Origin of the sequence: Nibribacter ruber, assembly GCF_009913235.1 — a bacterium.
GTDB lineage: Bacteria > Bacteroidota > Bacteroidia > Cytophagales > Hymenobacteraceae > Nibribacter > Nibribacter ruber.
The window spans coordinates 115,344-173,014 of the sequence record NZ_CP047897.1; the positions used below are offsets into that span (position 1 = coordinate 115,344).

The window sequence follows — 57,671 nt, forward strand, 5'->3', positions numbered from 1 at the left end:
TCTCCAGAATATCCTATTGAGTACAAATTCATGGATGACAATTTTGCCGCCATGTACAAAGCCGAGGACAAGCTCAAGTCTCTGCTCTGGATTTTCACGGGCATGGCCATTTTTGTGGGTTGTCTGGGATTGTTCGGGTTGGCGGCGTACGCGGCCGAGCGGCGCAAGAAAGAGATTGGCATTAGAAAGATTCTGGGCGCCGAGTCCTCTTCTATTGTCACCCTGTTGGCCAAAGACTTTTTGAAGCTGGTGTTGATTGCCGCGGTGTTCGCGTTCCCGGTGGCCTGGTACGCCATGAGCGTCTGGTTGAAGGACTTCGCCTACCGCATTGACATTCCTATCTGGGTATTCTTCGTGGCTGGTATTCTGGCCTGTGTGGTGGCCTTTGTGACGGTTAGCTTCCAAGCCCTTAAGGCGGCCACGGCCAATCCGGTCAAGAACCTGCGCATGGATTGAGGATGAGCGTCGTTTTTGGCCTGTTTTCCGGAAAACAGGCCAAAAACGACGTCTCCAATAGTAGCTGGAGTTTTTTTGCTTAAGCCGCTTGCTTTTCAACTCCGTAAAACCTGCTATAGTAGTGAGTAACAGTTCTTACCAAACAAATGGACTATGGCAAAGGAAAGCAGAATCTTGAAAGCATTGTATACCTTGGCAACCGGCCACGGGAATCCTTTAGAGGCTAGAATCAATCCGGTTGAAATCTCTAAGCAGACGCCCGGTTTGTCACTGGGTGAGGTGGAGCAGGAAATCAGGGATTTAGACCTGAAGAAGTGGGTGGTGATGGAGCGGTCAGATACCCTGGATATGTACTGCCGGTTTACGCCATTGGGTTTGCAGGAAGCAGAGAAATATGCCAGCTGAAACTTCTTGTTCTTCGTTTTTGGCTTGTTTTCTGGAAAATAGGCCAAAAACGAAGAATTTATTCTTGCGTTTGGGCAGTGCTGTTGAAATTCTCTAACGGCAGTTCCAGCTCCTGGCCAGTCATCACAAAGAAGAAGTTCTGCAGTTGATGCACATATTCTACCGGCGCACTGGTGGCAATGTACCCACCGTTGAACACAATCTCATTGTACTCGGGGTCCAGGGCCCACTGGCTTAGCTCTGGGAACGTGAATTCATGCTCCAGGTCATTGTAGGTGGCACCGGTAAGCCATTCTGGGGTAAGCGGAATAGGCGCGAAGGACACGGGTTGGCCAGACAGGAGGGCAATCAGGCGGGGCGCGTCAATCGCCACGGGCCTGCCAGCCTCCAAAACCAGATTTCCTAACCGTACTTCGTTCGCAAACATTCTGCAATATAAGGGTATTCTCCTTTTGACAAAGGAAACCGCCCAGCCACATGGCCGAGGCGTATTTTACCTAACCTAGATACCACTCACATTATTGTATATCCTGCTGGTTCCTGAAAATAATTTAGCCATCCAAGAAAAGTAACCTGCACCCTGAAAATCAAGGATTTCTTATAAGCCAAATACATATATAACATACTGCTTTTACTTGCAAAACAACCTTTACTAATTTTAAACCATGAATTTTTGCCTGAAACTGCAACTTTAAGCTCCCTAAAAATTTTTTAAATAAATTTCAATTTTCGGGCCTGACCGTGCAACTGTTGTGCCTCGGTTTAGTCCTTAGAATATACTTTCAAACTAACCTAACCTCTACACTTCAAACACATTTCCTATGAAAAAAAGAGCCCGCATTTTGCTGGGCCTGCTATGCTTTTGCCTATTCTTTCTGGGGCAAGCACAGGCTCAAGGCACCTCCCAGGCGCCCATTGCATCCGCTCAAAGCAGTCCCGGGAAAATCTCCGGAACGCTCACCGATTCCCTCACCCAGGCTCCTCTGGAATTTGTCACGGTGGCCTTGCTCAAGAAGGGCACCACGCAATCTATGGGCGGGACTATAACTGATGCGAAAGGCCAGTATGCTTTCAACGGGTTGCCGGCAGGAGACTACTCTTTAACCTTTAGCTTCATAGGCTTTCAAACCAAAACGGTATCTACAGTAAGTATCACCGCAGAAAAACCTGACGTAAGAGTAGGCAACGTCCGGTTGGCTTCTTCTTCCAAACAATTGAAAGAGGTGAAGGTAGAGGCATTGCGTCCCACCATCACGCAGGAGGCCGACAAGATTGTGGTGAGCATTGAAGGTACGGCGCTGGCCGCGGGTAGAACCGCTTATGATGTATTGGCCAAATCGCCGGGGGTGTTTGTAGACCAGGACGGTAACATTCAGTTGAACGGCAGGGGCGGAGTGACTGTAATGATGGACGGTAAGCTGACGTACTTATCGCCTTCTGATTTACGGACGGTGCTAGAGGGCATGTCTGCTGAGAATATCAAAAACATTGAAATCATTGCCAACCCAACCTCTAAGTTTGACGCAGAGGGCACGGCCGGTATTCTCAACATCAACCTGAAGAAGAATGAGATACAGGGGCTGAACGGAAGCGTGTACGGCACCTACAATACCAATTTCAAACAGCATGGTTACTCTACGGGCGGTAACATCAACTTCAAAACCGGCAAGTGGAATTCCTTCGCCAGCATAGACCAGATGCAACGGATTGGTAACCGCGAAGGAACGTTTGAGCGCGTGTATGACGCCGAAGGTGGCAAAATCTACTTTGACCAGACCGCCAACGGCAAGCACAAGAACCAGGGTCCGCCCACCTTCAGAATTGGCACCGACTACAGCATCAATGACAAGCACAGCGTGGGTGCTTTGACCAGTTTTAACCAGAACACGGTGTGGGTGGATTTTATCACCGACTCGTACATGGGCTTAGACCGCCAAAACCCGGAGACGTTTATCAACGCCAATAACTTTTTGACCAACCGGTTCAGGAGCTCTACCAACAATGTGCATTATCAGGGAAAGTTAGACACGGTGGGCACCACGCTTTCGGCAGATTTTGACTTTGTGAAAATCTCTAACGCTGGTTCCTCCAACTTCTACAATTACTACACGGATTTAACCGAAGCAAGCCGTCCTACGGTCCAAGATTTCCTGTTTGCAGATACAGACAATGGGTTTGACATTTACTCCGGGAAGATTGATTTTGTCAAGCCTTTAAACAAAATAAGCAAGTTTGAGCTGGGCGCGAAAGCCAGCCGCGTAGTGTCTGACAATGACTCTAGGTTTTACTTCAACAACAACGGATTGGTCTTAGACCCTAACAGAACCAACCACTTTATCTATGATGAAAACATTTACGCAGGATATGTGACCTACAGCACCAAATTTGGCGATAGGTTTCAAGTGCAGGCAGGGTTAAGAGGCGAGAAGAACGAGTCTACCGGTGAGTCACCTACCATGAATCAGGTAAACAAGAGAAGCTACTTTAACCTATTCCCAACCTTGTTTGTGCAACAGAAAGTTAGTGAGAACTACCAGATTGGCTACAACTACAGCCGTCGCATCCAGCGCCCCAACTACGGCAACCTGAACCCGTTCATCAGCTACCGCGACCCCTACACCTATACCACCGGTAACCCACAATTGCGACCGCAGTACACCCATGCAGTAGGCATTACGCAGACCTTCCGAAAAGACTACATCTTGACGCTCAACTACCAGTACGTGAAGGACGTGATGTCTGAGCTGCCTTACCTGGATGTAGAGAACGCCACCACCATCTATACCACCGGCAACGTGGATGATTTGCAGAACGTGAGCATGACGGCCATCACGCCCATTAAAATCATGAAGAACTGGGATACTAACAATACGCTCACGCTGTCCTACAATGAGTACACCTTCCTCACCAACACAGACGGTCAGTTGAACTCTGATAACAACAACCAGCGTGTGGTCAACTCTCAGTTTCTGTACATGCTCCAGTCAAGCCACAACATTCTGCTACCCATGGGTATTCAACTGGAAGTGAACGCCGCGGGCCGTGGGCCAGGAGTTTCGGGCTTGTACAAAGTAGGCGCCATGTGGTGGGTACATGCCGGGCTTAAGAAGAGCTTCCTGGACAAGAAACTTGACTTGAGCGTAAACGTGAACGACATCTTCAGAAGCTACCGCCTGCGCTTTGACACGACCATTGGCCAGAACATCAACAACTTTGACCAGTACCTGTATCAGAGAACGTTGGGCGTGACGCTTCGCTACAAGTTCAGCAAAGGACAGAAGGTGGAGCAACGCAAAACCAACAGCCTAGACGAGCTGAACAGAACCTAGACATGATTTTGGTTTTATGGGAAAGGCGTCCTTCATTTTTGGCCTGTTTTCTAGGAAATAGGCTAAAACTAGAGGGACGCTTTTTTTTTGTGTGGGTAGGGCAAACTATTACAACTAGTCGCCTTTAAGAAGTTGGTTTTAGTACTTTTTTTGTTGACAGTACTACTGCTGATTGTTTTTAATGTAGGACTTTATGGGAATGTCTAAGTTACGTTCAATCCACTTTCCATACTCTTCCTCCTCCTTATCTTTGTCATTTGTTGAAAGCGTACTTTGAGAATACCACTCATTCCACGGTGAAACAGAATTAATTGTGTCGTTGTCTAATTTAATATCATACAGGCCCATCTGATATCCTCCTCTGGAGAAAACCAAAAATCTGTTATCCTTAAGTTCAATGCTGGGATTTGAAGTGAAGAGGCTAGCTTCATCATAATTATATAAAACAGTCCTGCTTCTTATCCAGTTATCATCACGGTCAGAAATCCCATCTTTGAAACTCCATTTGATAGGTAACTCCTCTGGATTAATTCCTTTCTCCAGCTTTAAAACATAAAAACCAGGGTCACCAATGCCTACATCTGAATAAAGGCAGTAATTAAATTTCCCATCCGGTGATTCTAGGTGTTGGTAGTAATCAAGATAATCAACGGTGCATCCTGAGGAAGTTAGACCAAATATTAAAAAGCTTAAAATTTGAAAAAGGCGGTTAATCATGATAGGATGACGAAGTGAACTTTACTTACCAATCAAATATATACTAATTAACCGTTTTACTCGTCAACGTCCCCACCTTCGGAAGAATCTGAATCACGAAGCGTCTGTCCCGCACGTCACCTGTTCTTCCTGCGCCTTCAAAGCCACTGCCCGAAGCGATAAGTTCAATGCGGTCTTTGGGGAACCGGATGCCAGCGCTTCGCCAGAATTGGAGCAAGGCCAGGGCGCGTTTATAGCTCAGTTCTAAAGCGTATTCGCGTTGGGTGGCATTTCTGGGGTCGCCTTGCGGGAAGGAGGCGGCCCGGCCGTCTATCACAATCAGGTATTTCACGTCCGCTCCTTTCACAGAATTGAGTACACTGCTGAGCTCTTCGCCGGCGCGGCGCAAAGGCATTAAGGAGCGTTGCGGAATGGTGGCACTGCTTTGGGCGAACAACACGTCTACCAACAGCTCATGCCGTTTGTAGCGCTCATTATACTGAAAGTAACGGCTGTCCAGACGGGAGAGGGCCTCCTTGATTTCGTCTAGCTTGCGCTTTTCCTGCACCTCTACCTTGAGCTGGGCAATGTTGCGCCGGTTCTCAGAGTCTTTGTCGGTAAACATCTTAAAACTGAGCACAAACAACACCAGCATAATGAGGAAGAGCACCGTCATGAGGTCCACGTAGCTGGGCCAGAAAAAGTCTTTGTTTTCCTTGTTCATGGTAGGTTACGGCCTGCGTCTGTTTATCTGTCCCTTCCCGAAGATTTTGCCCATGGCGGCTTTGATTGGACCAGGCTCCAGCGTGCGCTCTACGTTGTCATTTAAAACCGCCAACTGTTGTAATAAGGCTTGCTGTACCTGGGTATCAGTTTCCAGTTTGCGCAACAAAGCGTCATTGGTCTGTTTGATTTCCTGGGCCAATTCTGCCTGTTGTTTGTTGAGTGTATCCTGCTGGCTGTTGAGGTTCTGGAACGGTTGCATGTACTCCAAAATGCGCTGGTACAAATTGTCCTCATTCAAGCGTCTGAAATGCTCCTGCCATTTCTCATACGCATTCTGGGCATCGCGTTCCTGGTGTTGCAAACGGGCCTGCATGAGGTCAGTTAAGCGTAGCGAAGCTTTGTCAAAATATTGCTCAGTGCGGTTGGCAATGTTGTCCAGTTCCTCCTCGTGCTTAGAGAAGAAATTCACCTGGCGTCTAATAGATTCATCATGCTGTTGCAAATAACCAGGCAAGCGGTCGAAGCCCTCTTGCAAAGAGGTCAATCTGCCTAACACTTGGGAAATGTTCTGTGTCAATTCCCCGCCCTTGCGCACCGATTCATTCAAAGCCTCCTGGTACTGCAGGAAGTTCATGAACAGGCGCTCGCTTTCCTTGATTTTATCAAATACCTGCAGGTTGGCGTTGGCCATCTGCGTGAAGCCAATCTCGTCCAAACGTTGAATGAATTCTTTCTGAGTGCTGATGTTGTCGGTGAGCGTTTCCACAATGGGCCGAAAGCCCAGAATCTTGTCCAAAAAGTCTTTATTAAAGGAATCCAGCACCGATTTCAAGTTGCCCAGACTGGCAGCCATGTCTGAGTTAAGCTTAGGCAACAGGTGAGTTTGCAGGAAGGTGTAGTACTCATTTTTGTTTCTATCCCGTAGGCTACGGGCGTTTTTAAGGGCATTATTGCCCATCATAGTCAAGAGCAAACCACAGAAACTTCCGGCCATGGCAATGAGCACCCCAAACAGGAACGAGGGAATGTTCTGGTCTGTGATAAACGAAGACTCATCTACCGTAGAACTTCTCAGGCCCGTGTACACCAAGCTGGAAAGTCCGATGATGACCCCAGAGAAAGTACCCAGCAAACCCACATACAAAGGCGTAGAAATGCTGGACTGCACCTCTTCATCTAAAGAGTCTGAATACCGCTCGGCTACGTCTTTTAGAATGGTGAAATCTGCGGCGGCGCCTTTGTTCAGGCGCAGGTATTCATTGGTGCTTTTGAGTATCTTCTGGAAAACCGTGGACGGATTTTGCGCGTGAATCAGCTCTGTGGTTTCTGTTGATTTAGCCGAAGGTTTCTGGGCTAATTTATTGGCCTGAATATGCTCTTCTAAGAAGATGGTTCTCTGCTGAACGGCCTGTTTAAACTGCGCAATGGGAACGGTGTAGAAAGGATTGGCTTCATCCTGTGCAGATATGTGCAGTTCCTCAGAATCAACGGCCACAATGCGCTTTATGATAGGACTGCTGGGAGAGCCTTCCCGGAAATCCTTGCCATAGACCAACTGCTCCCAAAGCTGTTCCTGAGAGATAGAGGCTATTTTCTCTGGCACCGAGCCGTCCAAGGGCGCACGCTGAACCGACAGCCTGGACTCATCTGGGAAAAGGTCTTCTATGGTCTCAATTTTATTTTTGTTGGCTTTGTACACACGCCATTGGTAGCCAATGATGACCAGTACCAGAAGGGCTTCTAAGATAAATATTACTTCCATGGAAAGGAGGTTGGTTTGGGTAGTGCCACTGATGGAAGATAGCGGGATTGTTTGATTTTCTTGCTTCCGTTTTTAGGCTGTTTTCTGAAAACTAAGCCAAAAACGAATTCTCTAAATCAAAGATTACTCACAAATTCCAAAGTGCTATTCTTACCTTGTAAGGTAAGTGATTAAAAGTAGAACGGCAGAAAGCAAGAATCCGTTTTCGGGCTATTTCCTGGAAAACAGCCTGAAAACGGATTCAATGGTTCTAATCCAAAATGGCAGAGTTGGTTAAAAGAAAGGGCTTTCTAGCTGAAGTCAATGCGGGCCTTTTCCTGAATTTTCCAGCCACTGCCGGTTCTGGTCAAGACGCCATCGCCTTTCTGGACAATTCTGGTCACCATACGGTTAGAAGGCTTCTCAAAGTTGAAGGCGTTGTCCAGTCTGTCCATTCCTTGTGAAATAACAAAGGCGTGGTTGCCGGCCAGGTTGAAACGATATCTGGTTTGGGTACTGCCTTCCTGCGGGGTATCAATTTCCAAGTAGCTGTCAGAGTCGGGGCGCTTTTGCAGTTGGTGCGTTTTGATGACGCCGTCCTCCGGGATGATGGCAAACCTGATGGGAGATTCTGGCTCTTGAGCCGGTTGCTGGGGCTGGGACGATAATTCGTTCAACAAATCATCGCCTACCATGCCACCGCCTAGCATTGGGTTCTGCATAGCTCTGTTCTCCTCTGACTGCGGGTTCTGGTCTTGTGGGTTCATGCCGTCTCTTCTTCTAGGTTCGTTTCTGCGCTGTTGCGGTTGTTGCTGTTGTACGCGGGCAGGCTGTTGCCCCATGTCACCGTCTAGTGGTTGGGCTGGTTGCTGTCCTTGTTGCGGGTTGCGGGGCTGACGTCCTTCCTGTTGAGGCTGACGGGGCTCTCTAGGCGGTTTTTGCTGTTGTTGCGGAGCCTGGCCTTCTTGACGCGCTCTGGCTTCTTGCGGAGCCCGCTGAGGCTGTGGCTGGGCTTGCTTCGGCTGACGCTCCTGCGGTGGCTGTTGAGGTTGTGGAGCCTGTTGTCTGGCGTTTTGCTGAGGCTGTTGTTTCTGGCGTTGCTCTGGGGCCGGTTGCTGGCCTCTGGCAGGCTGGGCCTGTTGCGGTTGTTTGGGTTGGTTTCCACGCTCCAGACGGCTTTCCTGCTGTGGGTTTCTAGGGTTGTTCCGCTTGAAGTTGTTTTCCAGCCCCTTCAGGCCAGACTCCAGCTCGCGGTTTTTCTTTTCTAGTGAGCTGATTCTGTGCAAGAGTCCGCTCACTTTAAAGAAAGTGAAACCGGCTAGCAGAACCGCTACAATTGCTATGATGAGAGGTATAGTCATACCAAATGTTTTAATGGTTAGATGATACTAAAACCGCCGGTGCTTTTCTTGGGCACCAGCGGTTTTTTACAATTTATACAATGGCACCTACCTGCTGGTGGTACAGTTCTTTAGACAACAGGTACAGTGACTGCTTCAATGGCATAAAGAACATGGTCTCTGGGATGAGCTCACGGTCAGAAAGTCCGCGCAAAGTCTCTTCCAAGACCATGGTGTAGCTGTCCTGGATGTTGTTGCGCATGAAGTTGAGTACCCAGTGCGGGTCTACCTCTACGCCCATTGAGCGCATCAATGGAGCCACATCGGCGTCATCCAATAAGAGCGTCAAGCAGTTCATGACGTTGTCCAGTACCTCGGTTCTGAGGGTAGACGAAATCTGGCTCTTGTTCACCGACTTCATGGCATCTTCTCCGGCCACGGCACCGGTTGGGCGCATGATTGGAATGTCCGTCAAGTCAGAAAGGTTGGCGCCTTCCAGAGCCATGGCACCGCCGTTGGCCGTCACCTGCTTAGGATTGTCTACCAACACCAGCTTGAAGTTGCTAGGCGCTTCTTGCCCGGTCACTTTCTGGAAGATGGTTTTGGCATAGCGCTCCACGTTGGAGAAGTTGGTGCCCGCGGCCAAAAGCTTGATGTACAAACTTCCCTGGCCCGAGAAGCAGATGTAACGCGGAACCTGCGTGCCTAACAATTGGGTAAGCTGTGCCAGGTGGTACATCAAAGACCCGAAGTGCAGGTAGAACATCAACCGTAGCTGGCGCGCCTGCAACAACTGCGAGCTGTAGTTCAACTCACGGTCATAGCTAAACAGCAAACTGGTAATATCAGCGGACCCGAAATCTGGGTTGTCCAGCGCCGTCTCCAGGAACTTCTTGTATTCCTTACCTTCCTCAGACAACGGAATTTGCATGATATGCGACACGCCGTACTGCAACAAACCGTTGTCCTTGCTGGTCTTCACCGAGGCAAAACCATCGCCCCACAGGTCATTCCCGGCAAATCGGAAGGACGCACTGTGCGAAGGCTTGCGGTTGGTAAACAACAATACGTCGGTGGTACCACCGCCTATGTCTACGTTAATCAGGTTTTCATCCTGGCTAGGCACTACCACTCCGGTTCTGGATAGGAAGTAGAACGGAGCCACAGACTCTGTGATGCAGGCCGTGTTTCTTCCGTTTTTGAAGACGGTTTGGTATACACCGTCCCATACGTTCTGGAACATGTTGCGCGAGTAGTCATCAAAGCTCAATGGCGCAAACCACACCACTTTGGTGTTGGCCACGTTGCCATGGTTTAAGACCACTTTGTTCTTGATGAGCAACATAATCTCAGTGAAGAAGGCTTCAATCCGGCGCTTGCCAGTGTTGGATAGCGTCTCACTCCACTTCAGGTCGGTATGGTAGCTCTGCTTGTACTGGTCCTGGTGCGTACCTTCGGTGTTGATGGAGAACCCAATGTTAATGTTCCCGAACAGACTCGGAATCTGGTTCTCAAAGTCAATAGACTCACAGGTAGCCGTTCTGGTAGGGAAGGAGTAAAGCGACCCACCCGCCCCGATAATCAACGGAATAAACTCACGCTTCAGCAAGGTCTCTACCGCAAACAGACGCCCGAAACCACGCTTATGGAACCGCTGGTAATCTGTCAAAGATGCATCTTCTGATGGCTTGTTCAGCATCACCAACTGCAAGTCATTGGCCGTGATGGAGAACTCTTTCGGGGCTTGGTTAGAACCGGCCGTGTAGGCAATATGCGTGTTAGACGTCCCGAAGTCAATGGCGAAGGTGAAGCTCTGAATACCCTGGTGCATCTGCTGGAACTTAGGCACAATCAGCGCCTTGCCGGTCACGTCTACACCTTGGTGCGTCAGCTCGGCGTAGTCAAAGTGCGTGCCTCTGATTTCATAGTAAGTACTGCCCGCACTGCTGTTGCTTTTCTTGGTGCGTCTTTGGGACGTAGCAGACATGAAGCCTCCACCCGCGTCCAGTTGGCGTCCGCCAACATAGAAGTTCAAGGTGTGGTTTCTGTTCACCAACAGCGAGTCAATATCCTCATCAACCAGCATCACTTTGTAGAAGTCATTGTAGGTAGGCGCGTCCACAAACTTGTAGAACGGGAACACCCCAATGCCCACGCGTGATTTCAAGATGTGGCCTTTTTCTGGGATTATCTGGCCGTGTGCATCTCTGGAATTAAGCGGATTGTCATAGTAACTGCGTTCATATACTACTGGGCCATGCTCGGTAGGGATGGACAAGGTCACTCGCACGTGGTTCACGTCTACATAGAAGGTAAGGTGGTTGGCCAAATCCTCAGGCGTGAAGTAGTCAAAGTACGTGCTGGTGATAGGCAACAGGTAGTTAAATACTTTCTCCGTTACACCCGGTTGGTACAAGACGGTTCCGCTGTAAAAACGGTCTGTGTTCACCTCATAAGGCACCTGTACAATGGTCTCTTGCAAGAGGTCATTGATGGTGAGGTACGGGTAGTTAAACCCAACGCCCGGCAAAGAACGAGCAGGAATTTCTTTTTCGTCTGAGTAGCCTACCTGCGTATTGGTTGGCCAGGCCAGGTTGTTGACGTACTTCACGTGCGGGGCCAAACGCAAATCTGGCTTGAGCACGATAGGACGGTCTCCCTGGAACAGATTGTTGGTTGGGCGCAGGAACAAATCACTGCTGGTCACGGCGGTTTGGTCTTTCTTCACCAGGAAGTTCAAGTGACCCACGTGCACCGGGTTCTGCTGTAAATCCACCAACGGCAGGTAGTCATTGATGACCGCATTCTGGCCCATCACCCCAGACATAGAAATGCTCTTCAAAACCGCTTCGTCCAAGGCATTGTACACCGCCGGGAAAGCCTGAATATACGCCGGATTAGACACGAACAGCTTGTGCACGTACTCTTTAAAATCACGCTCGCGGTCATTTAGTGACACGAAGTTGTTGTCAAAGTACACGCCCACGTTTTGCGCTCTATTGATAGAAAGTGGTTGCACATTTGGAGACACAAACAGGAAGGTGAACGGTGAAGTACCACCCAACAACTGCATGTGCTTGTTGCCACGTCCATCAGTAGATTCCAGATAGAACAGGAACAAATCATCCACGCCTCTGAACTTGGAGTCGTTCATGAACAAGTCCAGCGTTCTGCCCAAAAGTTGGGTGTTGGGGTTGGATTGCATGGCGTGCAACTGCTGTTGCTTGTTCCAGCGTCTTATGACAATCTTGTTACCGCCCTGGGCGTAGCTTTGGTGGTTGTAGAGCAGTTCCCACAAGTCCCAGAAGTGGGTGACAAACTTATGGTAGATGCTGTTGGGGGTGCTAGAGACACCTTGCTTGACAAAGTCAAAGGCGGTCTCAAACAAGTGCATGCGCGCAAACGGCGTGGGGATGGAGGCCGTGATTTTCTGGGCTCTACCGCCGGCACCGTCGGTGATGTCCTTAATCTCCGTGCTGGTAATCTGGCTAGTTTTTGCCCAACCTTCTACGTTAGAACCGGTCTTATGAAGTCGAAGTACTTTCGGCATAAATCAATCTGTTTTTAAGGTGTTTTCAGAAAAAGAGGCCAAAAACGAATTTTGGGGGATGACCTCCTTTTCTTTCCTTTACTTATTTCTTCCTTCAGGAAGTGTTCTTTCTTTTTCGTCCCCCTTTGAAGGGGGTAGGGGGATGATTATTGCAAGGAGATTCTCCCCTTGAGTGGAGCGTAGAGGGGTGTTTACATTGCAAACTTTCTCTCCAATGATTACACCCCTAAAGTCCCCCTCAAGGGGACAATCTCTCCCCAAAAAGGGAAACTGGATGGCTTAAGAATACTTAAGCTTTTCTTCTACCAAATTATTGGTGGCAATCTCAAAGGCTTTGATGGTAGCTTTGAAGGCCTCGCGGTCTGAGATGGATTCTGAGGCACGGTTCAACTCTTTCACAAAAGCGCCTTGTGAGATGCCTTTGTTCAGGAAACCAGTCTCTACTTGCTTGTCAGAGACCATGCGGTTGAAGTCGGTCTCATGTAGGTGGAAGGCAGAGAAGGTGCGCTCCATCCGGCTGAGTTCTTTCAACCAAGCCTCGTAACCAATGTCTGGGCTGTTCAGGAACTTGTTCAGCTCTTTGAAGATAGGCTCATTGCGCATGGCACTGCTCAAGTCCACACCTTTGGCGTAGGCCGCTTGTGCGTCATCCGGCACATGGTTGGCGTAGTAGCGCGCGAAGTAATGGAAGCGAATCAATTGCTTGGCAATACGGTCTCTGGTCTCGGTGTCCAGGTGCGAGAACTGCACATTGTCCACGTCTTCGCGCAAGCCAAACTCATGGTAATGCGAGTTGCCGGTCAACTCATTGTCTGAGTAGTCCATAAAGTCAATGATGGACAACGCGCTCAAGAGTTCTACCAAGTGGGCGTCGTTTTTCTGACTTGCCCGGCCTGGGTTGTTCTCTAACGGACGGTCTGGCGTGTCACCCATATAATAGGTAGCGTTCACCCCAGTCAGGTGGTTCTGGTAGTAAGACAGTGCATCCTTCGCCTTAGTGGTGAAGGTGTTGGAGTCAATGAAGTCGGCGTCTACGCCAGGGGCTGGTTGCTCCAAAGTAAAGTACGGCAATACTACCATGGCACCCGTCAACGCCGAGTTCAAGCTAGACGCGTTGGGTAAAGTTGAGTGCTGGTCTTTGAAGTTCTTCAGCAACAGCGGGAAGCCGGCCGCGCCGGTACCGCCAAAGATGGAGCTCACAAAGAAGATGCGGTCACCGGCCTGAAAGTTAGACGCAAAGAAGCGCATCTCAGGAGATTCAATAATCTCGTTCAAGACCACACTGCCCACGTTCGGACTTCCTCTAAAGCCCACATCAAGACTGTTATTCAAGTTTTCTGGCGTGAACAATAAGTCTACTAGCGCCTGGGAGTCAATGTCCAATTGGTTGTAGCCCACGTGGTCTTTGAACGGCTTGTTGATGCCCCCAAAGTCATACACAAACGAGTCTCTTACTTTAGAGGAGCCGTCACCGGAGATGCTGGAAAGCGTGCTGATGTTGGTATGGAAAAAACCTTCTTCGCGCTTGCCCAATTGGTCATGCAGGTGCTTGTAGGTTTTAAGCAGTTCTACTGTGCGGTTCATGTCCCCGTTCTGCGTGTCTGGGTCAATGATGATGGGCACAATCTTGTCACAGTTCTTGATTTTGACACCGGCGGCCATGAGCATCACCAACGAGCGAATCACTCGGGAGCCAGTACCGCCAATTCCGAATACAAAAAGTTTTGCCATAGTTATCTAGTGTGGGGCCATTTCATGGGAGTAGTCCAAGCCTGGACACTTCCTTTTTTAAGCAATAGGGAGAAAATGAAAAACAGGATTAAGCTGAGCACCGCGTTTACAAAGGCAAACGTGTAGGTGTAAGAATGAGTATCAATGCCAGCACCACTTACTTGAGAAATAGGAATGATGAACGCGATGATGGCATTGATGGCCAGAAAAATGTACCAGTGTCTTGGCTTGTAGAAACCAGTGCTCAAGGCGCGGTTCAAGACATAATAATAGAGCACTACCATGACCAGCGTGATGATGAACAGCATGAGACCGGTGTTGGGGAACACCACCTCGCGGTAATCATTGGTGAAACTGGCTGGCATGGGCCGGCCCAAGAAAAGCTCATACAGCCCGGAGAAGAAATTCTGAATCATCCTTAGTTGGTTTCTTTGTTAAACTTCATTGTTGCACTAAATACAAACTCACTTTTATCTCTATAGAGCGCCTGCACGCCGTCTATAATCTTATTGAACTGGTACGTTTTTCTGGGCGCCGATGCCGGATTGTTGTCATTGCCTGTAGACCACTGGCTAATCCAGGTGGGTACCGCTTGTGGTAAATTTAAAGTAATGGAACCGGTCTTGGCCGTCAATTGAGGCACCTTCACCCGCACAAAGTGGGTGAACTGAGACACGCCCGGTGCTGACTTGGTATCTTCATTGGCTACAAGGATGGTGCCAATAGACGCTTTGCCACCGGTTATGGCCAGCTTGAGGTTCTGCTTTAAGTAGTCTACAGCCTGCATGGTGGCCGGTAAACTACTCAAATCCAGCCCAATGGTGAACTCAACCGGCTCCTTATTTTCAGGTGCTAAATTTATGGTAGTACATGTTTCAGCGGTTCTGCTGGTGCAGTACACCACGCCCATGGGCTTGAAGGCATTTGCTTTTAAGACGGCTGAATACGGCACGCTGGCATACGAAAACCCGAAATACGCTTGCTGGGCCGGCAGGTTGCGCAATACTTTGTTGGTGAACGTCTGCACATCTGCTTGCTTGCCCACAATCCAGATGTAGAACGGAATTTCCTGACCCGATAGTGTCTGCTTCACTGCCGGCTTTTTAACTGCTGGGTAATAGTTACCATAGAACGGCGAAGCTTCCGCCAATACAGCTACTACCAGGTTTTGATGTTCGGCCTGTTTTAGACTGCTTCTAATGTCGGCGTCCAAAGACAGAAACTGGCCCGGGTTGTTGGGGTCTGGGCCATGGATGAAGTCAGAAACTACTACGCTCAAGGCTCCGCGCTTGGTGGAGTTGGTCAAGGCGGCCTGCAACATGTCCGGCAATGGAGTGCCCAATACATTGTCTTTGATACCGCTAACAATGGTCAGTTTTAAGGTGTTGTAAGAAACGCTGTCCAGCACGGGTGCGCCCTGGGCGTTTTGCTTGGCCAGGTAAAATCGCTTATCATCTACGTGCACGCCGTCCTGTACTTCAGAAATCAATTTGGTCAACCGGTTCTGGAAGGTAGTGGGCTCTTTGTCGGCGGCGGGAGGGGGCATAAAGCCTTTCATGCCGTTGGACACCTCCAGGTAAATGTCCACGTCTACTTTGGCGTTGGCCACCGGAGTAGGCGTTGGGGTTGTAGCGGTAGATTCTTTTGAATCACGGGTTGGGGCCTTTTCTGTAGTGGTGGTCTCCGTTTCTTCGCGGTCACTCTTTTTGGTAAAGCATCCGGAGATCATCAGCGCCAGCCCAAGGCAGAGCAGGGGAAACTTAGTGCCCAGAAGTGGTGCTTTATAGTATTTGCTGTTCATTTTCATGTGTACGTACTAAGATTCCTGAAGAAGGTTGACCATAGGTAGAACGCTAGGTTTAGACACTCTATTACCCAAGGTTTTATTTGTGCGCTTGTACCCTTAATTCTGAGTAGAATTCATTAACCCGCCTGTTCTACCAGATTTCGATTTTGGTCTGTTTTCCAGAAAACAGGCAGAAACTAGGTCTTTAACGGAAAATATACCTTAACGGCTATATACGCAGGAAGCTTTAAAAGATTCATGAATTGAAAGCAGGCTTCTGAAAATAACTGAATTGACCGTTGGTCACATTTTCTCTGGGATTCGTCACATTTAGTTTAGGATGCTTTCAAAGCTGGCTAACCTTGAACCACTTACCGCACAAACCCTCTGGCTCTTACGCCCAAGCCCCACTAAGGCAAGGTCTAGCCACCTGGGAGATTGAAGTGTCATGTTCATTTAACCATCTTAAAAAGTATTCTATGAAAAAGTTAGTACACTTAGCCGTCTCTGGCTTATTGGCCACCCACCAAGTGGTTGCCCAGGCCCCGCCCACCAAATCTGCTCCTACGGTAGTTTCTCCTTTAGCCACTGGCACCGCTCCCAAAGGAAGCAGTAAAATTGCCGGGTTAGTCTTGGACGAGGCTGGAAAGAAGCCTGTGGAGTTTGCCACTATCTCCTTAATGGATAAAGCCACCGGCAAAACGGTAGACGGCACCATATCAGATGACAAAGGAAGATTCACCTTGACACGGCTCGCCGCAGGACAGTATAAGCTGTTGGTCAGTTTTTTGGGCTATGAGAACAAGGTGATGGAAGACATTTCTTTGGGCAACAAAAACGAAGTAAACGTGGGTGCCATTTCCTTAAAATCAGATTCTAAAGTATTGCAAGAGGTGTCTGTGGTAGGAGAAAAGGATTTGGTGGAAGACAAAGTGGACCGCCTGGTGTACAACGCCGAAAAAGACATCACCAACGCCGGTACCTCAGCCAGCGAAGTCCTCAAGAAAGTGCCAGGTCTGACGGTAGACATGGATGGCAACGTGCAACTGCGCGGAAGCTCCAACATACGCGTGCTCATCAACAACAAACCATCGGCTATGATGGCTACCAGCGTGGCAGACGCCCTACGCCAGATTCCTGCAGATTTAATTAAGTCGGTGGAAGTGATTACCAGTCCATCGGCTAAGTATGACGCTGAGGGCACGGCGGGTATCATTAACATTATCACTAAAAAGAACAGCTTGCAGGGCGTGAACGGTGTGGTGAACGCCGGGTTGGGTAACCGCCTCAGCAACATGAATGGGATCCTCAATTACCGCAAAGGTAAGTTTGGCGTCAACGCCGCCGCTGGGCGTCAATGGCGCAATAGCCCCATGGCGAACACCAGAGAAACTCAGTACAAAGGTACCGAAGGCCTAGACCGCCTGACACAGGTCATGGATGGCAATCGCGAAGGCTTGTTCCAACTGTATCAGTTTGGTCTGGATTATGACCTAACGCCTAAAAGCAGTATCTCTGGAGGAATCCGGTTTCAAGGTGGGGAATTTACCTACAACACTACTCAAGCCTCAACGCAATACTTGACCAATGGCAATACCTTAGCCAATACCAGAATTAACAATACAGACTTTGATAACTCTAATTTTGATATTAACCTGGATTTTACCCAACAATTGGCTAAACCAGGGCAGGAGTTGAGTTTGCTGGGTTTGTTGAGCAGAAGCAACAGGCAGACCTATAACTTCACAGACATACAAAATGGGGACTGTCAACTGGAACAGCGAGAGCAAAACCTGAACGATGCTTACAATGAAGAGAAAACGTTTCAGGCAGATTACATGCATCCGTTCAAAAACAAGCATCTGCTGGAACTAGGGGCCAAGGCCATTCTGCGCTACGCCGAAAGTGATTACCAATTCCTGCTCGCCAATCCGGCAGATGCTCCATTTGCCCTAGTCCCAAGCCGCACGGATGTTTTCTCTTACAACCAGAACGTGGAAGCGGCCTATGCCACCTATGAGTTCAGCCTGAACAAAAAGTATACTTTTAAGATGGGCTCCCGGTATGAGATGACGCAGGTAGACGGGGATTTTGTCTCAACCAAGACCTCGGTTAAACAGAAATACGGCAACTTCATCCCCAGCTTGGCCATCTCCAGAAAACTCACCGAAAGCCAGACGGTCAAGTTCAACTACACCAAGCGCATCCAGCGTCCGCAGTTAGGCTACCTGAACCCGTTTGAGAACCGCACGGACACGTTCAACATTCAGGTAGGAAACCCTAATCTGCAAGCCGAGATTACGAATGCCTATGAACTGGGCTACAGTACTTTCTTTAAGAACGGCATCTCAGTGAACGCTTCACTCTACCTGCGCAAAACCGACAACTCTATCCAAGCCTTTGTAGTGCCTACGGCAGAAGGTGTCAACTACACTCGCTTCGGGAACACAGGGAAGAACAGTAGTTACGGCATGAGCTTTTTTGGCAACGCCAAATTCCTTAAAAGAGGAAATGTGAGCGGTAACGTCAACGTCTTCTACATTGACTTAGAAAGTACCTCTGCTGAATTGAACGCTTCTAACGCCAGCATGATGTACAACCTGAACCTGAACACCTCTTACGCTTTTGAAAATGGATTCAGTGCCCAAATGGCCGGTGAGTTCAACTCAAGGAGAGTGGCCTTGCAAGGAAAAGCCTCGGCCATGGCCAATTATTCCTTTGCCGTTAGAAAGGAGATTTTAAAGAAAAATGGAAGCATTGGCCTGAGCGTGGACAATCCTTTTAACGAGAAGCTTACACAGCGCAATTCATTTTCTACGCCCACCGTAGACCAAACGGGTACAACTTACCTCTACAACCGACAAGTGCGCGTGCTGGCCAGTTACAAATTCGGGAAGGCGACAGGCAAGGGTCAGCCTAAGAAAAAGAAGAAAATCAGCAATGATGACGCCAAGAACAGCAGTGACGAATAGAATGTCCTATCTAACATATTATCGATAGGTATCTTAATATTCCTTCTTATGGGATTCGTTTTTGGCCTGTTTTCTTAGAAACAGGCCAAAAACGAATCCCATAAGAATTATTCAAATAAGGAGGGCATCAGCCCAAAGACATCTCGTTTGAGTCACAATGGTTGATGTGATTACTAAATACATAAGTAGGAGTGCTTTGGCAATTCCTTTACTAGCCTTCAGAATTTTGAACTCCCCAGAGGTAAATGTCACTTTGTTTTTGGCTTGTTTTCTGTAAAATAGGCTAAAAACGAAAATAGGTAGTTTCGCTGTTGCGCTGGCTGTTGATAATTCCCATGAAGGGCGAAGAAGTTTGCCAGAACTCTACAAGATGAGATTGATGGGGAGTGTAATTAGGTATTTAGCCTTCCTTTTCCAGCTTTATTTGAAAGCTCATATTTCTTTTGCTCCCCATCCGTCACATAATTCAAGGGGTTCATCACTTTTAGTTTCAGGGCCGGTAAAAGGCGCTTATTCTTGTATAGGCTTATCTCAGAATTCTAAACCCTAGATGACCATGGCAGAAAATATATACCTTTCCATCCTTTCAAATAACACATCCGTGAAAGAAATCCTCAACGACAAAGAGCAGTTCAAAAAAATAGAGTTCTGGCTTATCACCATCTTGTTTGTGTTTGCCGGCTTTTCGCTGGCCACAGATTCTGGGCAGTATAACCAGGAGCTGTTTTTAAGGCACCTTACGCCCTTTGATTATTATGACAACTACTTCTTTCCCAACCTGATTGAGTACGCTTTGGTATATGTGACCTTTGTGTTCCTGAACTTTAAAGTGTTCCCCATTTTGGTGGGGGAAGAGAACAAGAAACAGCCTGTCCTTTACCTGGTGTTGGTGTTTCTGGCGCTGGGCTTTTGCTTGGGTGTTCTAGACACATATGCCCAGAATTACCTGTTCCATGCCTTTAAAACCGAAGACGAAGCCCTTGACAATTTCTTCCAGAAAAGTTACCTGCAAGCGGGTTGGTACATCTTTGTCTTTGCCTTGTATTACGCAATCAAACTGGCTGTTTTCTACCTGCTCAACAACTCAGAGGCCATCCAGTCAAAGTACCGCATTGTCACAAGAGACGGCCTGATTGGCATTGTGATTTGGATGGTGACCATGTTCCTGCTCATCATTGGACGCGCCGAAGGCGAGGCAATCATTGGCTGGGCCATTGTGGGACCTATCAGCGTGGTCTTGTTCTGCTATGCCTTCTACAAATTGATACCTGAGGCCTTAACCAAGAAAAGGAGATTTTTGAGTTACCTCATGGTAGCCGCCTTGTTTTCTTTTCTGTCCTTCTTTCCGGCCACAATCATAGGCATCGCCTTTAGCAATGGCGGCGACTTTGGATTGGCCGTGGGTCTGGTGTGTGGCTTTTTCCAGTTTTTGATTACGTTTCCGGTGGCGTATTTTCTGTACATGCGTCACTTGAAAAGCCAGGAGGAGGTGCATGGTTTGAAACGAGAATTAGGCAACTCTACCGCCAACCTTGACTTCCTTCGGTCACAAATCAACCCGCACTTCCTGTTCAATACCTTGAATACCTTGTACGGCACCGCCTTGCAGGAGAACAGCGACCGCACGGCACAGGGTATCCAGATGCTAGGCGACATGATGCGCTTTATGTTGCATGAAAACCACCAGCAGAAAATTCTCCTAGCCCGCGAAATGGAGTACCTGAACAACTACATTGCCCTGCAATCTTTGCGCACTTCTACCTCACCTGATATTACCATTCAGACCAACATTGAGGACGTGCTTTCTGAAAAATTCATAGCACCCATGCTGTTGATTCCTTTCGTGGAGAATGCTTTTAAGCACGGCATCAGTCTGCAAAACAAATCCTGGATACGGGTGAGCCTGCACTGTGACCAGAAGAAACTCTACTTTGACGTGTACAACAGCATTCACGCAAAGAGCGAGGTAGATCCAGAGAGAGACAAGTCGGGGGTGGGCCTGGAGAACGTAAGACAGCGGTTGAATTTGCTGTACCCTAAACGCCATGAACTCATCATCAGAGAAACGGCCAAAGAGTTTTTTGTGCACTTGACCCTGGACTTGTAATCTGGTGGTGCCTTGCGTAGCTTTAAGAAACAGATAGATCAGTAGCAGAAGAGCATGAGAGCAATTGCGGTAGATGATGAACCGATGGCCTTGGAAGTGGTAAGGTCTTTGGCCTCCAAAGTGCCGTACCTGGAGCTAGTGGCCACGTTCACAGACGCAATTAAGGCATTGGAATTCTTGCAAAAAGAGCCCATTGACCTGGTGTTTCTGGATATTAAAATGCCCGACATCACGGGCCTTGAGTTTGTGGCCAGCCTCCAGAAAAAGCCTTTAATCATCTTCACCACCGCCTACTCAGAGCACGCTGTCACCAGCTTTGAATTAGATGCGGTGGATTATCTCTTGAAGCCATTTTCCTTGTCCAGGTTTATCAAAGGCTGTAACAAGGCCTATGAACTGTACAACTTCCGGAATGCGCCAGAAGCCGCTGACCATGTATACATCAAGACGGGTTATGAGCAGGTAAAGGTGAGTTTTGACGAAATCCTGTATCTGGAGGCTACGGGTAATTACGTGACCTTCGCCATGGAAAAAGGAGCCAAGCACCTTTCCAGGAGTACCTTCGCGGAAGCCATTAATCTGCTGCCGCAAGAAAAGTTTGCCCGCGTGCATAGATCCTTTCTGGTAGCCTTAGACAAGATTGACAAAGTAGAGCGGCACCAAGTGACCATCCAGAACAAAGAAATACCATTGAGCGATGCCTACCGGCATGACCTGGCTGCGATTTTAGGGAGATAAACTTGCTTTTAAACAAGAATGCTGTTTTTAGCCTCTTTACTAGAAAGAGGCTAAAAACAGCATTCTTCATATTAACCGTTTGTTGGGCTATTTTATAGTGTATTCTAAAATATGGGTCACATTTCCGTAAGTAACCTTAGTAGGTAAATTCCTATCATTGTATTCATACTGCAAATCAATAGTCTTGCTACTTTGGTTTCCTCCTCCATATAAGTGGATTACTGCCTTTGTCATGTTGTTTGGACTAATGGGTTCACTAAAACTTACAAAACCTATTATAGTGTAACCATATAGAAAATTGATTGCCCCAAGTTTATAATATGGGTTCTTTTTATTATCATAGGTGAACGCAATATCAGAGGTCATCTCTTTTAATTCTCCGGTGTTAGTGATGGTGTAGCGTTCCTGTCTACTCACATTGCCCGCCTTGTCATAGGTAAGAAGATAGGCGGCGGCAGATCCATTCGTGCCAGAAGTCTCTGAAGTGTTTATGCGTGAAATCTGACCTTGAGCATTGTATTCAAACGTATAAAAGAGTGGCTCTGTGGGTCTGGTTGGATCGCTAATCAATACGTACTTGTGCTCTATACTAGTTAGTCTTGTATTGGCATCATAAGTGAAGCTATCTTTGTAATGGGCCCCATAGCCTTTCCCTTCTAATGCATTTGAAGTAAGAAGACCATTATTGTTGTAAATATGGGTGGTGGTATTGTCATAGTAGCCATTGGTGCTCTTTTCAGTGAACTGATAGAGAGCTCCCTTGTCATTGTAAGTAAAGTTGTAAGTAAAGGTGCCGTGTTGTGAATCTGTGTCCGTGACGGTGAGTTTGCTTAATTTGATTGTTTGGGTAGTTGCCTCGTCTTTATCATCTGAACAACCAGTAACTAAAACAAATGCGCTCAGACAAAGTAGTTTAAAGAGTTTTTTCATAAAGAAGCTTTAATAGATAAAGAAGAATAGACTTTAAATGGTATAAGCGTGCAAATAAAGCATAATGCTGGAATATGTCGTAATTCAGATGTTTAGGAATAGCTTATGGAAGGTCTATTGCCTCGTTTTTAGGCTATTTCCTAGAAAACAGGCCAAAAACGGCTGGGTAAAAATAAAAAGGCCGGCAAGAATTTCTTGCCGGCCTTTTTGCACTAGGAACAGTTTTGAATGACCTAGATTCTGGTGCTGTTGTCATTGTCCAGACCACCGTCTCTGTTACGGTTAGGGCTTAGTCTGTCGCGGTCCGCGTCCAGGCGGTCACGATCTGAGGTGTCATCCAATCTGTCCACGTCTACCTCAGTAGAGCGCACGGTTTCTTTGATGACTTCATCACGTTCTTCCACGTCTTTTTCCAGGGACACTTCCTCCACCACTCGGGCTTCTTTGTTGACTACGGGCACCTCGGCGTGCTCGGTCAGTTCAATTTCTCCTTCTTTAAACGAGTTGAGGTCGGCATCAGTGGCGGGGCGGTTCACAGGATTGCGTTCTACCACCACGCGTTCTTCGCGCAGGCGCACGTGCTCCTCAACGGGTTGCTCTACAATTCTGCTGCTCACATGCACACCGCCTTTTTCTACCTCGCGCTTTTCAATTTCCAGGTTCTCCTCAATGATGGGAATGGTCTTGTCGCCTTCTGCGCTAGGCGTACGGCGCTGTCTGAAAGCCTGGTCAGAATACAAGTCATTGTTGTAGTAGTCACGGTCACGGTCGTGGTCATGGTCTCCAGTGACGGCATCTGCCACGTTGTGGGCGGCACCTGTAACAGCGGCAGCGGCACCTGCGGCGGCGGCGCCAAGGCTGCCAAACACGTTTCTAACCGAGTCTTCCACCTCGCGGCCAAAGTGTCCCTTCTCATACGTAGGCAAGGCTCTGAACTGCTCCACAGTCACAGATGGAAGAATCACGTCATCGTCAGAATCATGCAACTGCGCCATGCCAATGGGCACTAACACGTCACGCGGTTCCAGGTCCAGTACGCTTCCTTCCAGGTCCACTACCATGTAGCGCACTTTGCGGGAGTTAGTGTCAAAAATGAGTTCTTCCACTTCCCCAATGGTTTGGCCTTGCTGGTTCTTAACGGTCCATCCTTTGATGTTGGGCTGTCCGTCTACAATTTCATAGTCACTGCCGCCTAACTCTTGTAGGTGGCTTTGTGGGTTAAAATAATCTCTTTCCATAGTAGTATAGGTTGAAGTACTGCGCACAGTACCGGTTTGAATTGATTGAAAAATGATAATGCTTGGGCAAGCCGCTACGACTTACGTACCACAATTTGCACCCGACGATTCTGCTGGCGTCCTTCGGCGGTAGCGTTGGTGGCTACCGGGTTAGCCTCACCCACGGGGTGCAAAGATACATGGTCTTTGGAAACGTTGCCGTTGTCCACCAACCAGGACTGCACGGCCTGGGTGCGCTCTTCGGCTAGTTCTTTGTTGTAACCGGCGCTTCCCTGGGCATCTGTGTAGCCATAGACACGCACATTGCCACCGCTAAAGCGTTTATTGATGGAAGCTGCCACCTGTTTCAGTTTATCAGCGGCCTGCGGTTGAATAGTGGCCTTGTCATTGTCAAAAAGAATGGTCTCATCCATGGTATACACGGCATAGTCATCATTGCCACGCACCTCAATGTCCTTGTCTGTGATTTCATCATAGGCGGCCACAGGGGCGTTCAGATCAAGACTGTTCCAGTCATCATCAGTGTCCATATCTGAGTCTGTGGTGGTGGCAGTGGTAGACTCTGTGGTGGTAGTGGTGGTTTCTACTTCATCCTCACGGTCACAGCCGCGCAGCAAGAAGAACAATAAGGCAATTCCTAGTAAGGCAAGTAGCAGCCAAAGCCACCAGGGCTTACTGCTTTTGGGTTGAACATCTAAATCAGCCATAGTTTTATTTTGTTTGGGTTAGGTTGGGAATTCCTGCCAAAACCCGTCTGACAGGAGGGGATAATAAAGGCGGCTACCGCTGGGCAGTAGCCGCCTTTCATAATCTATTGTGGTAGGTTAGATTTTAGTGGAACGGTCATTGTCCAAACCGCCGGTTCTGTTGCGGTCAGCATCCAGACGATCATTGTTCAAACGGTCTTTGTCCAAGCGGTCCCGGTCAGTGGTGTTCAGTTTGTCCACGTCTACCTCAGTAGAACGCACGGTGTCTCTGATGACCTCGTCGCGTTCTTCTACCTCTTTGCCTAAGGAGACTTCCTCCACCACGCGGGCGTTTTTGTTCACTACCGGAACTTCTTCACGTTCGCGCATCTCAATGTCGCCTTCCTTAAAGGAGTTGAAGTCTGCCTCGGTGGCTGGGCGGTCTACTGCATGGCGTTCTACGCGCACGTGCTCAGAGCGCAGACGCAGGTTTTCCTCTACCGGACGCTCTACAATTCTACTGCGCAAGCGGGCTCCGCCGGTTTCTACTTCGCGTTTGCCAACTTCCAGGTTTTCTTCAATGATGGGAATGGACGTGTTGCCGGTACGGGCATTGTCTGTCCAACCGCTTGACTTGAAGCCATACTCAGAGGCGCGCTGATCCATGTCCACTGATCCATACTGGTCCAGGATGCGGGCGGCGCTTTGTGCTTCCATGGGGTTCTGGGCATGCACGGTAACTACGCACTCACTGGTGCGGGCTACGCTAGAATATGCTCTGGCGGTGGTGTCATCATCTGAGAACAAGGACTTGAAGAAGCCAGAAATGCCGTCATTGTCTGTGGCGTCATGGGCCAGAGACTCATTGCGGGTATCTCCTAAATGGGAGTTAGAGGGCCCGGTGGTGCCTCTGCTGGTGCCCGTGGCGCCTTGTGTGCCATTGGATACATCTATGCGGTCATTGGAAATGCCTGAAGATTTCAACTCTTGTACTGCTCTTTGTGCTTCTGATGAGCTATCGAATACTCCTATTACTGTCTGTGCCATAGTTTTAAATTGAATTGACTGGTTAAAAATGAAACAAATAAAAAATTAGGAGCAGAAACCCGGGCTTACAAAGGCTCATTAGCCGAGTCTGGAGCGTCAGGGGAGATGCGCTCCACTCTGATCTCTTCCTTGCGCAGGTTCACCTGTTGTACATCATGGGTCTGCGTTATATTTTTAGTGATGTGTAGTTCTTCTACTACCATCAGGCGCTTCTGTACCACCATCACTTCTTGCACTATTGGAATAATCATGGTGTCGCCTTCATACCTGATGGGTGGCGGCGGCGTGTCTACATACTCATTCACGGGGACGCGCTGGATATCATGTTCTTCCTGCAGCAGGGGAATGTTAATGGGCACTTCTTGCTCGCTCACCACCTTGGTGATTCTCACGGCGCCTTTCTCCACCATTCTTTTCTCTACCTGCACCCGCTCCTCAATAACCGGAATGGTCATTGATTCTGGTCGGTGTTGGTGGGCCTGTGCATTCTGAAGGTTGTCTCGTTCCTGGAGAGATTCATTCTCATGATTTTCCATTTGATTCTATTTTTCTGTCCCTGTGGTAAACTAAACGACGGAGAAGCAAGGAGGTTGGTTAAAGAATGAAAAATAATTGTACTTTTTGGTTTTAGGCCAAAGTGGAGGATTCGCTTTCAGGCAAGATGGTTCTAAATAAAAACTAGGTTTACTTCTTATAGAATAAGAAATATGTGCGAAGGATTAAACGAATGGAAATAGGTATACGGGAAGATGAATATTAAAATATGTAGGTGGTGGTATATACTGATTTACCGGTGTAAGTGGAGATAAAATAAAAAAAACCTGCCTACCCATTGGGGACGGGTAGGCAGGTTTCAGAGGAGGGAAGGAATAATATACTTAAGAAGAACGATCAGAATCTTGGTCTAGGTGCTGGGGTGGAATGCTGACATCGCTTAGGTGTACCTCCGTTTTTTTGACGGTTTCATAGATGGTTTCTTCGTGCAATTCTACCTCTTTACCAATGACAATTTCTTCCACCACAAATGGCGTTTTATGAAGCGTTGGTACTTCTATGCGCTCCTTCAATTCAATGGTGCCTTCCTGAAAACTTGCCAGATCTTTCTCTGAGAAGGTAGTGTCAAATGCAATCTGTTTAGGATACGCCTGACCGGTCTTCGTCTGACTATTTTCCTGGTTAAAAGAAGCCGTAGATGCCTGGAGGTTTTGTTCCTGTTCTATTTGGATAGAGGGCTCTCCCGCGAAAACCCGTAGCACTTTTGTCTCCAGCTCTTGGTTCAATCTGCCTTTTTGATAGGAGGGTAGCGCCATCAGTTGGGAGGTGCTTACTTTAGAGAGCACTACCACTTTGGCGTTTTCCTGTACCTCTGTCATGCCCACCGGCACCAGCACCTGCCTTGGCTCCAGATGGCTTTGGTTGTCCTGCAAATCTAAGACGGCATAGCGCACTTTCCCAGCTGAGGCATCATAAAGCAATTCTTTCACCCGGCCCATGAACTGGTTTTGCAGGTCTATCACCTCCCAGCCCCTGATGTCGGGTGTGCCTTTGGCTACTTCATAATTGGATTCGCCCAGTTCCTGCAAATGATATTTTGAGTTTGAATATCCGCTGTTTTCCATACTGCACACGCTTAGGTCAATGAATGTCTAGGATTTGGTGTACGCGCCGGCGGTGGGTATGTTGATGATCAAAATGGATGGTGGGTAGAATTTAGGAAGAGCAAGGCGTTTTTGGGCTGTCTTCATTAAAATAGCCTAAAATCGACAAATGGACTTTTCTCAAGGGCAGGTAAGGAAAGATGAAATCAAACAAAGTCATTTAGTGTTATCTTCATGCAAAGAAATAGAGCGTTGATAGATGGATATGACTCAGGATGAATTTGATGTAAACTATGCAGATGCACTGGAGAATATTCTGGTAGGCTTGGCGCAACACTCAGACATTGACCCTCAAAAGTTCTTCCACCTGGCCTGCGTAATAGAAAACCTTCGGTTTTTTAGCCCGGTGCTGTACGGAGCTATCCAGCAGGCCAAGGAAGAAAGCCCATCTGAGTAGCGAATGGTCTTTTCCATTAAAGGCTGTTAGGAGGCCAGGCTTTCTGCTTGGTTAAAATCAAATTGTTGCAAAAACTGCCAGGGACCGTTTAGGTATTTGAAAAGCATTACACCGGTGGCCTTGGTGGTAAAGGGTTTGAACTCACCGTTTAGTTTGTGCAGAAGGGCCTTGGCTGCTTCAGGTGTTACCTTGTTTTGAACAGTGACATGCGGCCTTAGCTTTTGTTGGTCTTGCGCCGTCAACGCAGGGAGCCAGCGCTGCCGAAGTTGAGCGTGAAATGTTAGCAGAGTTTCACTTTCCAGTTTAAACGCCACGCCCCGGCCTAAGGGCAGTAATCCTGTCACTTCCAGTAAGAAAGGTTTCTGGCTTAGGCAAACCTCACGTACCGTTTCCATTATTTCTTTCTCTGGAATTGTAAGGTGGTGAAACAAGGTGAGGTGCGCGTGTAGGTAATTGCGTTCAGGTGGGAAATGCAGGGTTCTTAGCGCATTAAAATACGCCTGGGCCGCTGGGTCCAGGGAGAGGGTTAAAATGAGGGGCGTTTGTTCCATATACGTGTACTGGATTTCATCTATAAACGAAAAAGCCGCTCTAAGTTGGAGCGGCTTTTTCGTTTATAGATTTTTAATTGATGCGGAGGATGAGGGCGGTTGGGAATTTGATTTACCAACCTATGCCGTAGTCTTCGCCGTGGTTGCTGGAGCCTCCCCAGAAACTGCCGTGCGTCCAGTCAAAATAGATGGCGTTGATAGGGCCGCTGGTACGGTCGTCAAAGCTTAGGATGTAGCCCATCTTCTTGAGTTGTGCGCGTACCTCCTCTGGCGTAGTGTCATTCAATAAGATTTGGCCTGGCTTGGGTTTGCGGTCATCGGTTTTGGTGCCGCCCAGAGAAAGCCATAACTGGTTGGTGTTGAAGTTAGCTGCCTCAGAAGCCTGTTGCACCGTCATGCCAAACTCTGCCATGTTCAGGAAAAATTGCAGTAGGTTCTGATCCTGGGTATCGCCGCCCTGCACCGCGAAGGAAAGGAACGGCTTGCCGTCTTTTAGGGCCATGGAAGGGGTGAGGGTCACTCTGGGACGCTTGCCGGGTGCTACCACGTTGAAGGGGTTCAAAGAGGCATCCAATACAAAGCTTTGCATGCGTTGGCTCATGCCCACGCCAGTGTTGCCGGCAATGGTGGCCGGCAGCCAGCCGCCGCTGGGTGTAATGGACACCACCCAGCCTTCCTTGTCGGCGGCTTCTACGGTGGTGGTGCCCAGCCAGAGACGTTCCTGGTACTCGGCCAGCGAAGACTCGTTTCTGGTGTCATGCTTGGGCGCGAAGTTGCGTTTGGTGGTATCCATCTCATAGCCTCGTTCTTTCAGCAGCTTCAGATAGGGATTGGTCTTGCCTTCAAACGGATAAGGGTCTCCGGGACCGATGTTGGGATTGTTCTGGTCCATTTTGATGAGACTGGCGCGCTGTCTGGCATAGGCCTCGCTCAGCAATCCCTTCATGGGTTCTTCCGGGGCAAACCTGGAGTCGCCGTAGTAGAAATCGCGGTCCGCGAAGGAGAGGTTCATGGCCTGGTACAGCGTATGGATGTAGGGAGCGCTGTTGTAACCCATCTTTTTCAGGTCGAAATTCTCCAGGATGTTCAACGCTTGCAACAACACCGGGCCCTGTGTCCACTGCTGCAGTTTGTACACGTCAATGCCTTTGTAGTTGACAGAAAGCGGTTCCTCTTCCAGAGGTTTCCATCTGGCCAGATCCTGCAGGGTAATCAAGCCGCCCTGTTCCTGGGCGCCGCGCACAAATTCCTTCGCAATGTCTCCGGTATAAAAGCGGTCATAGGCGGCCATGATGGCGTCCTTGCGGCTCTTGCCTTTTTTAAGGGCGGCGCGCTCAGCCTCTACTAGTTTAGTGAGTGTTTGCAACAGGTCTTTCTGAACAAAGATTTCGCCGGCCTCTGGGGCTTCGCGCTTTTCACCTGGGTGAGTTAAAAACACCTTTTTGCTGTAGGGCCACTGCTTGATTTGTTCCTTGCCGCGCTCCATGCTGTTGGCAGTCTGCGCGTCTATGGGATAGCCGGCGGCCAGGTCCATGGCCGGGGCCAGCACCTGTTCCAAACTCATGGTACCGTAGTTAGCCAGCATGTGCATGAGGCCACCCGGCGTGCCGGGCGTAGTGGCGGCCAGCGGACCGTACTCCGGCGGAAAGTTATAGCCTTTGCTCTTGAAGAACTCAGGAGTGGCACCGGTTGGAGCCACGCCCATGGCATTCAAGGCAATGACTTTTTTAGTCTTGGGATTATAAATCAAGGCCTGCGTTTCGCCGCCCCAGCTCAGGACGTCCCACATGGTGCAGGTGGCTGCCAGCATGGCGCAGGCCGCATCTACCGCGTTTCCGCCTTTCTGGAAGGTCATGGCCCCAGCAGTGGCCGCAAGCGGTTTACCCGTAATGGCCATCCAGTTCTTGCCATGCAAAGGTGGTTTCTGGGTTTGTTGCGCCAAGACGCTTCCGGTAAGCAGCAGGCCTACCGCGAAGGAGAGAATATGTTTCATGGTTTTGTTAGGTAGAGAGTAGAGGGAGTGAGTCTGTTTTTAGACGAGGAAGATACAAAGCGTGCGGTTAGGAATTTCTACTTCGGGCAAAAGAAGATCCGGTTTCATTGTGTCTCCGACAAGTATGCTTCTGCCTTGCCAGACTCGGCGTATTCTTTGATAATCTGGTTTCTTTCCAGTAGCAGCCGTTTCATATACTTGGTGAGTACCAGATGATTGGCCAGAGTGCCTAAAATGCCCAGCGGAGAGGCAAAGGTGAATACATCTTTTACCAGGGTCCCGCCGCCTGGCCTGGGCGTGAAATGATGCTCATGCCTGAAACTCTTAAACGCGCCCTGCACCATTTCATCTACAAAAAAATGAGGTCTTTCAAAGGCGGTGATTTTACTGGTTAGGGTTTGCCAAAAGCCAAAATGTTGGGCGCGCCAGGTCACGGTTTCGCCTAATTGAAGAAGCCCAGAGGTTCTGCCGGCAATGGCGCGTTCACCCGTTTTCTGGGTGGAGAGTATATGCAGGTCAATACTTCGGGACAAATCAAAACAGACATCTGGCGGGGCTTCCATAAACGTCTCTAACTGTAGCGTAGGCATATGTATGGTGAAGTTGGTGAAGGTTCTGCCGTTCATCTGTAAAAGCAGATGAGTTCCTGCTGCCGTTTTTGGGCTATTTTCTGGAAAACAAGCCAAAAACGAAGTCCATGGTACGGCTGTGGTGTTTTAAATATACGCGCCTTTGTTGCCAATTTCTCGAGAGGATAGAGGGTTTATTTGACCGGGCAGTATGTGAGGTATTTGTACAAGATTGAAATAATTGCCACCTTTTACCTTTGGTAGAAATTCGCACTAAGTAGGAGCTTCCATTCTGGGTGGTGTGAAGTAGATTGTTCCTATTGAGAGCCATCACCATTCTTATAGTGTTTAGTGCCGGCCTTACGCTTCAAACAGACTCATCTTATGAACCTTTTGTCTAGAAAGATTGCCGTTTACCTGCTGTTTCTTTCCTGTTTTCTTTCTTGTACCTCCAGTGAGCAGGGCGTCTCCACCAAAGACCAGCAGATATGGAAAGAACAGGCCGCCAGAGTCACCATCATCAGAGATGATTTCGGGGTGCCGCACGTATATGGGAAATCTGACGCAGACGCCGTCTTTGGGTTGTTGTATGCTCAGTGCGAGGATGATTTTAACCGCGTGGAGCGCAACTACCTCTGGGCCATTGGCCGCTTAGCCGAAGTAGAGGGTGAGGAAATGCTCTACAGTGATCTGCGCGCGCGCCTGTACATGACCCAGGAAGAAGCCATGCAGCACTATGAGAAAAGCCCGGAATGGTTAAAAACGCTTTGCCGCGCCTTTGCAGATGGTGTCAACTACTACCTGTACACGCACCCCGAGGTGAAGCCCAAACTCCTGACTCACTTTGAGCCCTGGATGCCCATGTACTTCACCGAAGGCTCTATTGGCGGCGATATTGAAAGCATTTCAACGGCCCGGGTGAAAGCCTTTTATGAATCCAGGCAATCTCTGGGGTACAATCGCTCCGGCAACGGGTTGGTACAGCCGGGCCTGCTGGAAGAGCCCAAAGGCTCCAACGGTTTCGCTATTGCGGGTAAGCACACCGCCTCTGGTAATGCCATGCTGCTGATCAATCCGCATACGTCCTTTTTCTTCAGGGGAGAAGTGCACGCCGTGAGCGAGGAAGGCTTGAATGCCTACGGTGCCGTAACCTGGGGACAGTTTTTCATCTACCAGGGCTTTAATGAAAAAACCGGCTGGATGCACACCTCGGCGTACACAGACGTGATTGATGAATTTGAGGAAACCATTGTCAAAGAGAAAGACCAATACTTTTACAAATACGGCTCAGAGAAACGCCCTGTGGCCACGTCTAGCGTCACGCTTTCTTACAAAGTTGGGGATGAGATCAAGCAAAAGACGTTTCCCACCTACAGAACCCACCACGGCCCCATCACCCACCAGAACGGTGACAAATGGGTGGCCACCGCCCTCATGTGGAAACCAGTGCAGGCCCTCACGCAGTCTTTCATTAGAACCAAGCAAAGCAACTTAAAGGAGTTCAACCAGATGATGCAGATGCGCACCAACTCTTCTAACGGCACGGTGTACGCAGACGCAGACGGCAACATTGCCTATTACCACGGCAACTTCTTCCCGCGCCGAGACACCTCTTTTGATTACTCCAGACCTGTAGACGGCAGCAACCCCAAAACCGACTGGAACGGCCTGCATTCCCTGGAGGAAACCATCATTGTCACCAACCCGCCCAACGGCTGGATTCAGAACTGTAACTCCACGCCCTTCACCAGCGCCGGCGAGTACAGTCCTAAAAGAGAAAACTATCCCGCCTACATGGCCCCGTCGCCAGAGAACTACCGGGGCATCCACGCCATTAGGTTGTTGAAAAAAGCCGATGACCTGACTCTGGAAAAACTAATCAAATTGGCGTATGACCCGTACCTGCCGGCTTTTGAGGTATTGATACCGGGTCTGGTGAAAGCCTATGACGCGCAGAAGCCAACCGATCCCAACCTGAAAGAAGCCATTGAGGTTCTGCGCAACTGGGACTATGCCGTGTCCAAGGAATCTGTGCCCATGTCACTGGCTCATTTCTATGCCACCAATTCGTTTAAAAACGGCAGCGCCCCCAAAGCACTGACCGGCCTGATAGACAGAATAGAATTTTACGCCAAAGCATCTTCTGAGAAAGAGCGCCTGGAGATTTTCAAGCAGACAATTGCGCGACTGGAACTGGACTTTGGCTCCTGGAAAACCCCTTGGGGCGAGATCAACCGATACCAACGCCTGACCGGAGAAATCAAGCAACCGTTCAATGACCAGAAACCCAGCCTGCCCATTGGCATGGCCTCGGGCAACTGGGGAGCGCTGGCTTCTTTTGGCGCCAATTCATACAACACCAAGCGCTTGTACGGCACCTCGGGCAACAGCTTTGTGGCGGTGGTAGAGTTCGGGGACAGGGTAAAGGCGAAGTCTATGCTGGCAGGCGGCCAGAGCGGCGATCCCAATTCCCCGCATTTTGACGACCAAGCCCAGCGCTACGCAAACGTTAAATTCAAAGACGTGGCCTATTACCGCGAGGACGTAGAGAAGCGCGCCAAAGCCACCTACCACCCCGGCGAAAAGCATTAAAGTACCATAGACCTTCGGGCGCTTATTGCTGAGCAGAGGCGAAATTATAATGAGTCCTGGTTTCAGACAACATATGTCATCTGAAGCCAGGATTCATTTTCTATACACCGTTTTTGGCTTGTTTTCCAGAAAACAGGCCAAAAACGACAATTACCCATTATGGTAACCATGGTGCAGGCGTCGGCATGATATGGGATATTCAACCTGAAAAATCATTTTATGAATTGAGTCAACGTTCCTGCTCACTACAGAAATAATTGACGCAGGATGGGCGCTTGCAGTAAGGTGGCCTACCGGTAACCGAAAACCGTTTTTGGCTTGTTTCCCAGAAAATGGCCCAAAAACGACCTTTGTCCCAATGCCTGAGGCAAGGGGAAATTACGGTAAAATGTGATGGGCGCATGCGGGTTATACGTATATGATAAGGATCCCTCTTTCAGGTGCTGCCGGTCATATTTACCTGTGGTTACCTGTGTCATCTTTGCGGGAGCACTTGTGGTACACCCACTGCGCGCCTTTTCATTGTTCACCTCCTTTTATGCTACTACTATGAAAGCCATCCTGGTACCCACAGACTTCTCAGACAATGCCCGCAACGCCATCCAGTTTGCAGCGGCCATTGCCCGTAAAACGCAGGCCAAACTGATCATGGCCCACATCATTCATCTGCCGGTGGCCCCCATTGAGAGCGGGCTGGTCATGCCCCCAGACATGCAACTGGAGGAGGAGTTTTCAAAAGAGCTGGAGATGGCTGCCCAAAACCTGCGGGCCGAATACCAGGATCAGTTTGCCATAGAGACCATTTGCCAATATGGCTATCTCACCGGCGACCTGAATGAACTGGTCAAAACCCACGGCGTGGACTTAGTGGTGATGGGCACCAAAGGCGCCACCAACTTTCTGGATAGCCTGATAGGGACCAACGCGGCAGAGTTCAGCAAGTCTGCCCATTGTCCGGTGCTGATGATTCCGGGAGTGGCCCAGTACCAGGACATTCAGCACATAGCCTACGCCTCTGATTTTGTGAGTGATGAGCACGTGTTTCTGCCCCAGCTGAGCCAACTGGCCCAGGCCTTTGGCGCGCGGGTCTCTATTGTGAACGTAGTGGGCGAGGGGGAGGAAACATCTGGCAAAGACGGGCATCAGTTACAAGAACTTTTGGGGCAGTTCCCGCAACTGTCTTGCTGCGTGGCTCAGATACGAGATAAGGATATAGTGCACGGCCTGCATGACTTTGTAGAGCAAAACCAAGCCGATGTACTGGCCGTGTCCATGCACAAGCGGGGCTTTTTTGATGACCTTTTCCATAGCAGTGTCACCAAGCAACTCATGCACCATACCACCGTGCCGCTGCTCACCCTCCCTGAAAAACCTTATCGCCTAGCCCCGTCTTCTTCTCAGGCCTGAGAGCCGTTTACTACTTAGGCAAGTTTTAGGCAGGCTGGATGGGCAATTGGTACGATGATAACTTGGCTTCTTTCTGCCGGGCTTTCGCGGCCCATAATGTTGAGTGATATGTTCAGATGGTGTTTTCTTCTGCTGTTTCTGGTCACGTTGGCGCTTTCTTTTCCCTTGCAGGCGCAACAGGTGGCCTTTGTGCCGTCGGCGCAGCAAGAGCACTTGTTGGCAGCTATGCAGCAGTACCAGAAAATAGTGGAGAGCCAGGAGTGGGTTTCATTCCCCGGGGATGTCTGCGTGAAGCCTGGCACGGTAGACAAATTGGTGCCCCGTCTCAGAAAGATGCTGTGCCTCACCCAGGACCTTGCTCAATGCTCTGCGGCAGATAGTAGTCTTTTTGATGAACCCCTAACGGCGGCGGTCAAGCGGTTTCAGAAACGGCACGGCCTGGCTCCAGACGGCGTAGTGGGCTGCCAGACCTTGACCGCCATGAATGTGTCACCCGCCCAGCGCCTGCGCCAAATTCAACTGAACCTGGCCCGCTGGCAGGATACCACTTATATGCAGCCAGCGGGCACTCCGTTGGTGGTGGTCAACATTCCAGACTTCCTTCTTCAGGTAATCAATCAACATGGGCAAACCGTTTGGAGCACTCCCGTGATTGTGGGGCAACCCCAGAAGATGTACCAGACGGTGCCTCTGCACAGCAAAATAAGCTACCTGGTGGTACGCCCCACCTGGAACCTGCCCAAGAGTATCATCCAGCGGGAAATTATACCAGCAATTAGACGAGACGCAACCTATCTGGCTAAGAACAACATGAGGTTGTACACAGAGGTGAAAGGCCACCTGGTGCCCATAGGAGTAAAGCAGGTGAACTGGAAGACCGTCGATGGCAGAAAGCTCACCATTATTCAAAGCCCAGGCCCTAAGAACGCGCTGGGGCAGCTCAAATTCATTTTCGCCAACCCGCATGACATTTATTTGCATGACACGCCGGTCAGGTCTTTGTTCAAGCATCCGGTGCGTACGTACAGTCATGGCTGCGTTCGCGTGCAGAATCCAGAAAAGCTGGCTTCGTTTCTGCTAAGTCCAGACTGGAACAAACCCCGTCCTTTTTCCTTGGCCCATGATACACGGGTGAATGAAAATGTATTCTTACCTAAGCCGGTGTCCATCCAGATCAGGTACTTTACCTGTTGGGTAGACGGACAGGGGATTTTGCAGTTCAGGGAGGATGTGTACGGGTTGGATCAAAGCGTGCTTGACCTGGCTACTCTGGAGTAGAAGGGGCAGCTCTTAGTTCTTCTTGCTCCTCCATTACAGCCTCCCAACCGAACTCCCGGCACAGGCGGGCCATGTTATTTGGGAGCGGAGTTTTGATAGTAACTATCTGCCCCGTAAACGGATGCTCAAACGTGAGGGAGGCAGCATGCAGCAAGAGACTGGGACTGTTTAGCCTCTCCAGAAACATGAGGTTGTGGCGCCAGTCTCCGTGTTTTTTGTCTCCTATGATGTAGTGGCGGGCATGTGCGAAGTGCTTGCGGATCTGGTGCATTCTGCCGGTTTCTGGCTTTATTTTGACCAGGCTATACCGCGCCGTCTGGTACCGTCCAACGGGGATGGGAAGTTCTACCGTGGCCAGGCGCGTAAAATGGGTGACGGCCTCTTGCGCCTCCTTGTGCTGGTGGTCTTTGTCTGGCCTGATAGGGCTGTCAATGGTGCCGCTCTCAGGTGCGTACCCGCGTACTATGGCATAATAAGTTTTGTCTGGCTGGCGTTCTGCAAAAGCCTTGACCAGGGGAGCCGTGGCCTCGGGGCTTTTGGCGAATAACAGTACGCCAGAGGTGCCCCTGTCCAGCCGGTGCACCGCGTGCAGCCTATACCCTAACTGGTCCCGAAGCATCTGCAAGGCAAACTCCTTTTTCTCCTCTGCAATTCGGGTTCTGTGCACCAATAATCCGTTTGGTTTATGGATGGCCACGTAGTGCGCGTCTTCGTAAATTATCTCCAGCAAAATTCAGTTTTTGAATGAGGAAAATTACTGAAAATATGCCAGACCAACGGTAGAATGGCCATGACCTCAGGACAATCTCTTTTGGCATAATTCATTCCCGATTTAGTGTAACCTTGCTTCTGGCTAGTCTTGAATGGGTTTATTGCTGAATGAAAAGGGTATGCCCTCTCCATAATCAACGGTTAGGTGGCAATGCCTTTAAGGTAAATAATTGTTATCAACCTTATCTCTGCCGGTGATTGTGACGGTGCCCGAATACTTACTAGCATGTGGGTGATGTTGGCAAGCATGCTAAACACCTAATTGTTACTTCAGGCTATTATCAATATAGACTCTCAGTTGATGCCGTGGAGGAAGAATAAAGTTAGTTTTCTCTCCTTAATGAACGCCAATGGGTATTCAGAACTGGAGGCTACCGTAAATTCATGGTAAAGTCAGATTGAGTAAAGCATAAAAAGAGGCGTCTCTTTGAAAAGACGCCTCTTTTAAGGTGTTCATGGTAAATTCTATTTCCTCACAAAGTATACCCAATAACGGGAATCGCTTTTTAGAGAAGTACCTAATGTATGGAATGTACCATTCTGGTGGTTACGGTGCCAGACTCTGTGGTCAATCTTATGAAATACAGACCGGGAGAAAGGCTAGCTCCATCAATTGGAAGGGTTATCTCTGTTCCTTTGGTTGCCCGGCCGTTTCCTAAAGGTCTAATTTTAACTCCTCTGCTGTCATATAGGCTGGCAGCGTAGTGAGAGTTTTGCAGAAGCGAGAACCTAAGGGTGGCGGTGGAGGAGAAAGGATTTGGAAATGCCTGGAGACCGGTTAAGTGCGTATTCTTTCCTGAGTTCCAGTCTAAATTTCCGGTCACTACAGACGCAGGATCGGTTACCAATACACCCGCTGCCTTCCAATCAGTTGTGCTCACATCAGTGGCAATGATGACTGATTCTGTGCCGTGGTTGGCTTTGGTGCTGCTGGCGTAGTTGTACATTCCCTTGAGCAGGGTGTTGGCAGGACCAAAAGAGATAGTACCAATTGCCGACTCTTTATACAAGATGTCTCCGCCGCTCTCATGCGAGGTATACACCACTCTGATTCTGCCTATGGTTTCATTGAGAAGCACAATGGGCCGAGTGCCCTCCAATTCTGTGACTTGATAGGGACTGTCCCAGGTTCCGTTCGGACGGCGCACTAACAAGGCTAGCTTGTCATACCCAGGAGTGTCATATCCGGTCTTCACGGCGCAGTACAGGGTGCCATCACTGGCCACTGCCATGTTGATGTGATCATCCGCGAAGCCAGCACCTACGTGCTGGGCATACTGAGAAGCGGGTAACTCATCCTCAGACCAGGTAGTAGGACTTGCCCCGGTAATGTGCGTTTTCATACCGAACGATTCTGTTCTCTGGTTACTCCAGAAGACCGCTATTTTGTTTTGCGTGGGCAACGCGATAATGCCGCAGATGTCATCTTCGGCTATGCGGGAAGCAACCACTATGGGATCGCTCCAAGTGCTGTATGGACTGTCACTCCAGCGTACGTTCATTTCGCCGGGGGTGTCATAGGCAATCCACATCCTTCCGGCGTTGTCAATGTCCAGCGTGGCTGTTTCGCCGCCCTGGCCTAAGGTGAAGGCGGCTCTGGCGGTCCGCTGGCTCCAGAGTTTGTAATTTGAGGCAGCGGCATCATATTCCAGAGAATAAAGATAGGATTCATTGTCGCCTCTGTATAAAAGTACATGGACTACCTCTCCCACCACCTTGCAGTCTACCCGTGCCAGGGCACCCGCAGAAACGGTCAGCATTTTGGACCAGGTGGTGCCGTCCAATTTCCAGAGAAAGGTGCCTTCCTCGTTGGCCAAGATTGTCCAGAACTTGCCCGCATGGGACCATATTTTAGATTGAGGCTTGTCGGCCGTGTTGGTAGATATTGGCAAAGGAGTCAGGCTGGTCACCGATTTGTATTCCCCATCACCTAAGGGGAGTGTGGTAATTTGGGCGACTGCCTTAAAACCAATAAGCACTGAAAGTACTAAAATAAAAAGTAGATTTTTCTTCATTCCACATGCGTTGAGTAGTCAAACACCGGTCTCGCTTCCATCTGCTGGTGCAAAGTCCTTCGGGTGGAGGCTATGGCACACAGTAATCAGGTGGACGCCTTTTCACAATTCCATGAAGCCGTACGCAAGCAGATTTGCAAGCCATAGGCGCTGTAGGGCGGTAACTGGTAATAAGAAGGTGGTAAGCAGAATAAAGGGTACTGAGAACAGAGGGTATTCTCACTTTCGTGCAAGGAGTATACGTGTTGTAAGCCAGCCGGTTTAATTTAGAAGAGCTCCATTTTCCTTACACTTGTGGGGTAATGTAGGCAGCTGTCTGTCAGATTTACGGCTGGGTTACTTTAAGTGTGAGCTGGTAAAAGTGGGGAAAAGTAGGTTTGCTGATTTTCTGCCATCTACACGTTTTGGAACCCAATTGTCTTGGGTAACTTTTCATGGGAGTCTTGTAACCGCTTAAGAAATCAAACCACTATAAGATATGGGGATTCCCGAATGAGATACATAGGATGAAGTTAGGACTTTAATAGGAGAGTGCAGCGAAAGCATAGATATTACAAAGCGCTTAGAAAGATTTAAACCCGCTCAAACATCAGCTCAAGCGGGTTTTGAAAGTTAGTTTGCCTTCTAGGGAATTGAAATTTAGAACCTTATCTCCAGAATTTTAGGCACTTTGAAAGTCCATTGGAATGAGAAGCGGCCTTCCTGTAAGAGAGTCGCCATTTGATGAACCTTGTAAACAAACCTTAATCAGGGCGCTGTAAGGGGTAATGTTTGGTTCCAATTAAAACAATGGACAGTAAAACCCTTTAGCAAGAAGAATCCTTAGTTGTAAAATTATACTGTCTACGCTAAGAATGAACAATCAAAGGTCATTAGGCAACGTCAACTATTAACGTGAATGAGAGCAATCATCCGCCTTTTAGGAGGAGCAGTTTCTCTATAATTTTATTGCTACAGGGAGATTTCTATTGTTTGGTTTCTGGTAGGAATGACACAATCCCAACCCAAAGTTTCCTTTAGTTTTTTCTGAAATGCCAGTGTGGCGGTTGGTTCTCCATGTACCAGAAAAACCTGGTCGGGTGTCTCTTTTAACTCACTTAGCCAGTCTATCAGTTCTGCTTGGTCTGCATGCCCAGAGAGGCCTTCCAAGGAGAAAACCTCGGCACGTACAGGGTAGTGGTTGCCGTAGATTTTAATCTCTTTGGCGCCTTCTTCCAATTGCCGGCCCCGGGTGCCTTCTGCCTGGTACCCCGTCAAGAGAATGGTGGTAGCCGGGTCCTCGGCGTATTTTGTGAGATAGGTAAGAATACGCCCGCCGGTGACCATGCCGCTGCCAGCAATAACAATCTTGGGCTCTTTTTTGTCAATGATTTCCCAGGTTTCGCGGTAAGAGGTGACAATCCTGAAATCCTCACACATTTGCAGGCAGTCTTCTGGAGATAACTTGTGCCAGGGCTGGGCCTGGTAGAAAACCTTTAACACATCTGCCCCCATGGGCGTGTCTAGAATAATAGGCACGCGGTCTATTTTATTTTCTTTTTTAAGCTGCCAAAGCAGGTGCATTAAGGATTGCGCCCGCTCTACGGCAAAGCTGGGAATGAGCAAGGTGCCTTTTTTTTGCAGGGTGTGACGTACAAGGTCAGCCAACCGTTGTTTGGTGTATTCTTTTGGGTGCAGGCGGTCTCCGTAGGTGCTTTCCAGTAGTAGTATATCAGACTTTTCAGGTTTTTGAGGAGGATGTAACAATAGGTCATTGGGTCTGCCAATGTCACCGGAAAAGACAATGCGCTTGCCGGCTACCTCCAATTCAATGAAGGTGGCACCCAGTAGGTGCCCATTGTACCTGAACCGGCACTGCACGTTGTCGGCTAGGGGAATCCAATGATCCAAAGGTTTCATCCGGAACCACTTTAGCGTCTTCTCTACGTCTTTTAAATCATAGAAGGCCAAGGCAGGATGGTGCTTGGAGTAACCGTTCTCATTGGCCTGCTTGGCTTCCTCCTCCTGTATTTTGGCAGTGTCTTTTAAGATGATGGTGGCAATGTCAAGAGTAGGGTCTGTGCCCCAAATTTCTCCTCTAAATCCCCGTTTCACTAGCCTGGGCAAGTAGCCAGTATGGTCAAGATGGGCGTGGGTGAGCAACACCAGGTCAATTTCTTCTGGAGGGAAGGCAGGTGGTTCCCAGTTTAGCAGTCTTAGCTCCTTTAACCCTTGAAAAAGGCCACAGTCAATTAAAATGTTCTTGCCAGGTACCCTAAGCAGGTACTTGGACCCGGTAACGGTGCCGGCGGCCCCTAGAAATTGAAGAGAGATGGCAGTTTCCATGGTGTTGGTTTTATTTGTTAACGAGGGTTGTGTGCTGTAGGCTAAAAGCCTCTAGCATGATGCGTTTCAGCCTTTCCGGGCCAATTCCTAAGTCTTCCAGAATGCCCGGGTTATCGCATAGTTCGCGGCTGAGCACCAGTTTTTCTTCTAGCAGGCGTTGTTTCTCTGCGTGGGTAAGCGTGGTGAGGCTGGTAAGCGGATGGATGCCGCTGTGTTCCACCAGCTCCTTGAGGCCCTTCCCGTTTGGGTAGTTCCAGCCAAGCAGATGGAGTCCGGCACAGCGCCCGTACGTAATGGCGTCTTGTGAGAAGCGGGTGTTGGTGACAATCCAGCCTTGGTAAAACATCTTTTTGTTGCCAGCCTTCTTTAGAAGTTCAGCTTCCACGTCTTTGAACCTAGAATTGATGTACAGCGGAATTTTTACATTACATTGGTAGCTAGGCAGGTTATGGAATTTGCATTCAATGAAAAACTGCTGGTTTCCCTTGGTGGCGATCACATCAATTTCATGGGTAACGCAATGGCCTCTCATAATCTGGCTCACCACCACGTCAAATCCCTGGTAACGCATTAAGGCGCCTACAAACCGCTCAAAGGCGAAGCCGGTGGGCCCCAACTCCATGATAGCCGATTTAAGTTTGTAGCGGGCCGCCAAAGCACCGGGCTTTGTTTTAAGAAGTGAGAACGCTTTCTTGTAAATTCTTTTGGTGGACATGCCCGGGTAAAGTTCGCTCTCTACCTGACTTATGATGTCTTCAATAACCGCCTCGCTGGCACCGGCCCCGTGGAGGGACTTCTTTAACTTTTGGTACGAGAAGGGCGCTGTCTCTCCAGAGGACTTTGTGATGAAAATTTCTGATCTGGGTGTAGCCATTGGGTAATCTACAAAATAATGTGGAGCTTTCTTACCAGATAAATAAGGAAGAAGGAAAGCAGACTGAACCCTCCCATGACGGCCACTTGCGGTAGGCTGACGGGCAGCAGAGCCAAGGCCTGCGCTACTGTAGGTACCAGGTAAACAGCCCCTAAAACCGCGAAGCACAGTAGGAGTGCATACCAGATGTAAGCGTTGGTGAATACTTCATTTTTAAAGAAGTTGCCTTTGGTGTTGCCCATATTAAAGACATGCCACAGCTGGCATAAAATTAAAGTGAGAAACAGGATATTGTTAGCGTACCCTTCTGCTGGAATTTGGCCCCGGCCCACCAACCACAGACTTAAGAACACCGCCCCCAGCACGCAGCCCGCAATAACCACGGCATACACCACCAAAGCCACCCAATGTGAATTTTGAAGGATAGGCTCGCCAAGGGCACGAGGTTGTTGTTGCATGATAGCCGGGTGGCCGGGGCTGGCACCCAAGGCAAGGGCCGGCAGCACGTCTGTAATCAGATTGATGAATAGAATCTGGATGGGGAGCAGCTGAAAAGACCAGCCCAGCAGGGAAACAAGCGTGACCACCAGAAGCTCGCTTAAATTGCAGGAGAGCATGAAAACCACAAACTTTCTGATGTTGTCAAAGATTATGCGCCCTTGCCACAAAGCCACTACAATGGACGGGAAGGCGTCATCCTGTAAAATCATATCTGCTGCCTCCTGTGCTACTTGCGTGCCCCGTATCCCCATGGCGATGCCTATGTCTGCCTTTTTGAGGGCGGGGGCGTCATTGACACCGTCACCGGTCATGCCCACCACCAGCTGGTTTTCCTGCAAAAGGGATACAAGATCCAATTTCTGTTTGGGGCTTACCCGGGCAAAGATGGAGGCGCTAAGCCAGTCTTTTTTCTGCCAGTCGGTTAGCCGGGCGTAGTCTGGCATTTGAGCGCCTAACACTACTTGTACCGCTTGGCCTGGTGCCACAATCCCTACGCGCCCGGCAATATTGCGGGCAGTGGCTGGATGGTCTCCTGTAATCATTTTCACTGAAATACCAGCAGACCGGCACTCCTCTAGCGCTTGCTTTACATCCTCGCGCGGCGGATCCAGAAGACCTGCTAAGCCTAGAAATACCAGATTCTCCATAAAAAGGTCTTTGGTATTGGAGGTTTCCTTATACGCGAAGGCCAGAATTTTCAACCCCTCATTGGCTACCTGCTCTTCTTTTTCTTGCCAGCTTTCACGGTCTGAGGAGGTGAGCAAAACTAGTTGCCCGTCTAGTAATTGGTAGGTGCATCGGGCCAGCAACTCCTCCAGGGCCCCCTTCGCATAGATAATTCCCTTGCCCTCTTGTTGGTGTAGCGTGCCCATGATTTTTGTTTCTGAGGTGAAGGATTCTTCCGCTACCTTGGGGAAGGTTCTTCTCAGGCTGTCCGCATCCTGACCAGCAGCATAAACCAGTTTCAAGAGGCCAACTTCTACGGGGTCTCCAATTTCCTTTTCCTCTCCGTTGAGGATATGGTAGCTAGCGGTATTGCACAGGGCGCAACAATGCAACAGATGTTGAAAATTAAGGCTGTTTTGCAGTTGGTTTGGGCTAGACAAGAACTGAAGGCTAGCGTGCAGCGCGTCTACTTTCACAGTGGCCTGCGCACCGGGCATCAGTATGGAATCTACTTCAATTTTATTTTTGGTAAGGGTGCCTGTTTTGTCTGTGCAGATTACATTGGTGCCGCCCAGCGTCTCCACCGCCGACAGCTTCTTGACAATGACGTTGTGCCTGGTCATTCTAAGCATTCCCTGCGCCAGGGCCAAGGTCACCACAATGCTTAAGCCTTCTGGGATGGCGGCCACGGCCAAGGCAATGGCTGTGGCGAGGCTCTCCATCCAAGGGCGGTCTTGCAGGAGGCCAGCTACCATCACAAGAACGCACAAGGCCAGGGTGATTTTTATGAGTTTGTGGCTGAAGGTTTCCAGCTTCTTTTCCAGCGGGGTGGCGGCCTGCTCAGCTTGCTGGACCATGCTGGCAATCTGGCCCAACTCAGTTTGCATGCCGGTGCCGGTCACTAGCGCGCGGGCGTTGCCTTTGGTGACAAAGCTACCTTTATACGCCATGTTGCTTCTTTCTGCCAGAGGTTGCTCTGCCGGCAGATTTGCTGGTTGTTTGGGCGTGGGCAGAGACTCGCCCGTCAACGCAGACTCATTGACCTCTAACTGTACGCAAAGGAAAAGGCGCGCGTCGGCTGAGACCATGTCACCCGCCTCCAGAAACAGGATATCGCCGGGTACCAGATGCTCTGAGGATATTTCCTGCAACCGACCGCTGCGCATTACTTTGGCTGGCACCAATGCCATTTTGCGCAAGGATTCCATGGACTTTTCTGCGTTGTATTCCATGAAGAAGCCAATGGCCGCGTTGATTACTGTGACAATGAGAATGGCCGACCCGTCCAGCCATTCCCCTAGGAAAAAGGACAGCGCCGCCGCCGCCAGTGACAGGTAGGTGATAGGGCTGGTAAATTGGTGGAGAATAAGGAGGAGGACGCTTTTGGGTTTCTGGCTTTTTACCTGGTTGATGCCCCATTTTTGTTGGCGGTCTGCAATTTCCTCTGACCGCAACCCTGTCTCCAAATCGGTTGCCAAGGATTGCACTAACTGTTCTACGGACACCGCATGCGGAAGAGAAAGGTCCGACTCTGCAACTTGGTCCTTCATTGGGTTTGTTTCTCCATAAGTGCCGTCAAAGCGTTGTAACTCATTCATTTCAGAAGCCTTCCATTTTACCGGGGCCAGAGTAGGCTGGCAAGGGCAGAAGCATGAATCTTTTCAGGTTGTTCTATTGCCCTTTTTTCTGATCATCGGAGTTTGTACTTTTTCTTTGTCTTCGTTTTTGGCCTATTTCCCAGAAAAGTGGCCAAAAACGGGGATTTTACATCGGCTTGCCGGCGGTATTTCTATCCAGGGCTTACATGTATTTCTCCGCTAAATGGTACAGACTAAGCCTGAACTGTTTAAAGTCTGCCTCAAAGGCTCTTATCTGATTTTGAAAACCTTGGTGGACCTCTCGGTAGTGCTCTTCTTCTATCTGAGCCCGGTTCTGGATTAAGTGCATCAAGTAACGCTCGTGGTCTCTAAGGTCATGGCGGTACTGGTCTAAGAGTTCTCCCTTAAAGTAAAGGAGAAGGCTCTGAAAATGATCTATCCGCTTTTTGTCTTCCAAGTCATGTACCCGAATGTTTACCTGCTCTAATAGTTTCTGGAAGAAGGAAATCTCTGTTTTCCAGAAGGCTATGTCCTGGAGCCAGCCAACGCTTTCTTGGTGCAGGTCCTGCAGGCCTATGGATAATAGTAAATGACCGGAAGTGGAAGTGAGTGTATCCATGGTTTTTGAATGAAGTAGTGGAGGAAAGTCATGACCGTTAAGGAAACTCAATACGCAAGCCAGGGAAGGGAAGAAAGAATTAGATGGCCCTAAGCGGAGGCCTTTCTTTAACTGAACAAGAAGCAGAAAACCGTTTTTCGGCTCTTTTATGGAAATTAGCCTAAAAACAGACTGGCGCGCACACCAATTCAACAGGGGTAGGCCCGGAGAGCGGACGTAGTGTAGGTAACCCTAATGAGTATCCACCTAAACGTATCTTACTGTATACTAGTGGAAGAAAAAAAGGGTTAAATGCCTTTGAGTAGAACCCCCACCAGATAGGATACGCAGGCGGCGGCGCTGCCCAACAGCATCGTCTCCATGCCCGAGGTGTACCAAGGCTTGCTTATAAACCGGCTTTTGAGCGCGCCTATGCTAAAGAAGGCAATCCCGGTACAGGTACTGCTCCACCAGAATGGATTGTCAATGCCTGGCAGCGACCTGTAATTCCAGAGGTAAGGGGCAATGGGTATGATGCCCACCAGCAGAAATGCGGTAAAAGTAGCCAAGGCAGCCTTCCATTCAGAGACCGGAGAAAGGCTGAGGCCGTGCTCTTCTTGTAACATGGTGTGCGCCCAAATGCGCTTGTCTGAAGTAATGGTGCGGACCACCTGTTCCAGCAGGTCTCCTGTGAAGCCCTTCTTGGCGTATATCTGGCGTATCTCCTCCTGCTCCCCAGCTGGGTCGTTCTCAATCTCCTGTTGTTCCTCCAGCAGGGTTTTCTCTAATTGTTGCTTTTCTGTTCTGGTGCCCAAGTAATTGCTGACCGCCATACTGAATCCGTCTGCCAGCAGGTTGGCCATGCCCAGAATAATAACCACTTGCGGCGCCAGGTTTGCGCCCGCCACCCCAGACACTACGGCAAAAGTGGTTACGGCCCCGTCCACCGCCCCATAGATAAAGTCTTTCAGGTAGCTGTGGTTCTCCATCTGGCTCAGCCTGAATCTAACCTGTTCTGGGGTGTGTGATTTTTCCTGGTGTTGTTGCCTTTGGAAAAGTGAAAGCATAAACTAAATATGGGTAAAAAGACCAAAATGAGCGGCTGGGCAAGCTAGGCAGGAGAGCAAAGCGTCAAAGAAGGGCGTACATTGCTATAACGCGTAGGCAGGATTTCTTGTTAGTACTTTTATAAAAGTATCTAACTCTAATGTTTACAAGCAATTGATGTAAGGCTTGACTTGGCAGGTTTCGTTAGGCCTTATACAAAGGAATCCTTGTGATCAAAAGGCCTTGCACTTCTTGGGTTCAATACTTTGCTGAGGGTGTCTGGTTTATGCTCAATATTAGAAAGGGAAATGTGGGGTGTATTGGAGCGGTATTTAAAATTCTGCGTAAAGAATACACAAGGGCGCTATGGCCCTGTTCGCTTGCCAGTTCTTTCTTGACCCTTGTCGGCTCTGCCTCTGGTTGCTCCTTCTTCTTTTCTTGGGTGGTTTTAACCATACTCTCATTGATGTAGGCTTCATGGATTGATAAAGTGCTCAGCCTCTTTCAAAGAAAATTATGGAGCCTATAGTTTGTGGTACTGATTTTACCGAAAGCTCAATCAATGCGGCGTTTTATGCCAATGAACTGGCGCATTGGCTAGACGCCAAACTGGTGCTTTTCCATGCCACTAAAAGCGCAGGCTTCCCCATGTTGGTGCCAGAACAAAATGGCGGAGATAACGGGCAGGAGATGAGCCCTGGCACAGAAGAGATAAGAATGAAGCTGCTGGATGATTTGCTTCATAGTCTTCAGAATAAAGACTGGGCGAAATCAATTCCCTATGAAAAAAGGCTACAGAAAGCTTCTTTAACAGACATGGCCCAAGCCTTGGTGCAGGAAGTACGGGCCGGACTCCTGGTGCTGGGCAATGAAGGCGCTCAAAACCTTCAAGAGGTTCTTTACTATACTACTGCCGCCAACGTTATTAGGGCTTCTCCCTGCCCCATACTCATTGTGCCTCCCAAAGTCACGTTTCAGCCACTTCATAAAATAGTTTTCGCCATAGATCTAGGAGACAAGCCCTTGCTGGATACGGAGTTCTTAACCACGCTGGCTTCCCTTTTTAAAGCAGAGATTATATTTCTATATGTGTTGCCCAATCTGGTAGAGGAAGGATTGGAAAGTTTAAAATCAAGTTTTGTTGCTGAAACAAAAAGCCTCCTTTATAAGAACGTCTCCTTTCATATTGAATTCAACCCGCGCATTGAAGAGGGTATAAGCCAGTATTGTCGCAGAAAGCGGGCAAATCTTCTGGTGATGGTCTCCCAACTGAATGACTACACCCACCATCTCATAGATGAATTTTACCACCAAGACCAATCCTTCCATACCTACCTGCCTATTCTCCTTCTCCCAGACCATAGAAAGCTGGATTGAGGCCCGTCAGAATACACCCTGTCTTTATATTTTTTAGTGTCCGGTTATGAAATAGTATGTTCTTCCTTTCTCAGAAATAACCTTAAATCAACTGCTCCAAGTGGGAAGTAAAAAACTCCTTAACCAGCAACTTAAGTAGCCAGGAAAGAAAAATGAAACGCTCGAAGGGAGGTACGCCAACGGTGAGATTGAGCGGGGATTTATGTAAAGTTCAACGAGAGGCTGAGTGCGGATAGGCGGAAAATTGAGAAAATCCAGGGGCCTTATCGAACCAAGGTATTCTGCTTGATAAGTGAGTTGAAAATGATAATAAGAGTCTCATCCATATAGGGCAATCTAGACATGTTAAATCTGAAAAGGTTGCAAATGCTGGTGTTCCCGGAAGGAGTGCAGTATAACCGTGAAAAGAAGTTTTATCGAACCAATATGGTTAATTCCTTTGCCAACCTTACAAATGTGATTTTGAGAGAACTGGCAGAAAAAGAAAAAGGGGAAAAGCTGGATATTTCCTGCTTTTCCCCTCTGGTAGTCCGTAGGGGAATCGAACCCCTGTTACCAGAATGAAAATCTGGTGTCCTAACCCCTAGACGAACGGACCATCTGTCGGTTTTGATGGTGCAAATATAGCGGGCTGGTTTTGATTTGCAAAAGGGGCTGGAGAAAAAAATGATAAAAATTAAGGGCTTCCGCAGGTTAGGAGCAAGGTATGCATTCCCTTTGATGGGTAAGTGAAAGCAAGCCAGGCAGTTGTTGCAACACAGACTCATTGGAAATATTTGACATATTATTTACAAAAAGCCCCACCTGATAGGTCAGGTGGGGCTCAAAAGACTGGTTTTTATTTTGAAGCCTTCTTCCATCGCTCAGAATCAAACACTATGCTTTTTCTTTTTTGCCAGATGGAAGCATTTTGCGCACCAAGGTCACAATTTTATCAATCAGAAAACCTAGGATAATTCCGGCCAATGCAGAAATAAGTACCTTGATAAACCACTGAAGAGCAGGAATCTCAGGCAGAGAGTGGAGGAAGTTTTCCAGGAGGTGGTGCAAGAAAGGTATGCCATGAATAACAATCTCGGCGCCCACCCAGAGCATGGCAGCTGTCCCTACGTACGCTAAGACCTTCAAAAAAGTAGGCATGCCTTTCACCAGGCCTCTTCCGAACTTCTGGACAGCTGGATGAAATTTTTCTTTGGCCATGTGCACACCCATGTCATCTGCCTTTACAATAAGGCCCACAAACCCATAGACCGCCACGGTAATAAAAATGCCTACCGCCAGCATGACAATGATTTGGTTCATCAAAGGGGTGTCTGCCACGGTAGAGTAGGTGATGGCTACAATTTCAGACGAAAGAATCAAGTCGGTTCTGACGGCCCCATCTACGCGTTCCTTTTCTAATTCTTCAGGGGTGATGGTAGTCGCATTGTCAGCATCCTCTTCCTGATCTGAATGTGTGCTGAACATGGAATGTACTTTCTCATAGCCTTCATAACACAAAAAACAGCCGCCTAACATCAGGATAGGAGTAATGGCCCACGGTGCGAAGAACCCTAAGAGCAGGGCCGCCGGACTAATGAATAGAAGCTTATTGATTAGGGATTTTTTAGCGATCTGGTAAATGATGGCTAACTCTCTGGACGGGTCCAGGCCCACTACATATTTAGGCGTAACGGCAGTATCATCAATCACAATTCCAGAAACCTTACCGGTGGTTTTAGCCACTTGCGCCGGTACGTCATCTAAACTGGCGGCACTTACTTTTACAAGCGCCGCTACATCATCTAATAAGGCAAGAAGACCTGAAGCCATTTGTATATCCTCTGTTGGGTTGGGTTAAAATTTATTAGAGCATCCACATTTTAAAGAAAAGTAGTAAATGAGTCTGCCCAGGTGCCAGCTGTGCCCAGCCGGAAAGTAATATTACGACATTTTAACTTTTCGTTTGAGGTAGGCGAGGCTATCAGGCAAAGAAATGTCTGAAAATAATGAGAACTAAAAAGTATGCCATCCTCCGTTTTTGGGCTGTTTTCCAGAAAACAGCCCAAAAACGGAGGCGAAGCAATGGGCTTGAAGGTAAGCTTTAGAAGGGCCTATTACTTTTTATCTACCGGAGTTAAAACCTTAGACTTGATGAAGCACGCCCTCAGAGCTTCTGCCATTTTTAAAGAAGGCAAAGCCTGCGGCAAGTACTACCAGAGCCAGGGAAACCCAGGCCGCCGTGATTATTCCCTGGCTTTCTGGCGCATCCAGGGTCTGATGCTTAAGTACTATACCATAAAGCGCCCAAATTCCTACCAAGCCTATGATTGAGTTGCTTCTGCTGATGACCACATACATGACGATGAAGGAGGCCGCACCAATCATAACAACAGTCCAGAGCCCGGCACTTACTCCAAAGCCATCCCATCCCAGTCCTACCAAGGCAGAGCTTATGTTTGCTACCGTGGCAATTATAATCCACCCGAAATAAAGGCTCAGCGGCACTTGGGTAAACCATTTAGAAGCCGTAGATCTGTTCCTGCTGTAAATGCCTAATCGTACATGAATGGCCAGCAAGGTGATTAGTTGGATTACAATGAGAACAACGGAAACCAACAACCATTCCTGCACCCAGGCAATGGTCCAAAAGCCCGTGGCCAGGTTATTTAGCATGAACAGGTAGCCTATGCGTAGCAGGTCTTGGTTGGCTTCATGGTCCTGTGGTGCTTTGTAGGCCTTCACTAAATGATAGATGCAAAATGCCAGCAAGGCCAAATAAATCAAGCCCCAGATAGAGAACGTTAAGCCGGCGGGTGTAAACAGGGCCGGGTATTTATCTGAGACATCGCCAATGGTCTGGTTATTGAAGAGTTTGAATTGGGTGAGCTGGGACGGCACTAAATGCAGCAGGAAGAACAGGAAATTCAGGACGGCCAAGGCCTTTATATTTTTCATAGTAAGGGGAAAAGAAGTAGCTAAACAAGTAGTGTACGCTGGCAAGCAGCTCAAGGTGTTAAACCTGTATGTGCCCTCATTGTTATTTTCCTATGAATCCATATAGGAATGACCTTATCGGTGTAGCAAGATTCAATTAGTTCTAATGATTAGGGATTCTACTACAATTAATAGATTGGCTGCCTAAATTCTGATGTAATATCGAGTGAGTTGATAGTGCCACAGATATATGCTCTAGTCATCCCAGGATGGTTCACAAAAACGATAAAAGTAAAATGCATAGTCTTAGAGGGAATGCTTACTAAATCATAATACAGCAGCCGCATTCCTGAGTTTTTAATAGATGAATAGTGGCCATTATCAGCAAATCAGCTTTAAATCAAACAGCCACCCATATGTCAATCATAGCTCCATTATATAGTCTTTGAAAAATGCTGCATCTAATGCGAGGTGCCTACCGTTATAGTGGGCAAGAAGGGTTAGGTAATACCCTTGCTAAATATGGCATTATTCCAGTAGACCTTCAATCACCTTTTTAAATACATTCTTATGAAATGGCAAGGCAGAAGAAAAAGCAGCAACGTAGAAGATCTTAGAGGACAAACAGGAGGTGGTTTAGGCGGTGGAAGGGGCATTAGTCCCATGTTGATTTTGCCCCTCATCCGGATGCTTTTCTCGAAGGCAGGATTGGTAATAGTGGCCATCTTGGCGCTGGTTTTCTTTTTAACAGGCACTAATCCTCTAGACCTACTTCAGAGGTTTGTAGGCGGTGATCCGCAATATGCCCAGACCTCTTCCGGGCAGGTAAGCCAGGAGGAGCAAGCACTGGCAGACCAGACTACCACCGTACTAGCTGATACCGAGGACGTTTGGAACAAGCTCCTTCAAGGATATAGGGAGCCAACGCTGGTGCTATTTTCAGACCAGGTAAGCTCAGCGTGTGGGACTACTTCTTCCGCCTCTGGACCGTTCTATTGTCCCGGAGATGAAAAACTATACATAGACCTAAGCTTTTTTGAAGAGATGGATAACAAGCTAGGTGCCGAGGGAGACTTTGCCCAGGCCTATGTAGTGGGCCATGAAGTGGGGCACCATGTGCAGAAACTAACGGGCACCATGGATCAGGTAAATGCCATGCGAGGCAAACTATCTGATACTGAGTTCAACAAGCTCATGGTCATGGTGGAGCTTCAGGCTGATTTTTATGCCGGTGTCTGGGCGCACCATACCCAACGATCTACCGGATTCATGGAGCCTGGTGACTTGGAAGAAGCCCTAAATGCAGCTAGCGCTATTGGCGACGACCGCCTCCAGAAACGATCCACCGGAAGGGTTGTACCAGACTCCTTTACCCACGGTACCTCTGCCCAACGTGTAAGATGGTTTAAAAAGGGTTTTGAGACCGGTGATGTGGCACAAGGAGATACCTTTAACGCTGCAGTTTTATAATCCACCACCATTTACTTAGAATTGGCCCAGTTATAAAGGGGAGGTGAAATAGTGGAATTAGCTATGCGCTAGGTGAACAAGGTCTTATTAATAAGGAAATCCAAATATGCCAAACGGCTATAGGACCCAGAATAAAAATAAAGGCCTGTAAGATTTTTTCTTACAGGCCTTTATGATTTTCAAGTAGTCCGTAGGGGAATCGAACCCCTGTTACCAGAATGAAAATCTGGTGTCCTAACCCCTAGACGAACGGACCATCTGTCGGTTTTGATGGTGCAAATATAGCGGGACGGTTTTGATTTGCAAAAGGTGACCACAAAAAAAAGTGCCTAAAATGGTAAGCCTCTCAAAATGAGACCCAAAATTTTAGTTTGTTTTGCTATCCAAGAGGCGTAACTTCGCCGGTAGTTAGTACAACCCATAACCAAACCTTATTTATCCATGTCTAAGAAAATAAGAGTAGCCATCAACGGCTTCGGTCGCATAGGCCGTCTTACCTTTAGAGCCCTGTTGGAGCGCGAGAACGTAGAGGTAGTTGGCATCAACGACCTAACCGACAACGCCACGCTAGCGCACCTATTAAAATATGATTCTGTGCACGGTCGTTTCAACGGCACTGTGACTGCAGATGAATCAAGCATCACCGTCAACGGAAACCGCATTGAAGTACACGCAGAGCGTGAGCCTAAGAACTTGCCTTGGGGTAAACTGAACGTAGACGTGGTATTGGAGTCTACTGGTCGTTTCGTGGACGAAAAAGGAGCAGGCGGACACTTAGAAGCCGGCGCCAAAAAAGTAGTAATCTCGGCCCCAGCCAAAGGAAACATTCCAACCGTAGTATTAGGCGTGAACGAAGACACCTTGACCGGTTCTGAAACCATCATGTCTAACGCATCTTGTACGACTAACTGCCTTGCCCCAATGGCGAAGGTGTTGGACGATGCCTTCGGAATTGAGAAGGGGTACATCACCACGGTACACGCCTACACCGCTGACCAAAACCTACAGGATGCACCGCACTCTGACTTGCGCAGAGCTCGTGCCGCCGCGTATTCTATCATCCCAACGTCAACCGGTGCTGCCAAGGCCGTTGGCTTGGTATTGCCTCACTTAAACGGTAAGTTGGACGGGGTTGCCATGCGCGTGCCTATTCCAGATGGTTCTTTGACAGACTTAACTGTCGTGTTAAAGCGTGAAGTAACCGTAGCCGAAATCAACGCCGCTATGAAAGCTGCTGCCGATGGAAAAATGAAAGGCATCCTGGAGTACACTGAGGATCCAATCGTTTCTATTGACATTGTTGGCAACCCACATTCATGTATTTTTGACGCTGACCTAACTTCTGCTAACGGTACGCTGGTGAAAGTAGTAGGCTGGTATGACAACGAGTCTGGTTACTCTAACCGTGCTGCAGACTTGATCTCTCGCATAGGATAGTTAGCGTAATAGCTTTTATACCTTTTAAGAAGTGGTGTTGCTGTACAGTAGCACCACTTTTTTTGTCTATTTTTACCAAAACAGGCCAAAAACGACGTACACCCAGCGAATGAGCCAGACACTAGCCCGCCAGAAAGTTTGCTTTATTCTGAATCCTAAATCGGGGACCCGGAGCGGAGTAGACGTGCCTTCTTTGATTGAACAAGGCCTTGACACGCAGCACTGGGAGCCTTGCCTGCTCAAGACGGAATACGCCGGGCACGCCACCGAATTGGCCAGACAAGCCGCTGAAGACGGTACAAGACTGGTAGTGGCCGTGGGCGGAGACGGAACGGTAAATGAGGTAGCTCGTGGTCTACTCCATACCAACACCGCCTTGGGTATTCTGCCCAAAGGATCAGGAAACGGCTTGGCTCGTCACTTGAAAATTCCCCTGAAACTTCCGCAGGCCTTGGAATTGATCAATAAGGCCACCTTTCATCATATAGATTCCTGCTCCATCAACAGTCACCCGTTTTTCTGTACGGCCGGCATCGGGTTTGACGGCTTGGTAAGTTCAGCGTTTGCCAAAAGCGTGAAGCGCGGGCTGGCCAGTTACGTGCAGTTGATTATCAAGGAGTTTAGAACGTATCTGGCCCAGGAGGCCACCATTCAAATAAATGACCGCGAGCTGAGTTCAGAGTTTTTCGTGATCGCCTTCGCCAATGCCTCCCAATACGGCAATGATGCGTTCATCGCGCCCATGGCCGACATTCAGGACGGGCTTTTGGACGTTTGCCTGATCAGGCATGTAGGTTTGACCGAGGCCCTGCAACTGGGATATGGCTTGATGACCAAAACCATTTCTACCTCGTCGCTGGCCGAGTTTCATACCTGCGCCACCGTGCAGGTCCATAGCCAAATTCCTCAGCATTTTCACGCAGACGGCGAGTACATTGGCCAGGCCACCCAATTTGAAGTAACATTATTCCCTAAATCGCTGGAAATAGTAGCTGCTTTAGGATAAAGAAAAGAAGATGAGCAAGAACAAGAAAAACCGGGACGGCGTGGTGTTTTCCACCAACCCAGACTTTGAATACGATTACCAGCAGGACGAAACCATTGCCACCCTGCCGCCCCAACAACAGGACCTGCGCGTGCAACTAGACAAGAAAGCGCGCGGCGGTAAGAAAGTAACCTTGATCACGGGCTTCGTGGGTCAGGACGAGGACCTGCAAACCTTAGGCAAGACTCTAAAAAACAAGTGCGGCGTAGGCGGAAGCGCCAAAGACAACGAAATCATGATCCAAGGCGACTTTAGAGACAAAGTCATGCAGGTTCTCCTGGACCTGGGCTACAAAGCCAAAAAGGCGGGAGGATAAAGTGTAGTCCTGAGTCGCGAGTCCTGAGCCAGCAGAAATCTTAAGGTCATTTTTAGCCCGTTTTCTGAAAATCAGGTCAAAAACGAAGCAAAGCAATCCAATCATTCTCAGGGAGAACGTTAGGGAAAGCCGTTTGCATTTAAGAATCTGTAGACACCAGATGCAGTTTTGTCTCCCAGCCTTTAATTCCCAAATAAGTCAATAGAGCAAAAGCCGTTTTTGGCTTGGTTTCCGAGAAACAGGCCAAAAACGGCTTTTGCTTTTCCTCCATAAGGAACGGGATTAAATTATCTCAAATAGGCCAAGGCTTTTTCAACATCCTCAGGCGTGTCTATCCCGATGGTCTCAAATTCGGTAATGGCGGTGACAATTCGGTAACCATGCTCCAGCCAACGTAGTTGTTCCAAGGACTCGGCTTTCTCCAAGGCTGAAGGTGCCAGTTTAGTCAATTCCGCCAGCACCGCACTGCGGTATCCGTAGATGCCTATGTGCTTGTAATACGCATGCTTTTCCATCCACTGGTCTTGTTCAACACCTCTCAAATAGGGGATAGGATGCCGGCTGAAATACAAGGCTTGGTGCTGGGCGCCAATGACTACTTTCGGGCTGTTCGGGTTAAAGAGTTCTTCCTGGTTCTTCACCCGTTTGATCAAGGTGGCAATCTGCGAGGCTTCCTGTTCAAAGCAGGAAAGTACCTTTTCTATCTGCTCCGGCTGAATGAAAGGCTCGTCTCCTTGTATGTTCACCACCACGTCAAATTCCTGCCCCATTAAAGTGTACGCCTCGTAACACCGGTCGGTACCACTTTGGTGGTGTTCACCCGTCATTACTGCCTTTCCGCCAAATCCTGTAACATGGTCCAGAATGCGCTCATCATCCGTAGCCACCACCACGGCATCTAGGTTAGACTTCTGCGCCTGCTCATACACCCGCTGAATCATAGATTTTCCATCTAAGTCAACTAAGGGTTTGCCCGGGAAACGGGTAGAGGCGTAACGGGCAGGGATGATTCCTAAGGTTTTCATATGGCATTTACTTTACAGATTCAAAGATAGTATTCTTCCAGCCAGCAATAGTGGCCTTTACCAAGCTTTGTAATTTCCGTTTTTGGCCTATTTTTACAGAAACAGGCCAAAAACGCATGCCATCTTCCCCAGAAATCCTCCAGTATCAGTTCAAAGGCAAGGTTTGGCGGCTGTTGCCCAATGAGCAGACCGGATGTTTTGGCGTAGAGGTGCGGGACACGCAGTCGTTGCAAGTCTATTTTTGTCTGCTCCAGCCGGGCTGTCCTCAGCTGCTGTTAGACCATTTCCAGGTAGAAGAAAAGTGGTGGGCCGGGCTGGCTGGTTTCAGTGAAGAGATTCTGTATTTGCACGGGTTTGACCGGCAGGGAACCGTGGGGCAGCCAATGGGGGTTACGGCGGTCCAGATGGCTTCGCAGAAGGTGCTGTTCATTCAGCCAACCGTTCTTTTTGAGGCACAGCATGGCCAAAATCTCTACTGTTCAGAAGCAGGGGAGCGGCCAAAAAAAGTACAGGTTTATGAAGCGAATACTGGGCAGTTTCTGCAAGCGTTGACAGAGCAGGAAGCTGTCCGGTTGCTGGAAGATGGCAAGAAGGAATTGGCTTTTAAGGTAGACCACTCAGAGATATTTACTTCTTCCAGTAGCCATTACACAGATTTGACGGCATTTATAGCTGGCCACAAGGGGCATGTGCCGGTGCAAGAGGTGGAGTATTTGGAAACAGATACCTGCTTTATTCTCAGCTACTATGTAGCCCAAGAGGTCGGATTGTTTGACAAATTTTTGGTAACTTACAGCCTCAATGGTGAAGCCTTAAACGAGTTTTGCCTTGTGAAGGATGCAGAAAGGATAGGAGGGCCCGCGTTTTTTGTACAGTCTGGTTTCCTTTTTCTGTTGCAGCATGAGTCTGTGCTTGTGTCTGTTCCCCTCCCGGTGAATGTAAATTTTGATTAAGAAATAGAGTCCAATGTTGAAGAAATTTGTGTTTGTTTTAGGATGCGCCCTGGTGAGCTACGGTGCTGCCCAGGCGGGCACGTTGGCGGTACGTGATTCAGTAGGAACTCAGACCGTAAACGGGAAAATATTCATCACCCACAAAGTAGAGCCCAAAGAGACGCTGTACGCCCTTTCACGCAAATACGGTGTAGCCGTTGGACAGATTGTGGCGGCCAACAAGAACATTGACAAAGCCATTCATGTAGGGCAATTGGTGCTCATTCCAATGAAAGGCGCCACGGCCGCCGCACCAGCCAAAACAGCCACCCCTGCGGCCAAATCTGCGCCTACTGGTGCCAAGCCAGCGGCAGTTCCGGCGGCTGCTCCGGCTGCCAGCAGAACCTACGTGGTAGATGCCAAAGGCAACAGACTGCATACCGTACAGCCAAAGCAGACGCTATTTGCCATTTCCAGACTACACAAAGTAACCATTGACGATCTTAAGAAATGGAACAAGCTGACGGATAACACCGTGGAGATTGGCCAGGAGCTGATTGTGGGAGTAGGTGACAAACCTAATTTACAGGCCACTGCCCAGAAGCCCATTTACGTGCCTGAGAAGGATGACGAGGTAGCCATGCCGAAGCAAGCCGGTAACTCTGCTGCAGTAGCCAAGACCGAAGAAGTAAAACCAGCCCCAGCCGCTGCTAAGCAACCTACTCCGGTTAGACCAGTGACGGCCAAGCCCGCCATTCCTACCACGTTGGCCAAGGCCGGCGCCCCTAAAACCGAAACTGCCACTACCGCAACAAGTCCTGCTCCGGCCCCGGCG

At 48.8% G+C, this 57,671-nt stretch carries 45 protein-coding genes and 2 tRNA genes (2 of these 47 cut by a window edge); 17 read left to right on the forward strand and 30 right to left on the reverse strand.

Annotated features, from left to right (window positions below; translation table 11 throughout):
- Positions 1-456, forward strand: the end of a protein-coding gene (locus tag GU926_RS00455) for an ABC transporter permease (RefSeq protein ID WP_160687968.1). 1,968 nt of this gene lie to the left of the window's left edge; only the last 456 of its 2,424 coding nucleotides appear in the window; the start codon falls outside the window, past its left edge; it ends in the stop codon at positions 454-456.
- A gap of 153 nt (positions 457-609) precedes the next feature.
- The gene (locus GU926_RS00460; protein WP_160687970.1) at positions 610-861 is read left to right on the forward strand and encodes a hypothetical protein; all 252 of its coding nucleotides are present in this window, start codon (positions 610-612) and stop codon (positions 859-861) included.
- Between the two features lie 58 nt (positions 862-919).
- Here GU926_RS00460 and GU926_RS00465 read toward each other — a convergent pair whose 3' ends face one another.
- Positions 920-1,288, reverse strand: a complete 369-nt coding sequence (locus GU926_RS00465) for a hypothetical protein (protein ID WP_160687972.1) — start codon at positions 1,286-1,288, stop codon at positions 920-922.
- A gap of 394 nt (positions 1,289-1,682) precedes the next feature.
- On the opposite strand from GU926_RS00465, the gene GU926_RS00470 reads away from it, so the two are divergent.
- Positions 1,683-4,190: an outer membrane beta-barrel protein gene (locus tag GU926_RS00470; RefSeq protein ID WP_160687974.1), complete on the forward strand. Its 2,508-nt coding sequence runs from the start codon at positions 1,683-1,685 to the stop codon at positions 4,188-4,190.
- A gap of 162 nt (positions 4,191-4,352) precedes the next feature.
- Here the strand turns inward: GU926_RS00470 and GU926_RS00475 are convergent, their stop codons facing one another.
- From GU926_RS00475 to GU926_RS00510, 8 genes are all read right to left on the reverse strand, one after another.
- A complete protein-coding gene (locus tag GU926_RS00475) occupies positions 4,353-4,907 on the reverse strand; it encodes a hypothetical protein (protein WP_160687976.1) in 555 nt (184 codons plus the stop codon).
- A 43-nt stretch (positions 4,908-4,950) separates the two neighbouring features.
- A complete protein-coding gene (locus GU926_RS00480; RefSeq protein WP_160687978.1) occupies positions 4,951-5,610 on the reverse strand; it encodes an OmpA family protein in 660 nt (219 codons plus the stop codon).
- A 6-nt stretch (positions 5,611-5,616) separates the two neighbouring features.
- Positions 5,617-7,374, reverse strand: coding sequence for a hypothetical protein (locus GU926_RS00485; RefSeq protein WP_160687980.1), 1,758 nt, complete (start codon positions 7,372-7,374; stop codon positions 5,617-5,619).
- Between the two features lie 290 nt (positions 7,375-7,664).
- The gene (locus GU926_RS00490) at positions 7,665-8,714 is read right to left on the reverse strand and encodes a hypothetical protein (protein WP_160687982.1); all 1,050 of its coding nucleotides are present in this window, start codon (positions 8,712-8,714) and stop codon (positions 7,665-7,667) included.
- A 73-nt stretch (positions 8,715-8,787) separates the two neighbouring features.
- Positions 8,788-12,243 (reverse strand): acetate and sugar kinases/Hsc70/actin family protein, encoded by a 3,456-nt coding sequence (locus GU926_RS00495; protein WP_160687984.1) that lies wholly within the window; start codon positions 12,241-12,243, stop codon positions 8,788-8,790.
- Positions 12,244-12,522: 279 nt separating this feature from the next.
- Positions 12,523-13,974 carry a hypothetical protein gene (locus GU926_RS00500; protein WP_160687985.1) on the reverse strand — a complete coding sequence of 484 codons (1,452 nt, stop codon included), beginning with the start codon at positions 13,972-13,974 and terminating at the stop codon, positions 12,523-12,525.
- Between the two features lie 2 nt (positions 13,975-13,976).
- Complete coding sequence (locus GU926_RS00505; protein WP_160687987.1) at positions 13,977-14,390, reverse strand: hypothetical protein; 414 nt, start codon at positions 14,388-14,390, stop codon at positions 13,977-13,979.
- A 2-nt stretch (positions 14,391-14,392) separates the two neighbouring features.
- Entirely contained in the window at positions 14,393-15,781 is a 1,389-nt protein-coding gene (locus tag GU926_RS00510) for a hypothetical protein (protein WP_160687989.1), read from the reverse strand.
- Positions 15,782-16,239: 458 nt separating this feature from the next.
- On the opposite strand from GU926_RS00510, the gene GU926_RS00515 reads away from it, so the two are divergent.
- From GU926_RS00515 to GU926_RS00525, 3 genes are all read left to right on the forward strand, one after another.
- Positions 16,240-18,732: a TonB-dependent receptor domain-containing protein gene (locus GU926_RS00515; RefSeq protein ID WP_160687991.1), complete on the forward strand. Its 2,493-nt coding sequence runs from the start codon at positions 16,240-16,242 to the stop codon at positions 18,730-18,732.
- A 556-nt stretch (positions 18,733-19,288) separates the two neighbouring features.
- Entirely contained in the window at positions 19,289-20,839 is a 1,551-nt protein-coding gene (locus tag GU926_RS00520; protein ID WP_160687993.1) for a sensor histidine kinase, read from the forward strand.
- 54 nt (positions 20,840-20,893) lie between these two features.
- On the forward strand, positions 20,894-21,577 hold the full coding sequence (locus GU926_RS00525; protein WP_160687995.1) for a LytR/AlgR family response regulator transcription factor: 684 nt from the start codon (positions 20,894-20,896) through the stop codon (positions 21,575-21,577).
- Between the two features lie 87 nt (positions 21,578-21,664).
- Here GU926_RS00525 and GU926_RS00530 read toward each other — a convergent pair whose 3' ends face one another.
- The 6 genes from GU926_RS00530 to GU926_RS00555 form a co-directional block, all read right to left on the reverse strand.
- Positions 21,665-22,507, reverse strand: a complete 843-nt coding sequence (locus GU926_RS00530; RefSeq protein ID WP_160687997.1) for a hypothetical protein — start codon at positions 22,505-22,507, stop codon at positions 21,665-21,667.
- A 233-nt stretch (positions 22,508-22,740) separates the two neighbouring features.
- Positions 22,741-23,745 (reverse strand): DUF2382 domain-containing protein, encoded by a 1,005-nt coding sequence (locus GU926_RS00535; RefSeq protein WP_232058386.1) that lies wholly within the window; start codon positions 23,743-23,745, stop codon positions 22,741-22,743.
- Positions 23,746-23,819: 74 nt separating this feature from the next.
- Positions 23,820-24,452: an OmpA family protein gene (locus GU926_RS00540; RefSeq protein ID WP_160687999.1), complete on the reverse strand. Its 633-nt coding sequence runs from the start codon at positions 24,450-24,452 to the stop codon at positions 23,820-23,822.
- A gap of 117 nt (positions 24,453-24,569) precedes the next feature.
- Complete coding sequence (locus GU926_RS00545; RefSeq protein ID WP_160688001.1) at positions 24,570-25,478, reverse strand: YsnF/AvaK domain-containing protein; 909 nt, start codon at positions 25,476-25,478, stop codon at positions 24,570-24,572.
- 65 nt (positions 25,479-25,543) lie between these two features.
- On the reverse strand, positions 25,544-26,014 hold the full coding sequence (locus GU926_RS00550) for a YsnF/AvaK domain-containing protein (protein WP_232058387.1): 471 nt from the start codon (positions 26,012-26,014) through the stop codon (positions 25,544-25,546).
- A 342-nt stretch (positions 26,015-26,356) separates the two neighbouring features.
- A complete protein-coding gene (locus tag GU926_RS00555; protein WP_160688003.1) occupies positions 26,357-27,097 on the reverse strand; it encodes a PRC-barrel domain-containing protein in 741 nt (246 codons plus the stop codon).
- Between the two features lie 244 nt (positions 27,098-27,341).
- Here GU926_RS00555 and GU926_RS00560 point away from each other — a divergent pair, with 244 nt between their 5' ends.
- Complete coding sequence (locus GU926_RS00560) at positions 27,342-27,533, forward strand: hypothetical protein (protein ID WP_232058388.1); 192 nt, start codon at positions 27,342-27,344, stop codon at positions 27,531-27,533.
- A gap of 26 nt (positions 27,534-27,559) precedes the next feature.
- Here the strand turns inward: GU926_RS00560 and GU926_RS00565 are convergent, their stop codons facing one another.
- The 3 genes from GU926_RS00565 to GU926_RS00575 all read right to left on the reverse strand — a co-directional run bounded on the left by GU926_RS00565 (position 27,560) and on the right by GU926_RS00575 (position 30,703).
- Entirely contained in the window at positions 27,560-28,084 is a 525-nt protein-coding gene (locus tag GU926_RS00565; RefSeq protein WP_160688007.1) for a 2'-5' RNA ligase family protein, read from the reverse strand.
- 112 nt (positions 28,085-28,196) lie between these two features.
- Positions 28,197-30,077, reverse strand: a complete 1,881-nt coding sequence (locus GU926_RS00570) for a gamma-glutamyltransferase family protein (protein ID WP_160688009.1) — start codon at positions 30,075-30,077, stop codon at positions 28,197-28,199.
- 104 nt (positions 30,078-30,181) lie between these two features.
- Entirely contained in the window at positions 30,182-30,703 is a 522-nt protein-coding gene (locus tag GU926_RS00575; protein WP_232058389.1) for an SRPBCC family protein, read from the reverse strand.
- 327 nt (positions 30,704-31,030) lie between these two features.
- Here GU926_RS00575 and GU926_RS00580 point away from each other — a divergent pair, with 327 nt between their 5' ends.
- The 3 genes from GU926_RS00580 to GU926_RS00590 all read left to right on the forward strand — a co-directional run bounded on the left by GU926_RS00580 (position 31,031) and on the right by GU926_RS00590 (position 35,923).
- Entirely contained in the window at positions 31,031-33,238 is a 2,208-nt protein-coding gene (locus GU926_RS00580) for an acylase (protein ID WP_160688011.1), read from the forward strand.
- A gap of 549 nt (positions 33,239-33,787) precedes the next feature.
- On the forward strand, positions 33,788-34,645 hold the full coding sequence (locus GU926_RS00585; RefSeq protein ID WP_160688013.1) for a universal stress protein: 858 nt from the start codon (positions 33,788-33,790) through the stop codon (positions 34,643-34,645).
- Between the two features lie 108 nt (positions 34,646-34,753).
- Positions 34,754-35,923, forward strand: a complete 1,170-nt coding sequence (locus tag GU926_RS00590) for a L,D-transpeptidase family protein (protein WP_160688015.1) — start codon at positions 34,754-34,756, stop codon at positions 35,921-35,923.
- Here the strand turns inward: GU926_RS00590 and GU926_RS00595 are convergent.
- The 7 genes from GU926_RS00595 to GU926_RS00625 all read right to left on the reverse strand — a co-directional run bounded on the left by GU926_RS00595 (position 35,910) and on the right by GU926_RS00625 (position 46,338).
- Positions 35,910-36,653 carry a pseudouridine synthase gene (locus tag GU926_RS00595; protein ID WP_160688017.1) on the reverse strand — a complete coding sequence of 248 codons (744 nt, stop codon included), beginning with the start codon at positions 36,651-36,653 and terminating at the stop codon, positions 35,910-35,912. The two genes, GU926_RS00590 and GU926_RS00595, sit on opposite strands and share 14 nt — an antisense overlap.
- Positions 36,654-37,212: 559 nt before the next feature.
- Positions 37,213-38,709 (reverse strand): T9SS type A sorting domain-containing protein, encoded by a 1,497-nt coding sequence (locus GU926_RS00600; protein WP_160688019.1) that lies wholly within the window; start codon positions 38,707-38,709, stop codon positions 37,213-37,215.
- Between the two features lie 951 nt (positions 38,710-39,660).
- Positions 39,661-41,034, reverse strand: a complete 1,374-nt coding sequence (locus tag GU926_RS00605) for an MBL fold metallo-hydrolase RNA specificity domain-containing protein (protein WP_160688021.1) — start codon at positions 41,032-41,034, stop codon at positions 39,661-39,663.
- 10 nt (positions 41,035-41,044) lie between these two features.
- Complete coding sequence (locus GU926_RS00610) at positions 41,045-41,908, reverse strand: restriction endonuclease (RefSeq protein WP_160688023.1); 864 nt, start codon at positions 41,906-41,908, stop codon at positions 41,045-41,047.
- A gap of 8 nt (positions 41,909-41,916) precedes the next feature.
- Positions 41,917-44,625 (reverse strand): cation-translocating P-type ATPase, encoded by a 2,709-nt coding sequence (locus GU926_RS00615; protein WP_160688025.1) that lies wholly within the window; start codon positions 44,623-44,625, stop codon positions 41,917-41,919.
- 250 nt (positions 44,626-44,875) lie between these two features.
- Positions 44,876-45,292 carry a hypothetical protein gene (locus GU926_RS00620; RefSeq protein WP_160688027.1) on the reverse strand — a complete coding sequence of 139 codons (417 nt, stop codon included), beginning with the start codon at positions 45,290-45,292 and terminating at the stop codon, positions 44,876-44,878.
- 287 nt (positions 45,293-45,579) lie between these two features.
- Entirely contained in the window at positions 45,580-46,338 is a 759-nt protein-coding gene (locus tag GU926_RS00625; RefSeq protein WP_160688029.1) for a VIT1/CCC1 transporter family protein, read from the reverse strand.
- A 496-nt stretch (positions 46,339-46,834) separates the two neighbouring features.
- Between GU926_RS00625 and GU926_RS00630 the strand changes: the two genes are divergently transcribed.
- On the forward strand, positions 46,835-47,695 hold the full coding sequence (locus GU926_RS00630) for a universal stress protein (protein WP_160688031.1): 861 nt from the start codon (positions 46,835-46,837) through the stop codon (positions 47,693-47,695).
- A gap of 523 nt (positions 47,696-48,218) precedes the next feature.
- Here GU926_RS00630 and GU926_RS00635 read toward each other — a convergent pair.
- From GU926_RS00635 to GU926_RS00645, 3 genes are all read right to left on the reverse strand, one after another.
- Positions 48,219-48,293 (reverse strand) — tRNA-Glu (locus tag GU926_RS00635).
- A 278-nt stretch (positions 48,294-48,571) separates the two neighbouring features.
- Positions 48,572-49,507 carry a DUF808 domain-containing protein gene (locus GU926_RS00640; RefSeq protein WP_160688033.1) on the reverse strand — a complete coding sequence of 312 codons (936 nt, stop codon included), beginning with the start codon at positions 49,505-49,507 and terminating at the stop codon, positions 48,572-48,574.
- 312 nt (positions 49,508-49,819) lie between these two features.
- Positions 49,820-50,632, reverse strand: coding sequence for a hypothetical protein (locus GU926_RS00645; protein WP_160688035.1), 813 nt, complete (start codon positions 50,630-50,632; stop codon positions 49,820-49,822).
- Positions 50,633-51,181: 549 nt separating this feature from the next.
- Here GU926_RS00645 and ypfJ point away from each other — a divergent pair.
- Complete coding sequence (ypfJ, locus tag GU926_RS00650; RefSeq protein WP_160688037.1) at positions 51,182-52,081, forward strand: KPN_02809 family neutral zinc metallopeptidase; 900 nt, start codon at positions 51,182-51,184, stop codon at positions 52,079-52,081.
- Positions 52,082-52,265: 184 nt separating this feature from the next.
- Here ypfJ and GU926_RS00655 read toward each other — a convergent pair.
- Positions 52,266-52,337 (reverse strand) — tRNA-Glu (locus tag GU926_RS00655).
- A gap of 185 nt (positions 52,338-52,522) precedes the next feature.
- Between GU926_RS00655 and gap the strand changes: the two genes are divergently transcribed.
- The 3 genes from gap (at position 52,523) to GU926_RS00670 (ending at position 54,879) form a co-directional block, all read left to right on the forward strand.
- Positions 52,523-53,518, forward strand: coding sequence for a type I glyceraldehyde-3-phosphate dehydrogenase (gene gap / locus GU926_RS00660; RefSeq protein ID WP_160688039.1), 996 nt, complete (start codon positions 52,523-52,525; stop codon positions 53,516-53,518).
- A 109-nt stretch (positions 53,519-53,627) separates the two neighbouring features.
- The gene (locus GU926_RS00665) at positions 53,628-54,524 is read left to right on the forward strand and encodes a diacylglycerol/lipid kinase family protein (protein WP_160688041.1); all 897 of its coding nucleotides are present in this window, start codon (positions 53,628-53,630) and stop codon (positions 54,522-54,524) included.
- Between the two features lie 10 nt (positions 54,525-54,534).
- Positions 54,535-54,879: a translation initiation factor gene (locus GU926_RS00670; protein WP_066510154.1), complete on the forward strand. Its 345-nt coding sequence runs from the start codon at positions 54,535-54,537 to the stop codon at positions 54,877-54,879.
- Positions 54,880-55,166: 287 nt separating this feature from the next.
- Here the strand turns inward: GU926_RS00670 and kdsB are convergent, their stop codons facing one another.
- Complete coding sequence (kdsB, locus tag GU926_RS00675) at positions 55,167-55,904, reverse strand: 3-deoxy-manno-octulosonate cytidylyltransferase (RefSeq protein WP_160688043.1); 738 nt, start codon at positions 55,902-55,904, stop codon at positions 55,167-55,169.
- Positions 55,905-56,020: 116 nt separating this feature from the next.
- Between kdsB and GU926_RS00680 the strand changes: the two genes are divergently transcribed.
- The gene (locus tag GU926_RS00680; RefSeq protein ID WP_160688045.1) at positions 56,021-56,857 is read left to right on the forward strand and encodes a DUF4905 domain-containing protein; all 837 of its coding nucleotides are present in this window, start codon (positions 56,021-56,023) and stop codon (positions 56,855-56,857) included.
- A 13-nt stretch (positions 56,858-56,870) separates the two neighbouring features.
- On the forward strand, positions 56,871-57,671 hold the 5' portion of the coding sequence (locus tag GU926_RS00685; RefSeq protein WP_160688047.1) for a LysM peptidoglycan-binding domain-containing protein. It continues 342 nt past the right edge of the window; 801 of the gene's 1,143 nt are visible here — the first part of the coding sequence; the start codon lies at positions 56,871-56,873; its stop codon lies beyond the right edge, outside the window.

What these genes read in the sequence shown, in the direction of transcription:
- GU926_RS00460 (WP_160687970.1), top strand. Translation starts at nt 610, where the DNA reads ATGGCAAAGGAAAGCAGAATCTTGAAAGCATTGTATACCTTGGCAACC.
- GU926_RS00465 (WP_160687972.1), bottom strand. Translation starts at nt 1,288, where the DNA reads ATGTTTGCGAACGAAGTACGGTTAGGAAATCTGGTTTTGGAGGCTGGC.
- GU926_RS00470 (WP_160687974.1), top strand. Translation starts at nt 1,683, where the DNA reads ATGAAAAAAAGAGCCCGCATTTTGCTGGGCCTGCTATGCTTTTGCCTA.
- GU926_RS00475 (WP_160687976.1), bottom strand. Translation starts at nt 4,907, where the DNA reads ATGATTAACCGCCTTTTTCAAATTTTAAGCTTTTTAATATTTGGTCTA.
- GU926_RS00480 (WP_160687978.1), bottom strand. Translation starts at nt 5,610, where the DNA reads ATGAACAAGGAAAACAAAGACTTTTTCTGGCCCAGCTACGTGGACCTC.
- GU926_RS00485 (WP_160687980.1), bottom strand. Translation starts at nt 7,374, where the DNA reads ATGGAAGTAATATTTATCTTAGAAGCCCTTCTGGTACTGGTCATCATT.
- GU926_RS00490 (WP_160687982.1), bottom strand. Translation starts at nt 8,714, where the DNA reads ATGACTATACCTCTCATCATAGCAATTGTAGCGGTTCTGCTAGCCGGT.
- GU926_RS00495 (WP_160687984.1), bottom strand. Translation starts at nt 12,243, where the DNA reads ATGCCGAAAGTACTTCGACTTCATAAGACCGGTTCTAACGTAGAAGGT.
- GU926_RS00500 (WP_160687985.1), bottom strand. Translation starts at nt 13,974, where the DNA reads ATGGCAAAACTTTTTGTATTCGGAATTGGCGGTACTGGCTCCCGAGTG.
- GU926_RS00505 (WP_160687987.1), bottom strand. Translation starts at nt 14,390, where the DNA reads ATGATTCAGAATTTCTTCTCCGGGCTGTATGAGCTTTTCTTGGGCCGG.
- GU926_RS00510 (WP_160687989.1), bottom strand. Translation starts at nt 15,781, where the DNA reads ATGAAAATGAACAGCAAATACTATAAAGCACCACTTCTGGGCACTAAG.
- GU926_RS00515 (WP_160687991.1), top strand. Translation starts at nt 16,240, where the DNA reads ATGAAAAAGTTAGTACACTTAGCCGTCTCTGGCTTATTGGCCACCCAC.
- GU926_RS00520 (WP_160687993.1), top strand. Translation starts at nt 19,289, where the DNA reads ATGGCAGAAAATATATACCTTTCCATCCTTTCAAATAACACATCCGTG.
- GU926_RS00525 (WP_160687995.1), top strand. Translation starts at nt 20,894, where the DNA reads ATGAGAGCAATTGCGGTAGATGATGAACCGATGGCCTTGGAAGTGGTA.
- GU926_RS00530 (WP_160687997.1), bottom strand. Translation starts at nt 22,507, where the DNA reads ATGAAAAAACTCTTTAAACTACTTTGTCTGAGCGCATTTGTTTTAGTT.
- GU926_RS00535 (WP_232058386.1), bottom strand. Translation starts at nt 23,745, where the DNA reads ATGGAAAGAGATTATTTTAACCCACAAAGCCACCTACAAGAGTTAGGC.
- GU926_RS00540 (WP_160687999.1), bottom strand. Translation starts at nt 24,452, where the DNA reads ATGGCTGATTTAGATGTTCAACCCAAAAGCAGTAAGCCCTGGTGGCTT.
- GU926_RS00545 (WP_160688001.1), bottom strand. Translation starts at nt 25,478, where the DNA reads ATGGCACAGACAGTAATAGGAGTATTCGATAGCTCATCAGAAGCACAA.
- GU926_RS00550 (WP_232058387.1), bottom strand. Translation starts at nt 26,014, where the DNA reads ATGGAAAATCATGAGAATGAATCTCTCCAGGAACGAGACAACCTTCAG.
- GU926_RS00555 (WP_160688003.1), bottom strand. Translation starts at nt 27,097, where the DNA reads ATGGAAAACAGCGGATATTCAAACTCAAAATATCATTTGCAGGAACTG.
- GU926_RS00560 (WP_232058388.1), top strand. Translation starts at nt 27,342, where the DNA reads ATGACTCAGGATGAATTTGATGTAAACTATGCAGATGCACTGGAGAAT.
- GU926_RS00565 (WP_160688007.1), bottom strand. Translation starts at nt 28,084, where the DNA reads ATGGAACAAACGCCCCTCATTTTAACCCTCTCCCTGGACCCAGCGGCC.
- GU926_RS00570 (WP_160688009.1), bottom strand. Translation starts at nt 30,077, where the DNA reads ATGAAACATATTCTCTCCTTCGCGGTAGGCCTGCTGCTTACCGGAAGC.
- GU926_RS00575 (WP_232058389.1), bottom strand. Translation starts at nt 30,703, where the DNA reads ATGAACGGCAGAACCTTCACCAACTTCACCATACATATGCCTACGCTA.
- GU926_RS00580 (WP_160688011.1), top strand. Translation starts at nt 31,031, where the DNA reads ATGAACCTTTTGTCTAGAAAGATTGCCGTTTACCTGCTGTTTCTTTCC.
- GU926_RS00585 (WP_160688013.1), top strand. Translation starts at nt 33,788, where the DNA reads ATGAAAGCCATCCTGGTACCCACAGACTTCTCAGACAATGCCCGCAAC.
- GU926_RS00590 (WP_160688015.1), top strand. Translation starts at nt 34,754, where the DNA reads ATGTTCAGATGGTGTTTTCTTCTGCTGTTTCTGGTCACGTTGGCGCTT.
- GU926_RS00600 (WP_160688019.1), bottom strand. Translation starts at nt 38,709, where the DNA reads ATGAAGAAAAATCTACTTTTTATTTTAGTACTTTCAGTGCTTATTGGT.
- GU926_RS00605 (WP_160688021.1), bottom strand. Translation starts at nt 41,034, where the DNA reads ATGGAAACTGCCATCTCTCTTCAATTTCTAGGGGCCGCCGGCACCGTT.
- GU926_RS00610 (WP_160688023.1), bottom strand. Translation starts at nt 41,908, where the DNA reads ATGGCTACACCCAGATCAGAAATTTTCATCACAAAGTCCTCTGGAGAG.
- GU926_RS00615 (WP_160688025.1), bottom strand. Translation starts at nt 44,625, where the DNA reads ATGAAGGACCAAGTTGCAGAGTCGGACCTTTCTCTTCCGCATGCGGTG.
- GU926_RS00620 (WP_160688027.1), bottom strand. Translation starts at nt 45,292, where the DNA reads ATGGATACACTCACTTCCACTTCCGGTCATTTACTATTATCCATAGGC.
- GU926_RS00625 (WP_160688029.1), bottom strand. Translation starts at nt 46,338, where the DNA reads ATGCTTTCACTTTTCCAAAGGCAACAACACCAGGAAAAATCACACACC.
- GU926_RS00630 (WP_160688031.1), top strand. Translation starts at nt 46,835, where the DNA reads ATGGAGCCTATAGTTTGTGGTACTGATTTTACCGAAAGCTCAATCAAT.
- GU926_RS00640 (WP_160688033.1), bottom strand. Translation starts at nt 49,507, where the DNA reads ATGGCTTCAGGTCTTCTTGCCTTATTAGATGATGTAGCGGCGCTTGTA.
- GU926_RS00645 (WP_160688035.1), bottom strand. Translation starts at nt 50,632, where the DNA reads ATGAAAAATATAAAGGCCTTGGCCGTCCTGAATTTCCTGTTCTTCCTG.
- ypfJ (WP_160688037.1), top strand. Translation starts at nt 51,182, where the DNA reads ATGAAATGGCAAGGCAGAAGAAAAAGCAGCAACGTAGAAGATCTTAGA.
- gap (WP_160688039.1), top strand. Translation starts at nt 52,523, where the DNA reads ATGTCTAAGAAAATAAGAGTAGCCATCAACGGCTTCGGTCGCATAGGC.
- GU926_RS00665 (WP_160688041.1), top strand. Translation starts at nt 53,628, where the DNA reads ATGAGCCAGACACTAGCCCGCCAGAAAGTTTGCTTTATTCTGAATCCT.
- GU926_RS00670 (WP_066510154.1), top strand. Translation starts at nt 54,535, where the DNA reads ATGAGCAAGAACAAGAAAAACCGGGACGGCGTGGTGTTTTCCACCAAC.
- kdsB (WP_160688043.1), bottom strand. Translation starts at nt 55,904, where the DNA reads ATGAAAACCTTAGGAATCATCCCTGCCCGTTACGCCTCTACCCGTTTC.
- GU926_RS00680 (WP_160688045.1), top strand. Translation starts at nt 56,021, where the DNA reads ATGCCATCTTCCCCAGAAATCCTCCAGTATCAGTTCAAAGGCAAGGTT.